Below are 50,555 nucleotides of genomic sequence, written 5' to 3' on the forward strand. Positions count from 1 at the left end.
AAACTTGCCGATGTGGAGGATCGGGGTTCCCGGGTGCTCGATGGTCGGGCAGGGCCAGTGGATGGCCTCGGGCTTCTCGATCTTCTCGTAGGTTACACCGAACTGGCCGGGGGTCACTGAGCGCATGTCGTCCCAGACGTCCTTTGCGGTCTTCCAGTCAAAGCCCTTGAGGCCCATCTTCTTTGCGAGCATGCCGATGATCTCCCAGTCGTACTTCGACTCGCCGGGACCGTCGACAGCCTTCCGTACACGGTTGACACGGCGCTCGCCGCTGGTGAACGTGCCATCCTTCTCGGCAAAGCAGGTGCCGGGCAGGACTACATCTGCATATTCGCAGCTCTCGTTCCAGTAGATATCCTGGATAACAAGGAAGTCGAGCTTGTCGAACATCTTTTTGACATGGTTTGAATCAGGGTAGGAAACAACCGGGTTCAGGCCAAGGACGTACATCGCCTTGACGACCTCTCCACAGTCGTTGATCTGCTCGGTCAGGGTTGAACCGTACCAGTCGGGCAGGGAACCTGCCGGCATGCCCCATGCCTTCTCCATCTTTGCACGGTTGTCGGGAACTGCAACTGCCTGGTAGCCTGAGAATACGTTCGGGTATGCACCCATATCGCAGGCGCCCTGCACGTTGTTCTGGCCACGGAGCGGGTTGACACCGACACCCGGGCGGCCGACGTTACCGGTCAGGAGAGCGAGGTTGCCCATGGACCGGACATTGTCCGTACCGGTGGTGAGCTCGGTGATGCCGAGGCAGTAGATGATGACCGCGTTCTTTGCGTTTGCGTACTGGCGGGCGAACGCCTGGACGGTCTCCTGCGGGACACCGTGGATCTTCGTGGCGTCAGCATACTTCTCGACAGTCTTCTTGAGGTCGTCAAAGCCTTTCGTGCGCTCCTTGATGTACTCCTTGTCCTCGAGTCCTTCCTTGATGATGTAGTACATCATGTTGTTGGCAAGGGCAATGTGGGTCGACGGGTTGAACCGGATCCACTTGTCAGCGAGCCGGGCGGTCGGGCTGAGACGGGGGTCGACGACAACGATCGGGATTCCCTTCTTCTTGGCCTGCATGACGCGGCGGCCTGCAAGCGGGTGGGCCTCGACAGCGTTCGAACCCCACATGACGATAAGGTCAGAGTTCAGGACATCTTCGAACGGGTTGGTGGCTGCACCGGACCCGAACGAGAGCGAGAGACCGGCAACGGAAGGTCCGTGGCAGATACGGGCGCAGTTGTCAACGTTGTTGGTCTTGAATGCCACACGGGCCCACTTCTGGAGCGCGTAGCAGTCCTCGTTGACGGTACGGCAGGAGGTCTGGAATCCCAGGGCCTTGGGGCCGTTCTTGTCGGAGATCTCCTTGAACTTCTTCGTGATCAGGTCAACGGCTTCGTCCCAGGAGGCTTCCTCGAACTTGTCGCCCTTCTTGATCAGGGGTTTGGTCAGCCGGCCGGGCTTCTGGACAGTCTCCCAGCAGGTTGCACCTTTCGGGCAGAGTTTCCCCTCGTTGATCGGGGACCGCTTGTACGGCTCGACACCAACGAGCTTGTTCCCGATGGATACGAGGTTCAGGCCGCAGCCAACCCCGCAGTAGGGACAGGTCGTTGCTGTATACTTCAATGATGTTTTTATGTCAGTCATGAAGATTCACCATAATTCATTCACTTGTTTTCATACCGGTTGATTTCGGAATTTGTTAACAAAATTTAGAGATTAAACACCAGATCTCTATCCCTGTATTATTTAATCGTTCTGAAATTTTCGTAAAAACTGGTGAACAAAAGTGGGTTTATATATCAACACACCGAACAAGAAATGAATCCGGGAGTTTTTCCATAACCGGAAATTCCCAACAACTGCGGAAGACAAAACGGAGAATCTTGTTGTGAAACGATTTCGTATACCTCCCATGATCTCGGACCTTGTCCTCGCAGCACTGGCATCATGCGATGGCATCCTGTTCGATGCAGGTAATGTCTGCCCCCGGTGCGGCGGCGATCTCTCCGGGTATGATGTAAAAGAGAAGCAGTTTGCAATCATCAGAGATGGGGAACAACTGAAAACCATTCACGTACGTGTCAAACGGTTCCGCTGCCGCCATTGCAGGCAGATCTGTCTTGCCGATCAGCCATTTTATCCGGACATCCGTATCGGGGCCCCGGTGGTGGATCTCTGCGTAACCCTCGGCGAGACGATGCACTCCCCCCGCGTCTCATCCTGCCTTGAAGAGATGGGAATCATTGTTGACCGCTGGAGTGTCCGCAATTATGTGCAAAGGAATATCCCTCCGGTTCCCTCGGTAGACATGTTTGGCATCAGGGTTCCCCGGTCTATTGTTTCACTCTCTTCCCTGTCCATGGGTACCGGCGGAAGCCGGAGGTTCGAGGCACTGGAAGTTCTTGAGGCATGTAATTATCCATCGGGAAAAGAGATACCCGCAATGCCCATACATGATCCCAGTACTTCACTAAATCTGAGCCCGGACTAAGGGAGAGCATAAGATCTCAACAGTCAGCGGACGCCGGATATGGTTACCATATAACAAAAAAGCCAGCCGGATACTCAGACATCTCCCGGAAACAGTGCGATCCGGTACCTGCTGACCCTCATCTCGTTCCTGTACGAGAATATCCGGGTGTCTTATCAAGGGATTTTCCCGGCCCGGGTTCTCCGTGGGCCCAGAACGATTGACGAAGATTTGTTCCGGTCTGATCTCTTCCGGCTCTTCATCCAAAGGGATTTTTAAAAACTCAAATCCGTTCCTTTGGTACGGTCCTTCGAAGTTCCAGGTTATCGGAATGTGATACGGGTTACTGACTATCCACTATTCACAAGGAAAATTTCAGAAACGTACTGGATCCTGCAATTTGTCTGGATTGAGGTATTCTCCAGGGCACATTTTTCAGCCAGACTCTGCTGAAAAATTTCCAATCGCGATCATGAGGTGTTAGTTGATGAGGCTACAATCGGATAATTATGCTACAAAATGCATGTACATGCTACAAAATTTTTAATTTGCTGACGTGAGGTAATTTGACAATCAACCAGACCCTGCCTGAAAAATTTTGAGCAGGGGGTGAGGGGGTGGTTGAATTTTTTTGCCGGAGATCGATTGCGATACTGATCATGGTGTAACTCAATCAGGTTTTTGGCAGGATGTGTATACTCCCATGCTTCACGGGGGAATTCGGAAAGAAGTACAGGATCCGGTTACTGATCTTCCTGATAGACAGCATCTCCGGAATGATGCATCAAAACCTGGAACAGGTACTACCGGATATACAATCGTGACGATACAACGAATCTTCAAAGAAAGGTGATGATAGGTCGGGGAGATATTCGAACAGAATCTCCCCGCGTACCACCGGCCCCGCCCAGTATCCCTAGAGATGAATGGTTATTGGATAACTGGCGGATTGTGTACAAGGGTTACTAAAAAATTAATTGGTATAAGCTGATTTCCCCAGCTTAGGCTCAAAGAACTTGTCTGCTTCCGTGCGGATTGCATGCGAGAAGAGAGCAAGCGGAATCTCTGAGGGGCAGCATTCTTCGCACTGCCCGCAGTTGATGCATGAGTCGGAGATGTGCGCAAACCGGCGCAGGTGGAACATCGGGTCGGCCGGGATAACACCATGGCGGACCATCATGTCGGGCTGCTCGAATTTGTCTGCCCGGGTGATACAGACCGGGCAGTGGTCGATGCACGCGTAGCACTTCATGCAGCGCCCGGTCTCCGTCGCAATGGTCTGCCAGAGAACGGGAGCAAGGGCTTCAAAGTCGTGCTTGCGCCACTTGTCGCCGAGCTTGTGCATTGCACCCTCGACCTTTCCGCGGATCTCGACACCCTTGGGGTTTGCCGCTTCCGTGGTGAGCTTCTTGGCTTTGATTGCCCCGTCAAGGAGCTTTGCACCCTTCTCGGAACAGACCTCGACAAAGGTGGCCTTGCCGGCCTTGTCGCCAATAACGCCCCAGTTACCGCAGGCAAGGTCTGCCTGGCGGGGGATCTTTACCTTGCAGCGGCGGCAGTTGGACCTGCGGCCGAAGCCGGCCTCTTCGAGTTCGTCAACGGAGATACCCTTGTGGCCTCCCTCGTACTCGATGATGAACTGGCCCTTGTCAATCTCTTCCTTGGTGACGGTGTTCGGGTCAACGCCGTACTTCTCCTTGATCATCTTGCGGGCAGTAACCGGGCTGACCGATCCTCCGCAGTTGACACCGATCATGACGAGGTTGTCAAGGTTGACGAGATTCCGCTTCGCGAGCTCGTACATGCCCATCATGTCGCAGCCCTTGACAACCATGCCGATCTTCTTGCCGGCGAACTTGGGTGCATACTCCAGAACCAGTTTGGACATGAGGATCGTTCCGCAGTGGAGCGAACCCGCGCACTGGTCAAGTTCTGCAGGCTTGGTGACAATGACCGGGACTGCATCGTACAGGTCAACGCCGCGCTTTACGGCAAGCACTGCATCAACAGTCTTGCTCTCGAGTGCGTACTTGAGCAGCTCGGTGACTGCACCGCCGCACTCCGCCTTCTTTGCAAGAGCGGCATCATTGGTCCATGCATAGAGCATTTCGCCTTTCTTTGCCATTTACGCCACCTTCTCAACCTTGACAGCACAGTGTTTCAGCTCTGGCATCTTGGAGAGCGGGTCGAGGGCAGTGTTGGTGAGGTTGTTTGCACCACCGGCGAAGTGCATTGCCATGTACAATACCTTCGGGGCAACGTCATCCGATATGCGTGCCCTTGTTATGGTTTCGCCACGGCGGCTGGTTACCTTAACCTTCTCGCCTTCTTTGACACCCAGTTTCTTTGCATCGATGGTGTTGATCTGGATGTAGGACTCGGGGACTTCGTAGTGCAGCTGTTTTGCACGGTCGGTCTGGGTCCTGGTGTGGTAGTGGAAGATGACACGCCCGGTCATGAGTGTGTACGGGTACTCTGCATCTGCCACTTCTGCGGGCGGGCGGTACTCGAGCCCGAACATAGTGCCCTTGCCATCCGCCGCGGAGAACTTCCCCACGTGGAGGATCGGGGTTCCCGCGTGTTCGATGGTCGGGCAGGGCCAGTGGATTGCCTCGGGCTTTTCGAGCTTCTCGTAGGTGACACCGAACTGGCCTGGAGTGCATGCCCGCATGTCGTCCCAGACATCCTTTGCGGTCTTCCAGTCAAAGCCTTTGAGGCCCATCTTCTTGGCGATCATGCCGATGATCTCCCAGTCGTACTTCGACTCGCCGGGACCGTCAACGGCCTTCCGTACACGGTTGACACGGCGCTCGCCGCTGGTGAATGTCCCGTCTTTCTCGGCAAAGCAGGTGCCGGGCAGGACCACATCTGCATATTCGCAGCTCTCGGTCCAGAAGATATCCTGGATGACGAGGAAGTCGAGTTTGTCAAACGATCTCTTGACATGGTTTGAATCGGGGTAGGATACTACCGGGTTCAGGCCAAGGACGTACATCGCCTTGATCGGGTCGCCGCACTGGTTGATCTGCTCGGTTAAGGTCACGCCATACCAGTCAGGCAGTGAGCCAGCCTTCATGCCCCACGCCTTCTCCATCTTGGCACGGTTCTCGGGAACTGCAACTGCCTGGTAGCCCGAGAAGACGTTCGGGTATGCACCCATGTCGCAGGCACCCTGCACGTTGTTCTGTCCACGGAGCGGGTTGACACCCACACCCGGGCGTCCGATGTTGCCGGTGAGCAGCGCGAGGTTGCCCATGGAACGGACGTTGTCGGTACCGGTGGTTAACTCGGTGATACCGAGGCAGTAGATGATGACTGCGTTCTTTGCTTTGGCATACTCGCGGGCAAACTCCTTGACCTTCTCGAGCGGGACACCGTGGATCTCTTCACAGTCCGCGTACTTCTCGACCGTCTTCTTGAGGTCTTCGAAGCCTTTCGTGCGCTCGTTGATGAACGCCGTGTTCTGGAGTCCTTCCTTGATGATCCAGTACATCATGGAGTTCGCAAGCGCGATATGGGTCGACGGGTTGAACCGGATCCATTCATCGGCAATCCGTGCTGTTGCGCTTAACCGCGGGTCAACGACGATAACCTTGATGCCTTTCTTCTTGGCCTGCATGACGCGGCGCCCGGCAAGCGGGTGCGCTTCAACAGCATTGGAACCCCACATGACGATCAGGTCGGAGTTCAGGACATCTTCGAACGGGTTGGTGGCTGCTCCGGATCCAAAGGACAGGGAGAGACCGGCAACGGACGGTCCGTGACAGATACGTGCACAGTTGTCGACGTTATTGGTCTGGAATGCAACGCGGGCCCACTTCTGCAGGGCATAGCAGTCCTCGTTGACCGTACGGCACGAGGTCTGGAAACCGAGTGCCTTGGGCCCGAACTTGTCGGAGGTCTCCTTGAACTTCTTGGCAATAAGATCGATTGCCTCGGTCCAGGTCGCGTCCACGAACTTGCCGTTCTTCTTGATCTTCGGTTTTGTCAGCCGGTCCGGGCTCTGGACGTGTTCCCAGCAGGTCATGCCCTTGGGGCAGAGCTTGCCTTCGTTGATCGGACTCCGCTTATACGGTTCAACCCCGACAAGCTTGCCGTCATTGACAACAAGGTTCAGACCGCAGCCTACACCGCAGTAAGGACAAGTCGTGGGTACATACTTAAGAGTACTCGAGCTATCACTCATTTTATCACCATACATACATTCACGGGAGCAACAGCTAAAAACAAGCAGCCGAAACGCCCATGTTTACACACCTCTGGAGTTGATATGCTGCAAAATTGGTTTTTAAGCAATTTTGCTTAACGTAAGATCTCGATAAAATGATATTTATACATTATGAGATTAACCTGAAAACTGGTGATTGGTTTGGGGCATAGGATCCTTTATGGAGTGGGTAACTTCTGTACATGGCAGGAAATTCTGTGATCGCGCAGGGAGCTCATCACAGGGTCAGGAAAACCAGAGTGCGACCGGAGGCTGATCTGTGAGAGCCCGTAAAATTCCCCTCCTGCTGACCGGCATCATCCATACAGCGCTCCAGTCCTGCGAAGGAGTCCGGTTCCAGGCCGATGATACCTGCCCCTGTTGCGGCGGTGCCATGTCCGGGTATGATGAACGGAAGAAGCGGTTCGCAGTTCTTATTGAAGAGGGACAGACCATCCCGGTGCATGTTATCATCCGTCGTTCGTACTGCCGGACCTGCAAGATATTCTCCCGGCCACCGGAACCGTTTTATTGCGGCACCCGGGTCGGTTCGCCGGTCGTGGATCTCTGCCGCTCGTTCTCACGGACAATGCCATACTCCCGGGCAGCCACTTACCTCCAGCGCATGGGCGTGATGGTGGACCGCTGGAGTGTCCGCCAGTATGCAATGATTTCCCTGCCGGATAAGCCAACCATGGAAGTGTTCGGTATGCAGATTCCACTGTCGATCATCACCCTCTCAACGCTCGCCGGATCGGCGCGGGAAACCGTAACTCTGGGCATGGATGATGTGCTGGATGCATGCAGTTACCCCTCGGCGGTCCAGGATTCCACAACATATCCTGGCCCGGCAGACACATTCAGGACAGGATAACCCGGTACAGGCCGGGTTGCCTCTTTCTTAACCATATCGATGGGCAATGAGGGAGATCCTAATCATAAAAAGTTTATCAGATGCAATGCCACCGTATCTGTATGACGACCGGTCATCATCAGGAAACAGATACGACATTAATCGCCAGCATGGAGAGGGGCGGGGTCAGACCTGAACTCCAGCAGGAGATCCTCCGGCTGGCAAAGTTCCACACATACCCGGCACCCGGAATCCTTATCGGGGCATTCATGGTAGATTATGCCCTGGAACTGCTCGGTGCAAAAAATACAGAAAAACTCTACGGTGTCTGCGAAACGCCCAAGTGTGTTCCCGATGCTCTCCAGACAATGGCTTACATCACCACCGGGAATAACCGGCTGAAGATCATACCCATCGGGAAATTCGCCATCACGGTCAACAGGGCATCCGAAGACGCGACAACCGATGCTATCCGGGTATACCTGGATCTGGGTAAACTGAAAAAATATACCACTATCGACGCATGGTATGCCCACAGCCCGGCATATGACAAGAAGACCATGACCGCACTTCTCCAGGATGAGATCTTCAGCGCCGGGCGCAAGATTCTCTCCTATGAGAAAGTCCAAATCAAGGTCACACCCAAGAAGAAATGGAAGTCGGTCACCTGTCCCCGCTGCGGCGAGACCGTCCCGGATTACATGATCGAGGGTGACCACTGCGGGGCATGCGGCTCGATGATGTATTATGAGCGGATCTCCTGATAGGGGGATCTGACAACATTTTTAAAAATATTGCCCGGATTCACCGGGCAATAAAGGTGAATCAGGTTACCCGGCTCAGCGCGCCGGTCCCGAGATCATAATAGAGACCATGGACCTCGACCTGTTTCTCCGCCACCGCTTTTTTGAGAAGCGGATAGGTATACAGGTGTTCGATCTGGAGGCGCACGTTCTCCTGCTCTATCTGGCGGTACCGCTCTTCCTTCTCCAGTACGGTCTCCGGCGTTTTTATCCTCGCATCCACACGTGTTTTGGCTTCGCGGGCATTGTTCAGCCAGAGCGGGATGTAGGAATCATTGGTCTCGTGATCCAACGCACGGATTGCGCCACAGTTCGAGTGCCCGCATATCACGACGTCGCTCACATGCATATGCATAACAGCGTATTCCAGGACGGTCGCAAAGTTCCAGTCATGAATCGGAACGATGTTGCCGATGTTCCGCTGGATGAAGAGTTCCCCCGCCCGGGCCTGCGTGATGTGCCCGGACTGGAGCCGGGAATCAGAACACGCGATCCAGAGCGTGGTCGGGTGCTGGCTCCCGGCCAGTTCCTTGTAATAGTCAATGTTCGGGGTGAAGTCGGTTTCCCGAAACCTCAGGTTCCCTAGTAACAACTTATCGATCATGTCACACACCTCTGACAGTGTTAAAAAACATATGCCGGTTTGTGCCAGCTTATGTATAATTGATACTGGCAACGGTCATGAAAGAACCTTTCGGAATGATCCGACGCGATCTTCAGAAATCTCCCTTGACCCGGCATCAGGATTTATCTCCCAGCAGGAATAACAGCTAAGAACAACGGGCAGGAAACGACTCTCACCAGGGAATTCCGTATGCAAACGCCCGATTCGAGATAGCATGCCAACAATTTCCGCGTCGGCGGCAACCGATCGCTATAATGAGGATCTGACACTCCTGACACTCTACTCCCTTGCCGGGGAAGAGAGCAGCGGTTTTCCGGCGATCCGGCCCCGGTTTATCAAACAGATCCGCCGGTATATCTTCTCGGAGCGCACGACAACGTCTGCCGGGCAGGTTGTGGAGGCGGTGGAAGTGCGCGAACTCACCACTGCCGAGATGGTGCGGGCCGAGAAAGAACTCTGGATCCACTACCACCAGCAGAAAGCAGACAGGACGCGTGACCGGCTCTTTGCGGTCTTCTCGGGCAAGCGTATCATCGGGGTTGCCCGCTGCTCCAGACACGAGGACGGGCTCGAAGTTGACGCGGTCTACGTCCTTGAGGAGTACCGTCTCAAGGGATTTGCCCGTTCGGTCATGATCCTCCTGATAGAGGAATGCGGCAGGAACGAGACACTCTATATGCACTCAAAGACCGAACTGGTAGAGTTCTATGGCAGTCTGGGATTCCAGCGGATACCGGAATCAGCCCTGCCCAAAACAATCCGGGACAGGTTTGAGTTTTGTTTAGGCGATCTTGACGCGATCAGCGTCTGCCCGATGCGTCGGGAACCCGGGGCACAGAATCAAGCGGCCATTACTGCATGAGAGCACAGTAATCAATTTTTATAATCAGTTTTCTTCTACGAAACAAATTCAGGGGATACCGGAAAGATAAGAAGTGTTTTTGTAAACGCCATTTTCGAATCCGATGATCTTCTGCGGGCATCACCAGTCTCTGATGAAGGCAGGGCGCATTGTATTACTACGATATTTGATTCGTTAAAAACAACCTTTTCTTTTATAGCAATACGATGTCATCATATCAGGAGGATACAACACGCATAGGTGAGCATACCGGTATACCCGGGAAGAACAAAAAAGGGGATTATCTCCAAAGCAAAATGAGGCTGGATGCGCGGCATTATTCCTGGACAATGAACTGTCCCCGGTTCTTTTCAGAGACATCTTCAATGGTTTCCATTGCCCCGGTGAGATTACCCGCAGTATCCCGGATGAGTGTGGCTGTGATGCGGAACCATCGGCCGCCGACCTTCCCCTCCGGGTAGAATTCCGTTACCTGGTATTTCCCTTCGACCGGCGTATGTACGCATTTCCCCCCCCAGCGGTTGTGGATCTCCTCAAGGTTTCCATCCACCAGCAGATCGACAAGACCGGGATGCGGGCAGGCATAGAATACCTGCCAGTGATTGCTCGTCCCGACCATCTCTTCAGCCTTGATTCCGGTCATGATCTCCAGTGCGCGGTCCCAGTACACCACCTTATGATTGCGATTTATGAAGAACTGGGGTTCCTTTGGAATCTGGAAGAGGGTCTGGAGCAGCCGGTCGCGTTCAAGGGAGGCTTTCTGAGCAAGCATGCGCTCCGTGATATCTTCGAGAATGAGGGTGATGCCGGGCAGGGTATTTTCCAGCACTGTTGGGATGAACCGGCTGTCAAAATAATACTCCGTTCCGTTCCGGAGGACATGGATCTCTTTCCTCCATGCAGGCCCGCCGTTCAGGAGTGCGGTGATCTCCTGTTCTTCTGATACGGAGACGAGAGGAGGGGAGAGGGAACTGAGACGTGCGTGCAGGATGCTCCCGAGCGGTGCGCCGGTGAACGTACAGAACGAGCCGCTTGCCTGAACGATACGCAGGTCATTGTCCAGCACGATGATCAGTTCCCGGGCATGGTTGAGGAGATTTCCCACCGGGACACGGGTTGAAAGCGTGTAGAGTTTTGCATTGCCCACCATGCGGAGCTCGAGCCGCCCGGATGCCGTAAGTATATCGAGGTACTTTGCCGCAGAATTACGGCTCATCGATGCTGCGGCAGCAATCTCCTTGATGCTCAGGCCAAACGGCTGATCCTTAAGGACATCCTGTATCCGTATAAATTCATCTGCCTGATGACTGGATGCCACGTAATCACACCTTTACGTCAAAAATCAACGTTGTCCATGTTTATTGTTCTGATCGGATCCTCGTTTCCGGGGGTCGTGACCAGGGATAAGATATATGTAGATGACAGGTAAATTATGTGTGTGCATAGTGTTTGTGCACTAGCGCACAACATACCGGTCGGAAATGGGGTCGGGTCCTGCAATCAATAATACGTGATATACACACCTCTGATTCATATCACCATACTCAGGATATCCGCCTCATTGTTTATCCAGTATATACCAGTTTTCTTTCTGTCGCAAGGATGCTTTCTTTTGGGATATTTGATCTTTCGATTATGATGCGAAGAGTTTTTGTGCAAAACCCTGCCCTGTGAGCAGGAGCGGACGATCCTTTAGTGATGCCGTCCATGCCGCGGCATACAGGAAGAGCAGGGCATTATCCAGAGATACCTCGTAACAGTCATTGCGTTTGTTTGCAGGAGGCAGGGATCTGGCAAGAACGTCGGAATCCTGCGAGGAAAATTCAATGAATTCTGCGGGTGATTCCGCGGACTCTTCCAGTAGCAGTCCCTGTTCCCGGATAATCGAAAACGCGGTTGCAAGAACCGGAGACGGGGAGTTATTCCCCATCTCTGCCAGCGCTGCATCAGCCACATCTGCCGCCAGCCGGTAATCCCCCTGTGCGAACCGGGCAAATGCCACCGCTGCATAATGTCCAGATCCGGGACTGATATCATTTGCCTGCCTGCTGATGGTTTCGCAGTAGGTTTTAAGCGGCTCTTCAAGTGTTTTCTCCCGGGACAGACCGTACTCCGTTGCGGCACCAAACCTCATTTTCAGCCGGATGAGCAGGATCGTCAGGCTCACCGCATACAACAGTTCAAGGACAAAATTCACTGCAAAATCCGAAGGTGCAACAAAGAACAGAAACGAATAGATCGGGGTCGTCAGCGCCACAATATCCTTGCGGGGCCGGATCCATGCCAGGTACGCAAGGATAAACGAACTTATGATGCAACCTGCTGCAAAATACCGGACATCAATCGGGCTTTCCGGGCCGGAAAACAGCATGGCAAGGAGGACACCACCTAAAGAGAGGACCGGGACTGCCAGTTCCAGAGGGTGGAGGAAAGTATCCGGTTTCTGGAGGATACAAGGTGAATTTTTATCGGACATGGGAATCAGCTCTCATTTCATCTGGTATTGCATCCATTAAAGAACCCCATTGAAAAATCCCTGAACGATTGACGGTCATCAGTTTCCGGATTTTTTTATTTTACGGATAGATACACAGTTAATAACCGGATCGCCGACAACAATATATCTGCGGATTACCTGGCCGAGCACCTCGACAACATCGTTCACTTTCACGTCCTCATCGGGACTCGTGAACATCTTGACCGAGATCGCACCGGACCGGTCAGCAACCAGGTACTGGGGTCTGTTCAGAATCTGAAAATGTACCCGTTCAACAACCCCCTCAATCCGTACCGGTTTCCCAATCATATTCTCGTTGATAAGTTTTACCCGTACGGTCTTTGCTTCTTCTTCGTACTGGGGTGCAATATCCGCATACTGGCTCCGACTCATATAATTGAGTGCAATGGGGATGACAAGGAGCATGAACAGGCAGGGGATCAGCCATATGAGCTGTGATCTTACATCAGGGCTGTTAACCGACGCAGCAAGTAAAAAAACCGTAAAAATCACAAACACCGCAATCGAGATAATTGAGGGTTTCACTTCGACATTACCGATCTTCATTGAAATGATAGTTTGCCGTTGATCTACTTCAGTGCTGCGATTTTTTCCGGCATATATTCCAGGCTGTAAAAAGGAATGCGATATGAACAATATATAAAAAACATTCCGACAGGTACGGTGGAGACATCCCATAGTCCAGGACATAAGGGCGATGAGACTATTTGCAGGAGTGCTGATTCGCAACTCCTGCTCTTTTGCAATTACGGAAACGTTGAGATTGATCTCACCGTTTATACTAAAAAAAATAGTTTGGGTGAAACATTACTTCAGTGCTGCAATCTCTTTCCGGAATGCAACCCAGTAGAATACACCGACGAAGAGAAGACCCCCGACGATATTTCCAAGAGTGACCGGTATGAGGTTTGCAGTCCACATGGTAACCCAGTTGACACTGGCAACGATCTTGGTCGGATCAGTGACGAATCCCTGCGTGAAGATACCAGCGGGGATAAAGTACATGTTGGCGACACAGTGTTCGAATCCGCTGGAAACGAAGGCCATGATCGGGAACCAGATACCAAAGAACTTGCCTACTGCATCATCTGCACAGATACCGAGCAGGATAGCGAGGTTGACAAGCCAGTTGCAGGCAATACCCTTCAGGAACGCAGAATAGAATCCCATCAGGCCGACATACCCGGTCTTTGCGCCGGCTATGGCAATCGCCCGCGAGCCGAATGCACTCACGGTTCCTACGCCAGCTGCGTCGAATGAGACAAACGGACCGTATGCCATGATGTAGGCAAATACGACGGATCCAATCAGGTTGCCGATATACACGAAGATCCACAGATTGGCGACCTGCGCCCAGCTGACCTTGTGGATGAACGCTGCCATCGGGGCGAGCATTGCGTCACCAGTGAAGAGCTCAGCACCCGTAAGGACGGTGATGATAAGCCCAACCGGGAAGACCGCTCCCAGAATTAACTGGGAGAAACCTGCACTTGCGGTTCCATACCGCAGGGCAGCATCGGTTGCCATAATACCTGTTGAACAGACCGTTGCAAGAGCCGCACCCATGGCGATATATGCTCCAGACATGAATCCACGGAGGACCATGTTCCAAGCGGGCAGGCCGACTTTGTACTTACCGGCATCTCCTGCTTTTGCAGTAATTGCTACCGGTGGATGAAACACCATTTTTTACACACCTCAGAATCAATCACCTATACGAACAGATTTTTACTTGGATCTGTATAGGTCGATCAGATTCTCTTGTATGTTGTTATTAATAATTTTCGAATTGTTCGCCGGGTGGGACGAATTTTAGGGTGAATTACTGACGTTTGGGGTATCTGTCGTGAACCCGGCGCCATTAACATCCTATTATGTTCAGATATTTTAGTTAACGACGTGAAATCAGCATGCGAGCGGGAAGACACGGCTATGAAAAATATCCACCCGGAACAGATCGTTTTTCCTGACGCGCAGGGAAAGAAGAACTCCCGTCTTCCGGCGAACGAAAGGGACTATCCAGATCAGGAAAATCCTTTGCCGGCACCAGATCCTGGAAAACAGAAAGTGTGTCAATTCCACAATCTTCAAGCGTGAAAAAAGGAATAGTATCGTACTGATTTTCCGGACCGTCCTATGAAGTCTTCAGCGATAACCGGGGATATATTTGCCAACCATGACTGCAAGGGTCATAAGGAGTGTCATGACCGGCTGGTCTCCATTCTTTCCCACCTCCCGGAAAACCTGAAGATTCATACACCCACACCCGCTTCGTTCGAAGACCTCCAGCGCGTCCATGTCCCGGGGTATCTCACGTGGCTTGAGCGACAGTGCGTGAAACACATGGACTTCTGCATGCTCGACGAGTATGTTTATACTGGCGGGTATCTGGAGAATAACCAGATTGTACAGGGTTTCCTTGATCCAAATACCTACATCAATCCCTGTTCCTATGAAGTGGCAACCTATGCCGCAGGGTCGGCTATAGAGGCAGTAAACCACTCTATTGATGGCGAATGCTGTTTTGCCCTGGCAAGGCCGCCGGGTCATCACGCCGAAGCAGACCGCGCCATGGGCTTCTGTCTCCTGAACAATGCCGCTGTTGCAGCAGCGCACGCCCTGACGAATGTCGATCGCGTTGCCATCATTGACTGGGACACCCACCACGGTAACGGTACGCAGAGTATCTTTTACCCCAGCAACCGGGTACTCTACTGCTCGACGCACGAGAAAGATGCATTCCCCCACACCGGATTGATCGATGAGACCGGGTCACATGACGGAAAAGGTTACACGATAAACGCCCCGCTTCCTCATAACTCGGGCATTGCCGATTATTACCCGGTTTTTACCGAGATTTTCCTGCCGGCCCTTGAACGGTTCAAACCGGATCTGGTCATCGTCTCCGCAGGGCAGGACATGCTTTCAGATGACCCGGTCGGGAGCATGCAGCTGATTCCTGCGGATGTCTGTCTGCTGACAGCACTCGTCCGGGATGCCCCGTGGAACTCTCTCGCATTCGTCCTTGAAGGGGGATACGGGCCCTCTCAGCCGGAGGCCATACGCGGGATATTCGACACGCTGGGTAAATCCACACCGGCAAATGTCCCTCAGGGTACCCCCAGTAAAACAACAATGGAAACCATACGAATAATGAAAAAACTGCACCGGCTTTCTTGATCATCGCAGCTCGTATCCGATTTATTGGAATCTTAACAGCAGTAAAAAACTCCGGGACTGAAACCGTTAAAAAGAATAACCGCACGTGACTATTCTTCAGTATGGACCGGAAGATTCAGATCCTGCTGGTGTCAGGAATAATCATTACGCTGATCGTTTTTCTCATCAATGTCTATGCAGCAGGCGTTGTCTTCATCCTCTTCGCTGCGTTGGTCATGTCACTTTTCATCATGCAGGACAGCACGACCCTGTCGGATGTTGTTGCGGAACTCAAAGAGGATGCGAAAGGGATCATGATCAGGAATAACGGTAATGCCGATGCTGTCAAGATACATGTTGCGCTTGTCCCGGCAAATATTGAGTTCAATATTGCAGTCCTTGCACCGGACCAGATCAACGAATACCCGCTGGAAAAAATGATCACTGAGGTCAGGGCGGTTATAACCTTTGAGAACGTGATGGGGGATAAATTTTCCCGTACATATAACCTGTCTGCCTGCGGCAACCAGTACGATCCCTTAAAACCCATGATCCCCCTCTTCAAGTGGAAATAACCGGGGATTCAAAAAAGGTTCCTGGGTTCATAAACACTTATTCCCCTATTTTCCAACGATTATAAACCGGCCTTCCGGCACATCGGCTGGACGTCAGCACCTTCGAGATTTCCTGTTGCCCAGGTATACCGTTCGCGGATATCAGGGGGAAGCGCACTTTCCGGGATTGGCTTAAACCCAAACTGGCCGTAGAACCCGGTAAGATGCCGGACCGCATACATGTACAGATCGTCATTGTGGCAGGCCTCCACAAGCGCATCCATTACCCTACGGGAATATCCCTTTTTCCGGAAGTTTTCCGGTGTAAACACTCCATCCACTTCGAGTCCGTCACGGTGGCGCCTGCATCGGGCAAGGGAGACAATGACCCCTGATGAAAATGCTGCAAAGATCCGGTCAGTTTTGGGATCTCCCGTTGTGTTGTGATAATCAAGCCAGACGTTATCAGCGAGGGAGAATTCAGAAACCCTAAGTTCGCGGATACCGGACACGGCATCTCCCGATGAGCCGGGGGTGGTGACTATGAGAGGCGGGGTCTTCGGAGCCGGATTATTACCATTCACTGCTCCATCCCCTCCACACGATATCCTTCTGAAGGGACGACCAGTTCAAACCGGGCTGATTCACGGTACACGCCGGTCTCACGGAGGGTCATACCAGTCAGGGAAACAATCTCATAAGCAAGGAAGAGTCCCCTGCCATAACGGTCTTCCTGCTGGACAAAAAGGGAATTTTTATCATGATCCGGGATACCGACTCCGTCATCCTCAATGATAATGGCACAGCCGTTCTCCCGGATCTGGTAGGTGATGACTATCTTTGTCGCACCCGTTGCCTCTTTCAGGGAGTTGTGCAGGAGGTGGTAAAAAACCGTGGGAAGGTGAGGATCCGAGAAGATTTCGAGCCGTTCCGTCCATGCATGGAATACCACCCTTCCGAATTCAAGGCGCCCGGCAGCGGTCATGATAGCATCCTGCACGGGAATCCACGTCGGGGGTGTGGCACCGATATCCCGAAACTCGCGGGAGATATCGATCTGACGCGTGATGCCATTCGCCGATTCCTTGAGATCAGCAATAAACGAGATAATCTCCGGGTCGCGGAATTTCATGACCCCGAACCGGAGCTGCCCGTACAGCACGGCAAGTTTCCGGGACATATCGTAGCGGAGGATCCCGGCAAGGGTGTTGAGCCGGTTGCTGGTCTTCTCGAGCGCTGATTCGATCATCACCTGATCGGTAATATCCCGGACCGATTCAATGGCACCGGTGATGTTCCCTTCCGCATCCACGAGTGCCGTTGCAGAAAACCTGATATGCATGCTCCGGTCCCCATGAAAATGGGGAAGGAAGACCTCTGACACGAGTTTTCCTGCTTCTTTTCTGACCTGCGGATATTTCTCTTCAATCTGCTGCTCGTTATTGATAATCAGGCCTGCCAGCATCGGCCTTCGTTCGCCGTAGAATGCAAGTGCGTATTCATAATTTCCGCGGTTGAGCATGACGGTCTTTGACATACCGGTCATAGTTTCGACAGCCCGGTTCCATGCAATGATCCTGCCTTCCCGGTCGATGGCGAACGTAGCATCAGGAAGGAACTCGATGATATCATGGAGCTGCTGCTCGGATTCTGCCAAGTTCCATGACAGGAGTGCAACTACACTACCCACAAGAACGATGATCGCCCCACGTGCGATCGTGGCGATGCCAATCATGATATCTTGGGGAGTGATCATGAACACCGTGATGCCGTAGAGCACCGCTATCCCCACGGAGAAGATAAGACCCCGGCGGGGATACCAGTAGGAGGCGAGGATAACGGGGAAATAAAGCAGGTGTGAGAGCACCGCAGTGAGGCCGAACAGGATCCCAAACAGGTTTACTGCAAGGGTTACTGCGGTCAGGCCGACAAGAAGCAGGATGCGGTTGCGCTGCACGGGATGCTGGAGAACCAAAGGATTGGGGAGCGGCATGGAACGGGAAAACCTGTACACTCCCGTTCGATCTGAACGTGCAAAAAGATTCCCCACCGGTCAGACCGGGGATCAGGAAACTGGAGCATCCCACCGGGTATAGCGGCCCGGACAGGATCCTCAGGATTTTTGTGCAGATCCCCGTATTGTGCCGGCTGGACAGTGAATTTCGAAACGGGCTCCGGTGCCCGGTGTCCCGGTCTCGCGGATGGTGATGAAGGTTATCGCAAGAACTTCCCGCGCAAGGAAGAGGCCCAGGCCGGTATTCAGTCCGTACTCGTAGCTGAAAATCTTATCCTTGCTGCCAGCGGGTATGCCAACGCCATTGTCTTCACAGACAATGATCGTGTCACCGTCAACGGAGTTCAGGCTGAAACGGATGGCAGTTATCTTATCGCCGTATTTTACTGCATTCTCGATCATGTTGGAGAAGACTTTGCCGATCAGCGGATCTGCATAAATTTCTGTCCCGGGGGAGACCTCGTTGGAAAACGCCAGTCCTGAAGGAAGGATCTCTTTTGCCGCAGCCTGCACAAGGGTATGGATCTCCTGCCACTGGGGAGCTTTAACTCCAACTTTCTGGTAATCCGCTGTAAATTTTATCGAGTTAAGTGTGCGGGTGGTGATGGCAATCGCGCTCGTTACCTGCTCCCATGCTTTTTCCGGTTCCACTGACCGCAGGGACAGGGAATATTCAAGGATTTCATGCTGAGTCGTGAGCTGATTGATAATATCGTGGCGGGTGATGCTCGCCATCAGGTTAAGCCGTTTGTTGGCCTCATCAAGGGCTTTTTCCACCCTCCGCCGTTCCGTGTTCTCCAACGCAAGGCTGGAGTTGGACTGTTTGAGATCAGAGACTGCCTGCTGGAGCTGCTCGTTTACCGCATTGATCTGCTCCCGAGCTTCCTCAAGTTCGGTATTCTTCCGGATCGCCATCTCGTACGTTGAGAGCAGGATCCGGAGGATCCGTAGCCTTCCGGCAGTAATGCGATAGATCGTACCAGCTACCGTGAGATCCAGGGGCGGTGAGACCTTCTCGGGATCCGGCTCGTCCAGCGCTTCAAGGATCCCTGTGACCCGGGTGCTGATATAGCACGGATCATAGGGCTTGATGATAAAATCGTCTGCCCCCGAAGCAAGACCGCGGATCACATCAGCCGGATCAAAGAGCTGTGAAACAAGGATCACGGGAATTGTCGCAACCCGGGGATCCTGTTTGATCCGACGACAGAGTTCATATCCGTCCATCTCCGGCATGACAATATCCGAGAGAATGAGATTGGGCCGGTCTGTGGCGATCTGTTCCAGCGCTTCCATACCATTGTCGGTCAGCATGACCCGGTATCCTTCGGTCTCCAGGATATGCCGGAGGTATTCAGCCTGCGTCCGACTGTCCTCAACGATCAGGATCTTTACCAGTTTCTTGGGTGTTTTTTCCATTATGTATCACCAGGATTTCCGGGTCCAGGCCGGTGCCGCATCCTTATCAGGTCACGGATAACCGCGAGCAGATGGTTCTTTTCAAAGGTACTCTTGACAATATAGGCATCTGCGCCAACCGCAATCCCGTGTCTCTGGTCTTCTGCAGAATCTAGGGACGTGACCAGCACTACCGGAAGATGGGAGAGTCGGTTATCAGCACGGATCTTCTCGGTCAGTACGAAGCCGTTCATGCGGGGCATATCAACATCTGACACGACCATATCCGGTTCATTTTCCTTAAGCATTGCGAATGCCTGAAGGCCATCGATCGCTGTCGATACCTGGTACCCGTCCCGTTCCAGTAGTATCTGCAGGAACGCGCGCGAGGTAACAGAGTCTTCCACAACCAGGATCCGACATGCTGCTTTTTCTGCGTAAGTAATGGGGATAGAAGGCCCGCAAGGCCGGAGAGATTCCTGGATCAGTTCCGGAGGATCGAGAACCAGGGCAAGCGTCCCATCACCCAGGACTGCCGCGCCGGCGATACGTTTTACCCGACGGAGCTGGCCCCCGAGAGGACGGACAACAATCTCCTGAACGCGGATCACCTCATCCACACGACAGGCCACCTGTCCTGCTCCGTACGCGATGATCACAAGTGAGATCTGCTTCTCCGTTTCAAGGATGGATCGCGGGTGGGGTATACCGAGAAGATCGGAGAGCTGGAGTACCCCAATCATCTCATTATCAAACCGGATAGACGGGCGGCCATCGGTATATACAATTGCATCCCGCCTCATGCGAAGCACCTGTCGCACCTGCTGCATGGGAAGGACATACACCTGGCTACCCGAACGAACAACAACCCCACGGAACGTTACCAGGCGGGCCGGGACGCGCATGGTTATACTTGTACCCTTCCCGACATCAGAGGAGATCGTAACGTAGCCCCCCAGACGTGTGACGCTGTCCTCAACAATGGCAAGGCCAAGACCCCGACCGGAGATCTCGGTAATAATCGGGCTGGTGGACAGACCTGACCGGAAGATCAGCCATATTGCCTCGGCATCCGTAAGGAGACTCTCCTCGCGGGCTGTGATCACGCCTGCCCGTACGGCTGCCTGCCGGATAATCCTGCCATCAATCCCATTCCCGTCATCAGATACCTCAATACCCACCTTCCCCCCGGAAAGTGTAAAAACCTTTATTTTCACATGGCCGCAGGGAATTTTATTTCGGGAAACCCGGATATCCGGATATTCGACACCGTGATCGATACTGTTGTAGATAAGGTGCATCAGAGGATCCTTGAGTGCATCCAGGATACGCCGGTCAACCTCTATCTCGTCCCCTTCCATTATCAGTTCCACCTGCTTACCGGTGTTTCGCGAGTATTCCCTTACAAGCCCGGGAAAGGGAGCAAGGATGCTGGAAACCGGTTGCAGGACCGCATCATGGATCAGGTCAGATATTTCGGAGGTACTGGCTTCCAGTGCGGACCGGTCGCGTTCTGTTGAACGGATATGTTCAGCCAGATCATGGCGGAGAAAATTGCCAAACTCGCGGTCATAATCGAAAAATTCCACCAGTCGCTGAAGCGGGAGAACAACGTCTTCGGGCAAGTCTGTCTTGGCAGATCCGAACGCTTTCTCGCGGATACTATGGACATCTGAAGAGATCTGGGCCTGGTTCCACCGCCAGAGGGTGAAACGGGTCATCATCTCTTCCAGTTCGCGCAGGCGGTGCGTAATAAAAAGGCGGGTGGTGAGGAGGTCATCCGATCCTGCGATCAAGCGGTCGAGTTTATGCGATGCTATCCGCACCGTTCCCCCATCGTGAACCGGCATACCTACAATCCCGGCTGCCTGAACGACCGGTGGTTCTGAAGGAGAATTTGAGGTTCGGGCAGCAAAGGCCCCGACACGAACACCTCCCGACTCTGGATCTTTCACCGCAAAAGGGGGTAAGGGGTTGGAACTGAAGGATTGTACCGGCAGGGAACTATCTGTCGTACCATAACTAACCCCCATATCTTTTTTTGCAATGATACGAATGCCGGCAACAATATCCGAAGGAGAAACATCCGGCCGTTCTCCGTTCAGGATAGCATGGATCACTTTTACAGCCTTGTGAAAGATATCATAGGCATCTGCATCCGGGATATAGGTCCCATTTTTCATCCGGGAGAAGACATTCTCCAGATTCTGGCAGATGGACTCGATCTCTTTCTGGCTGACTGCACGAGATGCCCCTTTCAGGCTGTGGGTGGTACGGTAGATCCGCTCCACAAGAGCGGGATCTGCCCCAGCGCCGGACTTTTCCAGCACCAGGAGAATGTCCACCATTCCGCTGAGATGCTCTTCTGCCTCATCGCAGAACGTGGCGAGCAGCTTTTTTGTAAATTCAGCATCCATTCCGTTCATGGAAGACGAACGTTAGACATGATACTGGACCGTGAGCTTCTTTAACCGGAGGCCCAGTTCATGCAGATCTTCTGCGGTCTTCTCTACTTTCCGGGTAATCTCAAGGTTCTTCTGGGCCGCATCCCGGATCTTCTCCATGGCAAGCGAGATCTGGTCCACGCCTGTTGCCTGGTCATGGATTGACGACGCAATCTCGATCGCCTGGCGCGAGGACTCGGCCGTTGACCGTGTGAGCACTTCGATCGCTTTCTGGGCATCGCTGGTGAGCCGTACCGCGTCAGCCACTGATTTTGTCCCCCGCTCTGTTGAGACCACAGTCGACGAAACGCCCCGCTGGATATCCGTCAGGATTGTACGGATATTTGCAGTCGCCGCTTTGGATTGCTCTGCAAGGTTGTGGATCTCGTGGGCGACAACGGCAAAGCCTTTACCAAACTCACCGGCTTTAGCCGCTTCAATAGATGCGTTAACCGCAAGCAGATTGGACTGTTCGGAGATATCGGTGACCGTTGCGATGATCTCCCCGATAGCCTGGCTCTGCTCAGAGAGCTTGATAACGTTCATCCCGATCATGTCCATCTGCCGCTGAATATGGTTCATACCATCAAGGATTTCCTGTACCGATTTCTGGCCGTCCCCGGACACATTCAGCGCATTCATCGCTTTTTCAGAGACTTCCTTGGTCTTCTGGTTCATCAGGTCAGTCTTTGTCCGCACGCTCTCCACCGTGTCGGAGGTTTCGTTGACGATTGCTGCGGTCTGGGAACTGGCGGAAGACAACTGGGTAGTAACTGCCAGGATCTCACTTGAGGCCGAGGAGAGAACCGAGATGCCTTCGTACAGTTCTTCGTTGATCAGTTTCATAAGGCGCTGGAGTTCGATACCAATGGTATTCAGGGCATCACGGTAGGCTACAAACTCACCGGCAACAGGGATCCGCTCATCGAACCGTGCCGTAAGATCACCGGAAGCGTAGAACCGTGCAAGGCGCATTGCCTCGTTCACCGGTTCGGTGATCGTCTCAAGGGTCTTGTTGAAACCGGCAATGATCATCCGGTACCCGCCGCGGAATGCCTTCTCGTCACCCCGCACGGAGAGATCGCCCGCACGCGCCGCATCGGTGAGTTTGATAGTCTCCTTATGCAGGTGATCAAGGGAATCGACCATCATCTGGAGGGCGGGACGAATCTCGTCACGATCGTCAAAAGGTGCCGAGAAACGCTCAATATATTCACCGTTTGCAATCTTCTTGATATCCCCAACCACATTGGTCTGGAGATCATCGGCAAACTCATCCATGGTCGCGGACATGGTCCCGATCTCATCCTTCCGTTTGAGGTTCAACCGGGCGGACAGGTGTCCGTTCTTGAGTTCCTTGATCATGATGACAACCTGTTGCAGGGGCTCCGATATGGACCGGCCGAAGAGGACTGCAACCGCGGCACCGCCAGCCATGGAAGCGATGACAAGGGCAAGGATCGTGTTTCGTATGGTATCTATAGGGCCGCTGAAATCTGTCAGCTCTGCCCGGGATACAATGTACCAATCAAGCGGTTCATAGTACGTGTAGGCATCGAGAATCCGGGTTCCGTTCACTTCATGGGGGATAGACCCTTCTTTGTTTTTGAACATCTCCTGAATATAATCCCGGTCTGCCCAGTTCTGGCCTTCAGAAGTCGGGTGGACAAGCACAGCTCCGGAACTGTCTATCACGTACATGTACCCGTGGTTACCCACGACCGTTTCACGGATACTTTTCTTGACAACATCAAGGGTCTGTCCTTCTTCAGTGCCGACAAAAAGGACCCCGATGACCTTGCCACTGGGATCACGGATCGGTTCATAGGCAGTAACATAATTCTTGCCGAAGAGATCGCGCCATCCGTAATAGGTCTCGTTTTTCTCAACAGCCACTTCGTATACATTATCGGTCAGATGGGTGCCTACTGCCCGCTTGCCTTCAGTGTCCAGAACATTGGTGGAGATGCGGGCGGCATAACTATCATTGTATACCTGGAAGACCGTTGCTGCACCACCCACCATCGACTGGACTTTGTCAACGATCTCGAAATTCTCATTTACGACATATTTTTCGCCATTTCTATCGACGAGCGTCATTTTACCATCAATGATCTGGGGTGTACCTTTCGCATAGAAGTTCTGTTTGGCGACGTTGAGATCGCTATTGACCTTGTTCCGCGTGAGCTTGTACACATCATTGGTCCAGCCTTTCATATCCTGGACCTGTGTCTCAAGCAGTGTCTGGATCTGGTCATTGATCACACCGCTCGAGCTGGAATAGGCCACAATCCCGAGCAGGATCGTCGGAATGATTGCCAGCATCAGACAGATAACCAGGATCTTGGTCCCTACTTTCATATTGGAGAAAAACTCAAGCATACCCTGCCCCCGAAGATATCACGGATGAACCTGTATTCATGAATAGACTGATCGCATATTTCATAAACGTAGTGATTCTTTTCCGGACCGGTCCGTAGGTCCCCATTTCTCTAGTCTACCCGGCAGAATGGAAAAGAGGTTGTCCTGTTCTTTATGTATCCTCAATTATCATCTTGGGATCAGCAAACATGGCCACCGTATCAAGGACAATCAGCGATCCCTCTGCGACACCCCGGACATAATTGCTTTTTACCGGGATGGCATCGGTGTATTCCGGGGAGATCCGGTCCAGTTCGACCATGCCGATACCGGTAATATGGTCTGCGAGGATACCAAACGAGAACTTGTTATCAGATAGTACGATGACACGGTTCAGATCGGTCAGGCCTTTCTCTGGGATGGAGAGCAGAACCCGGAGATCCACAAGCGAGATGATCTCTCCCCGTACCATGCAGATGCCTGAAATATAATCGGGTGTCCCGGGAACGGGGGTGATCTTACCGGTCAGGACAACCTCCCGGATATGCTGCATGTCAATTGCATATTCCCGGTATGCGAGCCGGAACCTGAGAACTTCCGTTACTGCGCTTTCCTGGGATCCCTCTTCAGGCCGTGCAATTTTTTTTGCCCGTTCTCTGAGAAGGGAGGCGGCCTGTGCTGTATCCACACCGATGCTGTCATATGAGTATCCACCAGAAGCGTCGGATACAATTTCCGGAATTTCCAGTGATCGTGGATAACCAGGCCGGTACAGAGTCTTTCCCCCAGTGGCAATCAACTGGGTGAGATCATAAATTACCTGAAGGCCTTCCGAGGTCTGCCACACACCGGGAATTTCCGGTTGAATCGGTCCGAGTGTATCTGCAGAATCCGAAAAGAGGGGGATATCCTGTACGCCAGAGGTAGTATCAACCCAGAGAGCAACATCTCCACGCCCGGAACTGGCAATGATCAACATATCGGTCAACCTGGGTTGTGATGCAGCAAGACCTAACAGCGATCGCATCGAGATAACCGTGATCTCTTTTCCATGTAGGTTGATCGTGCCGGCTTCCCAAGGGAGGGCCCCGGGTTTTTCAGCCGGCATAACCATCCGGATCACGCGGGATGTATCTGCCAGAGGGATTGCACCGTGGACATCATCAACAGAGAAGAAGAGTAACTGGGCCATGGGGAATCACCGGTGATCTTGCATTAGTGTTGCTGTAATAAAAATAGTAAGGAACTACCGGCATTACTGTAATGAACATCCGGAACCGGTTAAAACCCGTTGATTTCAAGCGTATCCAGATTATACTCTGCATACCGGACTGGTTAAATAACAACATATGTTTATCTCAGTTTTTTCCTTTTCCAGCCGGGTTTCCCGGGCATTCAAGAGGATTGGCATCAAAAGGGCAAAACCGCTCTCTGCCACAGGTTTCCCATCCACAGACAGGGCAGCGCCGGAGGCTGCGTTCCCTTCTGAGGAACGGAAGTATCGGGATGAACAGGAAGAGACAGAAGAACGGTGACCCGAGATACCACATCAGCGCAGTGGCCGCAAGGGATCCAGCCAGCAGGAGGAGACTTGTTTTCCATACATTCATCGGTGCGTTCATTTCTGGTGATTCCGGGCTTATCGGGAAAATTCCCGATCGCGGATCGCAATTTCCCTTACTGCAAACGCCGGCAGAGCATCGGCCGCAGGACCGAGTTCGGTAGTCAGGTCATATCCCCCTAACTCCCGGGCAAAGATAGGGGCTCCGATGCCAGCTACGATAACATCCTCTGCATGACAGGAATCCGCACAGTTCCGTACTGCATCGCAGATCAGGGTATGCTGCTGCTGTCGGAATTGTTGTGCAATCGATAGGGCCCCGGTCTCTCCAATCTCATCGAGATCGGCACAGACCACCCGGGCGAGCCGCCGCAGGGATGCATCCCGTGTCTTCTCCTTGTGATCCGGGGTATCGCAGGTATACTGTTCCGGAGCGATCTCCCTCAGCACGAGGTATGCATCGGCACTTGTGGCAAAATATTCTGTGCTCACCGGAGTCTGCACGCCATCAAGGTTCACTGACTGGAGGATTGTTGCGATGTTGGTGCGCAACATTCCTGTATAGAGCAGGTAACCTTTCCGGAGCCGGGCAAGGTCGGTCATGCCCAATAGTTCATGAAACCGCCCAAGGGGGATGATATCCGCGGTTGTGCTGCCGATGTCCAGCAGGACTGATCGGGGATACTTCTCCCGAAGGATATCTGCCGAGGCAAGCCAGTTGGCAGCAGCCAGCTGCGGCACAGCAGTAGTATGGAACACTCCATCCATCCCATAGAATCGGGCTTTGGGAAACGCCCTGCGGACTGCATCCACGATAAAGGAGATGCCCTGCAGTTTGTTCTCAAAACAGTCAGCGAGTTCCCCGCTCATGACAACCGCTGCCATTTCATCCATGCCGGTTATGTGCTGCTCAAGCAGGGACGTGATCGGTGCTTTCTCCCAGAGCGGACAGTAATGGATGTGGACCCCGTTCCTGTCCACCACCTTCAGGTTGGCCCCGCCAACATCAATGCCGATCATGTGCGGGTAACCTTCCCATAAGTATCGAACCTGGCATGTCCTGTAAGGTGAACGGTTGCCGGGCCGTCACCTTTGGATGCCGCGACAAGCAGCTCCGCGATCTCCTCCTGCATACATGCGGCAATACCCACCAGACTTGTCGTAATCCTCGGGTTCACATCCACCACGTACACTTTGTCGGCAACAACCACATCAACACCGCAATATCCCTGGCAGCCGAGTACTTCAACCGCTTTTTTCGCCGTCGCTACAATCTCGTCCTCACGGGCCGGATGAACCGGGGTCTCGCCGCCAAGATACCGAAACGCACCGTCAGACCCGATTACAATCTCCTGCCGGTTCACTGCAAGGAAAACCGGGGGTTTCCCGGAGTAATAGGCGCATGCATCCCCAATCACCCGGTTCGGGATGAGGCTCACCGAGTAATTCTCTCCTTCAACATACTGCTGCGCAAACTCGCCCCCACGCGGCATCTCCTCTGATAGCCGGACTTCCTGCGTACCGCAGCCCTTCACGGGCTTGATCACCCGCTTCCCGGCGCCGGCATCGTCAGGAACCGGCACGCCATGTTCCCGGAGGACCCTGCCGCTCTGCACCTTGTTCGCGCAGAGCGCAATGGTCATGAACCCGCAGCCCAGGTTGTGCGTAGCTTGCTCTACAAGGAACGTGTACTTTGAAAGTAAGTGGTCCGGCGCTATCACAAGCCCCATATCGCATTCCGGGGCAAGACGCGCGATCTCCTCACCAAAATCGCCGGGACCGGGCAACACGATTTCGTCTCCACAACGTTCGAAACTGTCCCTGAGTACGGCAAGCATTGCAGCCCCTTCGTGAGCAAGGGCAGGGTCATGCGTAACAGTATATTCAGCGAGGAGAACTTTCATCCCTCTTCTTTTAGCGCTGCAATAAAATTACCCTATCCGATCGGTTGGGTATTTGTGCAATGCCGGAGAGAGAACAATACACATGAAGCCATCGATCCTGCTGACCAATGACGACGGCGTGAGTTCCATCGGGCTCTGGGCCGCATACGAAGCACTCACACCCATCGCGGATGTAACCGTGGTGGCACCTGCAACCCAGCAGAGTGCTGTCGGCAGGTCCATCTCGATCTTCGAGCCGTTACGGGCAAACAAGGTGATCATCAACGGCGAACAGGCATGGTCGGTTGCCGGCAAGCCTACGGATTCCGTAATCATCGGGCTCTATGCCCTGAAACTTAACCCGACTCTTGTAGTGAGCGGGATCAATATCGGAGAGAACCTCTCGTTTGAATCCATCATGACTTCGGGAACTGTTGGTGCCGCGCTCGAGGCATCCAACCAGGGAACGAATGCGATCGCGTTCTCGCTCCAGGTTGAGGACCAGGGGGACAAGTTCGACGACCCCCGCACGTATGGCCAGAGCTTTGGCGAGGCAAAGAAGATTGTGCGCGATGTGGTCTCCCGCGTGCTGGCCAAAGGATTCTGCACCGGTGCGGACGTGATCAATATCAACATCCCCTCGGAAGTGAAAGGGGGATACGAAGTGACACGGCTTGCCCGGAAACTCTTCCATACGGGAGTTGAAAAACGGCTCGACCCGAGGGGACGACCGTATTTCTGGATCAACGGGCCGCTCATCGAGGATGCTGAAGAGGGAACCGATGTCCATGCGGTCCGTAAGGGGAACATATCGGTCACCCCGATTACCCTTGACTGCACAGCGCATCATGCGCACGCGGCGATCGAAAAGATCTTTCTTCCCTGATCCTGCCAGTATTTCCCACCAAATCACCAGTTTTAACTATTTCCGCACCGATACGTATCACTGACATGGATGAGAAGGCACGCGCACTTACGGCGGCAAAATCTGCGGCCGGGTTCCACGCAGCGGACATGGTGGAAGATGACATGGTGATCGGGCTAGGCACCGGATCCACGGTGTTTTACATGATCGAGCGGCTTTCCGGCCGGATCCGGGACGGGCTTAAAGTATCGGGCATACCAACCTCCTATCAGACGGCCATGCGGGCACGCGAATACGGCATCCCGCTTACCACACTTGATGATTATCCGGTCGTTGATCTGGCAATTGACGGGGCAGATGAAGTCGATCCCTTCCTGAACCTTATCAAAGGTCGGGGCGCAGCTATGACCCGGGAAAAATGCGTTGCCGCCGCAGCATTCCGGTTTATCGTTGTTGTCGATGAACAAAAGATTGTCCCCCAGCTCAGTGCGCCGGTCCCGGTTGAGATCCTTCCGTTTGCGCTCACACCGGCCCTGGCACAGCTTCGAGGGCTGGGTTGCCGCCCGGTCGTCCGCGAGGGGATAAAGAAGGATGGCCCGGTTATTACCGATAACGGAAACTTCATTGTTGATTGTAGTTTTGCGGAGATCGCCAAACCTCTTGAAGTTGAGGATGCAATAGACCGGATACCCGGTATTGTGGAGAGCGGGTTATTCTGCGAGTTTGCAGACAAGACCACGGTCATCGTGGGCCATGAAAAAAAGTGCAGGATAATTAATTCAACGGATATAGTTCCGTAATTTCTGAACAAGGGCCAGCTGGTTGTTGGCCTCCTTCTTCTTCTCTTTCTCGATGCTGTCCATGATCTCATGGATCGGTTTGGCCAACTCGTAGATCTTTACCGGGCGACCTTTGCTCTCGGCCTTGCTCTCCCTGCTCGAGATCCAGTTCTGTTCCATCAGATACCTCATGGCAATGCTGACTTCAGGCTGGCGGAGATCGGTACCGCGCTCAATGGCACGGGACGTTGCTTCCGGTGTATTTGCAAGAAATACCAGAACCTTTGCTACATTGCGTTTCGTTCCAATCTCGATGAGAAGGTTGGCAAACTCCTCTTCCTTCTCGGTAAAATACATTACGTTTTCTGTTCTCATGCATCACATCCATCTATTATTTCTTATTGTACAGTCTATAATTATCTAATGATAGATATATAGGCTCTGTTATCGGCATGCAATGAACGAGAACTATATATGTATAATTGAAAACTTGCATGAAAAAATAAAAATATAAATTAGAGAAGACCAAGGCTTTTCAAATCAGAGACGATCTTGACAACGGCTTTTTTGGCATCTTCCGTTACTTTGCCACCAGTGATGATCAGTTTGCCTGACCCAAAGAGCAGGACCACAACTTTCGGGTTATCAAGGCGGTACACCAGACCCGGGAACTGTTCCGGTTCATATTCAATCCGGTCAAGGTTAAAGCCGACCGCAATTTTATTGAGGTTGATGGGCGTGGCAAGATCGGCAGAAGTAACAATGTTCTGGACTTTGTATTCCAGTTTCTTGGGGATATCAATATCGAGTTTCCGAAGAATATTGCCAAGGATATTGAGTCCCTTGGTCAGGCTGTCGAGACTCTTTGCGCCGGTAAGAACAACTTTTCCCGATCCAAAGACAAGCGCCGCAATCTTCGGGTCCTGCATCCTGAGGACAACGCCAGGGAACCGCTTCTTGTTATATTCGGCATCCTTGATTTGGGATGCGAGAGCGGGAAGATCCAGATAATCGGTTACCTTGGCAGAGGCAACGATATTTTCGATCTTGAGGGAGTCTTCTGGTCTGACCTTCATATTTATAAATGATATAAAACAGTATTTAAAAAGTTGGGTTCATATCCCAGCTACGTTATTCTTCATCCAGGGTGGATGTGTCCCCCAGGTCCGTGCCCATTTCCTTGGCCTTGAGCACACGCCGCATGATCTTGCCGCTGCGGGTCTTGGGCAGCGTGGTAACAAATTCGATCTCTGATGGCATGGCAATGGGACCCAGCGTGATACGCACGTGGTAGAGCAGCTCATTTTTCAAACGGTCCGTTGAGACAATCCCCTGGCGGAGGATCACGAATGCCTTGATGGTATTACCCTTGACGGGATCCGGTTTGCCGATGACCGCCGATTCTGCAACAGCCTTGTGGGAGACCAGCGCGCTCTCAACTTCGGCAGTACCAATGTTGTGCCCGGCCACAACAATGAGATCGTCAGACCTGCCAAGCACCATGATATAGCCGTCTTTGTTCCTGACTGCAAGGTCCCCGACTGCATAGCATCCCGGGATAGTGTGCCAGTACTTGAGATACCGCTCATCATCATTGTAGACCGTGCGCAACATAGAAGGCCACGGTTCACGAACGGCGAGGAAACCCCCTACACCGGGAGGCAATGAATTGCCCTCCTTATCCACAACATCCACGACAACGCCGGGAATCGCTTTTCCCGTAAAGCCAGGCATCATCGGTTCGCCAATCATGGTGGTGACCATATGCATTCCGGTCTCTGTCTGCCACCAGGTATCCACGATCGGGCATTTGCTCTTGCCGATAACACGGTAGAACCATTCGAATGCCTCGGCATTGAGCGGTTCGCCGACCGACCCGAGAAGCCGCAGGGAACTGAGGTTGGACTTGTTAGGCCACTCTTCACCGAGTCTCATGAACATGCGGATTGCCGTGGGTGCGGTGTACAGGATCGTAACCCCGAACTCCTCGACCATGCGCCAGTATACCCCGGGATCCGGAAAATCCGGGGTGCTTTCCGTGACAACAAGGGTTGCACCGAGCGAGAGCGGGCCATAGACGACATAGGAATGACCGGTGATCCAGCCGGGATCGGCAGTACACCAGTACACGTCGTTGTCTTTGATATCGAGGACATACTTGGTGGTATAGTACGCACCAACCATGTACCCGCCACAGGTATGCACAATACCCTTGGGTTTGCCAGTCGATCCGCTCGTGTACAGAATAAAAAGCGGATCTTCTGCATCCATTATAGCGGGTTCGCATTCCGGCCGGACATCCTTGATCATGTCATAGAAATCCATCTCCATCTCGCTGTGGATCTCCACAGGCTGGCGAAGTTCCCGCCGGAGGACAACAACATGCTCGACCGTGGGTGCATCAATGATCGCTTCTTCAATAATATGTTTGAGAGGAATCGTCTTACCGCGACGGAACGTGGAATCCGCGGTGATGACGACTTTCGCGCCGGCACCGGTGATCCGGCTGTTGAGGGCAGCTGCACCGAACCCCCCGAAAACAACGCTGTGGATAGCGCCGATCCTGGCGCAGGCAAGCATCGAGATGATCTGTTCCGGGACCATGGGCATATAGATGCAGACCCGGTCACCTTTTACCACCCCAAGACGCTTCAGCCCGTTTGCAACTTTCAACACTTCACGGTATAACTGGCGGTACGTGTAAATCCGCTCGGTATCGTCCTCTCCGCGCCAGATGAGTGCCACCTTGTTCTTGCGGGAACTCATCACGTGACGGTCGAGACAGTTGTACGTGATATTGGTCTTACCTCCTATGAACCAGCGGGCATAGGGATATTTCCACTCTTTCACTTTTGTATAGGGTGTGAACCAGTGGAGTTCCTTGGCTGCTCGGTCCCAGAATCCGTCAGGATCCTTGAGGAATTCATCATACGCCTTCTGGTAATCGCCAAGCCAGCTGTTCTGCCGGCAGGAGTGATCGGGCGTGTAACACTTCTCGGAAAGTATGACATCAAAGTCTTCAGTCATGAAAAACCCCGATTTAACACTATTAATAATGCGTAATTCAAAATTAAAGTTGTCGCTCGCAATTGAAGGATCGGCGACCTGTTGAGGGTTATCTGCTTATTATAACTCCCATTTCTATTTAATGCGGCGCTTCTCATTGATTTTCCAGATCCGGGCATTTTAATGAGTTTTTCAGATGCATTTTTGCGCGCGGTGGTACCCGGGCAAAAAATCCACGCTCATCCAACACCATTTTTCCCATACCTTTAAAACAGCATCGTTACGATTCATTAACATTACTGTGAACGACGATACTGCGACGGGCACAAGACCGGGTCTCACTTCACCCGACCGCCCGGGTAGGTGGTTCCGGTTATAAAACATCATTTATAATTTCAAAAAATGTGGTGACACGTATGGAAAGAACCATGTTATCGGAATCTGAGGGATACGATCTCCTCAAGGGATATGGCGTACCGGTCCCATCCTACCGGATTGTAATGACCCCCCACGATGCTGCGGATGCCGCCGAGACCATCGGCTTCCCGGTCGTGATGAAGATCATCTCTCCGCAGATCGTTCACAAGAGCGATGCGGGCGGTGTCGTCGTCGGTGTCGGCAGTCGAGAAGCGGCCGTAGCAGCATTCGAGAAGATCATTACCGGTGCAAAGAAGTACAACAATGATGCGGAGATCACGGGCGTCATTGTCGAGCAGCAGGCAGAACCCGGGCTTGAACTGATCATCGGCGGAAAGACCGACCCGGCCTTTGGCAAAGTGATCACGTTCGGTATGGGCGGCACGCTCGTTGAACTGATGAAAGACATCACGCTCCGGATCATGCCGCTGGACGAGGGTACGATCCGCCAGATGATTCAGGAGATCGACGGTTACCCCCTCATCAAGGGATATCGCGGGATGAAACCCAAGGATGAGGAAGCACTGGTATCCACGCTGATGTCGGTCAACCGCTTCTTCCTTGAGAGCGAGAATGTTGCCGAGTTCGATATCAACCCGCTGCGGCTGTACGAGAACGGGGCGCTCGCGGTGGATGCACGGGTTATCGTCTCCGATAAACCCGTTCACGAGGTCAAGGAGGAACGACCCCCGGTACCGATGGAGTACTTCAACCCCCGCTCCATCGCAGTCGTCGGCGCGTCGCAGGACTCGAACAAGATGGGGTATGCGGTCATGCACAACCTCCTCCATTTCCCCGGCCAGCTCTACCCGGTGAACAACAAGCGCTCAGAGATCCAGGGGCTGAAAGCCTACCCGAGCATCTCGGCAATCCAGGCCCCGGTCGATCTTGCCGTGATCACGGTTCCGGCAATCCATGTTCCCCGGGTCATCGAGGAGTGCGGAACCAAGGGCGTGCCGATGGTGATCATCATCACAGCCGGCTTCAAGGAGATGGGAGAACACGGAAAAGCACTTGAGGACCGGATCGTCTCTATTGCCCGGAGCCACGGTGTGCGGATCATCGGGCCGAACTGTCTTGGCATGATCATTCCCCCACGGGGCATCGACACCACCTACGTCCACCAGTCTCCCAGGCCCGGCAACATCGCGTTCATCTCCCAGAGCGGCGCCATCATCAACACGGTCGTGGATATGAGCCTGGCAAAGAACATCGGCTTCTCTGCGGTCATCAGCGTCGGCAACCAGGCTGACCTCGACTTCCTTGATTACATCCGGTTCGTAGGGAAGGACGAGAAAACAAAGGCAATCATCCTCTATATCGAGCAGATCACTGATGGTAAGGCATTCATGGAAGTTGCGGCCGAAGTGGCCAAGTGCAAGCCGATCATAGCGATCAAGTCCGGATCATCCACCCGGGGCCAGGCCGCTGCCTCGTCGCATACGGGTTCCCTTTCCGGTTCCTACGAGGTGTACATGGAAGCGTTCAGGAACGCCGGTATCATCGCGGTCCACACCCTGACCGGTGCATTCCTCGCAGCCCAGATGCTCGCCCACCGGAAGCGCTACCCGAAGGGCAAGCGTGCCGTGGTCATAACAAACGCCGGCGGGTTTGCTGTGCTCTCGTCCGACTATGCAGAACGCTATGGGATCGAGATGGTTGACCTGCCTTCGGAGGTCATCGACGAGCTCAACGAGTTCCTTCCCGAGTTCTGGAACAAGGGTAACCCGATCGACCTTCTGGGCGATGCCAGCGAGAAGCGGTTCGAGAAGACCTTTGCCGTGCTCGCACGACACCCGGAACTCTGGGATATGGCGTTCATTGTCGGGTTCCCGAACCTTGTCCTGACCTCAGAGCAGCTTGCACGGCAGATCCTCAAGTTCTCGGCATCGACCGAGAACCGGCTCGTGGCTACTCTCCTTGGCGGGGATTCGATGAACGTGGGTCGCGAGATGTTAAAGGAGCACGATATCCCCAGTTTCGACGAGCTGGACTATACCTACCGCGTGGTGGGACGCGTCCTCTGGCAGAAGTTCCGGGTCAAGGCACCGGGACTGCTGTAAATTTTCTTCTCTTTTTGTTGCTGCGGATTGGACGAAGTATTCCGTTGTCATGCAGATGCCGGAATGCCTGACGGGCCACCGGGAAAACCTGATGATACCGGGGGTTAAAAGGGGAACCGTCGGGTGAGTACAAAAACGGGAGCCGGATTTCCGGATGCGTCACCACCGGTACTTTCGCTGTTTCTTCTCCTTCTCCTCAAACGGTACGATAAAGTAACTGTGGATTGTGCGGTTGTCATCCAGCTCAATCTCAAGATATAATTCCATAAAGACGTGTTCGAAGGCTATCGCCACCTGATCTGCCCCGAGTTCGACAAATCCCAGGGCATGCAGGTCCTTCTCGACCTTGCGCAGGGATTCCCGGCGGTGCGTGGAGACGAGCCGTTCGACATGCCGCTTCATCCGTAACTGCCAGCCTTTGTTTACCATACCATGGTGCTCCTGTCTGGTTGCATGTTCTTCAGGAATGGATCTGGATGGCCGGGGTAGATTAACATATGGGAAGCCGCAGTAATCCTGCTGATAAGCTCCTCCAGGAGACGAGATTTTTGGAACCGTATCACTAGATACCGGTTGGTAAAAGGGATTTTGAATATTAGCCGGGATGAAAATACAGGATAAAATAAAAAAATTAATTTACCCGGCTGAACAAAAATACAAACTAATGAAATTGGATGAATAATGATCTATAATTTAAACAACCTCAACGCGCTGCTTGATGCGGGAGATATCGACAGAGACAACTGGAAGCGTCATTTTGCCGATGTCCCGGACACAAGAGTTCCCACCTGCCGGGACTGCCTGGACAGGAAAAATGGAAGCTGCCGGGATAATGGACATCCCATTGAATGCTTTCTCTATGGATCCAAGTCCCAGGCAAATGAGTCGTTATTGAAAAAAATGAACATAAAATAATTTTGATTTAATCATAATCACTATACGTTAAACAATAATCGGTTACTTCTTTTTGAATTCTTTCCCAATCGAGAATGCTTTTGCTGCCTGCTTACCCACATGCCAGTACGCGGATTGTGCGTACACGATCGGATCGATCTTCGCGGTATCGGGTTTCCCGTCCACAACACACGACTTGTCTGCATGGATCTCCGCAATCTCACCGATGAACAGCAGGTGGCTTCCGCAGTCAACCGATTTGAAAAATTTACATTCAATATTTACCGGGCATTCCTCCGCCATGGGGGCGGTTTTCAGTTTCCCGTAAAATGATTTGAAAATCTTCGACTTGTCTTCGTGCGTCCCTGATACGAGCCCGCAGTAATCAGTCTCGACAACGTGCTTTGCTGACGGCACGTTCAGGCTGAAGGTCTTGTTCTCGTCAATCCCTTTCACCGTGAACCGGGTCTTGTTGAGCGCAACGCAGACCATCGGCGGCGCCATGCAGGCAACCGTTGCCCACGCGGCAGTCATGTAGTTTGCTTTCCCATTCACGTTAGCACCCACGAGCAGGGTGGGCATGACACTCATGTACGGCATCGGGCCGAGCGTGACTTTGTCCATGATCGTTCTCCATGAGGAGGTTCGCGGGGGTGGAGTATAAGAGTTTCTTAACCGGTCAGAACGGACTCAGTACTTCTCTCATAATTCCTCCGTGAATCCTGGTAGTGTACACAACCTGCCAAAAACCTGAGTGAAGAGTTACACCATTCTCAGCATCGCAATCGATCTCCGGCAAAAAAAATTTCAACCACCCCCTCACCCCCTGCTCAATTTTTTTCTGGCAGGGTCCGGTTGATCGGCAAATTACCTCACGTCGGCAAATCAAAAATTTTGTAGCATGTACATACATATTGCCGGATAATTATCCGATAATCGCCTCATCAACTGACACCTCATGATCGCGATTGAAATTTTTTCAGCAGAGTCTGGCTGAAAAAAGCTCTGGAGGATATCTCAATCCAGACAAATAGTATGAATCCAGTACGTCTCTGAAATTTTCTTTGTGAATAGTGGAAAGTCAGCGACTCGTATCATGTCACATCACATCCCGGATATTCTTGGGCAGTGACGTTCAGCAGGTACTGAATCGCAACGTGTCTGGATGATCTCTTAGTATTCGGCTGGCTTTTTTGCCATATCGTAACCATATCCGGCGCCCGCTGCCTGTTGAGATCGTACGCTTTTCTTGAGGTAGGGCTCAAATTTAGTGAAGTACTGGGACTTGGAAAAAAACCATGGCTTTTCTTCCAAAATCCACCTCCTTTTATACTACCCGGTGTAATCCTGTTGCAAGCCCCTGACAACTACGGGGACAAAACAGAATGGTAATCGCAGCACCCGGAACGCCCATGGGCTCCCGTGAAACAATGCCCGGAAGGGGAGCGGGTTACTGCACAAACCATTTAAAGAATATATAAAAGACACACATGCTGCGGGAACTCCGCGAGGTGCAGGGAATGCCCCCGGCACCCTGGCATAAATATCGCGGAGGGGCTGGGCAATACTGCCCGGATATACGTAGCCCCGGTCCCGTACATGCGGCACTCAGGGCCCGGTGAGCCGGGCCCAAAGGAAACCTGACAGGTACGTGATAGTATGAATGCAGAGATTGTCCAGTTAACGAGTGAAGCAAAGACTCATGCAGGAACGCTGGATGCGATAAGAAACGAGATGAAGACCGTCATCGTAGGGCAGAACGACGTGATCGATCGCCTGCTGATGGCGGTATGTGCCGACGGCCATGTCCTCCTTGAGGGCGTGCCGGGCATTGCAAAGACCCTCACGATCCGCACGCTCTCGCAGTGTGTTGACTGCAGTTTCACCAGGCTCCAGTTCACCCCCGATCTCCTCCCGGCAGATATCATGGGGACGAAGATCTACAATCAGAAAGATGCGAGTTTCTCTACCGTGAAAGGCCCGATCTTTTCCCACTTCATCCTTGCCGATGAGATCAACCGGGCACCCCCGAAAGTCCAGTCCGCACTCCTTGAAGCAATGCAGGAGAAGCAGGTTACTATCCAGGGAGAGACGCACGTGCTTGCCCGCCCGTTCTTTGTGCTCGCCACCCAGAACCCGATCGAGTCCGAGGGGACCTATCCCCTGCCCGAGGCACAGGTGGACAGGTTCATGTTCAAGGTCATGATGACCTACCCGGATAAGGCAGATGAAGTGCTCATTCTCGACCGGTTCACCGAAGGGATCACGCTGACCCCGAAAAAGGTGATCTCATCAGAACAGATCCTCGCTATCCAGGCATTCACCCGGAAGGTATACGCCGATACCGCCATCAAGCAGTACGTCAGCGAGCTGGTCGATGCTACCCGGAAGCCCGCAGAATACGGGCTTGAGGAGGCGCGGTACATTGCGCTCGGCGCATCGCCGCGTGCATCCATCTTCCTGATTCTCGGCGGCAAGGCTCATGCCCTGCTGGCAGGCCGCGGCTACGTCATCCCGGAGGACATCAAGGCCGTTGCACATGATGTCCTGCGGCACCGGATCATCCTCAACTACGAAGGCGAAGCCGATGGCATCACCACCGACGCTATCATTGACCGCATCCTTGCAAGGGTGAAGGTCCCATGACTGCGATGACCCCGCGGGGAAGAGGGGCCTGCAGCTCCGCTCCCGTCAACCGTGTCAGCAGGAGGGGGAATGGCACATGGAAGACAGGAACGAACTGATCCGGCAGATCAGGAAGATCGACCTGAAGACCGGTATCCTCGTGGAGGGGCTCCAGTCCGGGCTCCACCACTCGGTATTCCGGGGACAGGGGATCGAGTTTGCCGAGATCCGCGAGTATGTGCCCGGCGACGATATCCGGTCCATTGACTGGAAGGTGACTGCCCGGTACAATCACCCGTTCATCAAGGAGTATACCGAGGAACGCGACCAGACATTCTACTTCATGGTGGACATCTCCGGCTCGGGGTCGTTCGGATCGGAGACCACCAAGCAGAAGAAGATCCTCGAACTCGTGGCAAGTCTCGGCTTTGCCGCGCTCAGGAACAACGATCGCGTGGGCCTCTGCCTCTTCTCGGACCGGGTGGAGAAGTTCATCCCCGCCCGCCGGGGCAGGAAGCATTTTGTCGGCATCCTCAGTACCATGCTCGATCACCAGCCGGTCTCGGATAAGACCGATCTTGGGGCTGCTGCAAAATTCCTTTCCCGGGTGCTCTCCCGCAGGAGTTCGGTGCTTATCCTCTCGGATTTCATCTCCCCGTCGTTCATGCTCCCGCTCCGGATCCTCTCCCGGCGCCACGAAGTGATCGCGCTCCGGGTCATCGACGAGCGGGAACGCGAGCTCCCGGATGTCGGGTACATCGAACTCGAAGACCCGGAGACCGGTGAGCAGGTATTAGTCGACACGGCCGATGAAGAGTTCCGGGAACGGTACCGTGTGCTCGTGGAGGAAGCAGAGACAACACTGCACCACGAGCTTGCAAAGCACCGCATCCATGAACTGACGCTCACGACAAACGAACCGTACGAGATCCCGGTGAAGTCGTTCTTTACCGGGATCGCGGGCAGGAGGAGGTACCATGCCGGGATTCTATGATCCGGTCTGGCTCATCGGGCTCCTTGCCATCCCGGTACTTGCCGCAGTGTACTTCCTGGTCACGCGGAAGAAGAAGACGGAGGCGATCCGGTTCTCCCGGCTCGCATTCGTCAAATCTGCGCTGGGCGACGTGAAGAAATCCCGGCGCACGCATCTCCTCTTCGGGATAGCGCTTGTCGCAATCGCCCTCCTCGTCATTGGCCTTGCCGACCCGCACATCCCGCTCGAACAGACCAAGGAGGGGGTCAACGTGGTCATGGTCATCGATGATTCCGGCAGCATGCAGGCAACTGACTACCAGCCGTCGCGTATCGAGGCGGCAAAGACCGCTGCCGACACGCTCATCAAGAGCCTTGACGCGAAGGACAATGCCGGTGTCGTGCTCTTTGAATCCGGCGCCACCACCGCCGCGTACCTGAGCCCTGACAAGGACCGGGTCCGCGAGAAGCTCGCGGCAGTCTCCCCCAAGTCCGGGCAGACCGCGATCGGCGACGGCCTTGCGCTTGCCATCGATATGGCCAAGTCCATCCCCAACCGGAAGAACGTCGTGATCCTGCTCTCGGACGGGGTGAACAATGCCGGCGTCATCACACCCGATGAGGCCATAGCGTTCGCCAAATCCTCCGGTATCCAGGTCTATACCGTGGGTTTAGGTTCATCCCAGCCGGTTGTGCTGGGCTATGACTGGATGGGTAATCCCCAGTATGCCCAGCTGGACGAGTCAACCCTCCAGTCCATCGCATCGCAGACCGGCGGGAAATATTTCAAGTCTGTTGACGGACAGACGCTCAATGAAATCTACGGCAGTCTCAACCAGCAGATCACCCGCGAGAAGGAGGAGACGAGCATCAAGAACGTCTTCATCTTCGGGGCGCTCATCCTCCTCTGCCTTGAACTCTGGCTGCGCTATGGGAGGGGGAGGATCATCCAATGAAATATCTGAACCTCTCCCTTGTCCTGCTCCTCCTGCTGGCCGGGCTCATCATCGTCCCGGCCTGCGCCGCCGAGATCACCCTCACGGCAGAGAGCAGCGAGTATTATATCCCGCTCGGCGAAGCGGCCGATATCCCGGTCCTTGTCATGAGCGGTTACGACCATACTGTCGATGGCACCCTCCAGTTCTCGACCGTTGAGCAGCTCCAGAACACCGGCACGGTGATGACCAGTACCAAGAACCGGGTATACACCCACACGATAGACCCGGGCGCATCGCAGATCACCATCAGCGCTGGCACCTCGTCGGTGGAAAAGAGCATGCAGGTGCAGGTCACCTACGATTACACGGATACGTCAGCAGTCCGGGTTACCCTGCCGGTGATCACGATCCACTTCGTGTCGCAGGTCCCGCAACCATCCACCAACCGGTCCCCGGTTACAAGCACGAGCGGGGCTGGAACGGGCAATGTCCCCTCATCGAGTTCGGTCCAGATCGTGCAGCAGTCCGTCTCTGTCCAGCAGCAGGCGGGCCGGGATGGGACCGTCCAGCAGGCGCTCTCGAACAGCCAGCAGTCACAGGACACCAGCGCCTTAAAGGAACAACTCCAGCGGGAGGCCGAGCAGGCCGAACTCGAGAAGACTGCGTTCGAGGAGGCCCTCAGCCGCGACGCACTGTTGGGCTCGGTCAACGAGAGCCTTGCTGCCGACGGATTCGCCCGGCAGTCCCTCTCATCAGACCCCACGTCCGGCAATGCCGGCACGTTCTCGATGGAGTACCAGAATGCTGCCGGTGAGAGCGTGACTGTTGCCGGCGCCATGGAGAACGGGGCAGTTCCCTCTGTTGCCGAGACCTCGAAGGCGCCGGTCAATGTCACGGCACCGCTTGCATCCAACACAACGTACCAGAACATGGCTGAACAGCTCAAGGCACAGGGCTACACCCGCAACACCACCGCCGTGAACATCTCGGCAACCGGATCGATGGTCAACCTCTCGTTCCAGAACCCCGGGGGGAAGCAGGCATTCATCAACGCCACGACCGACGATACGAACGTGACGTCGATCAGTCTTGCAACCGAACCGGATGCGCCGTTCGATTACCTGCCGCTCATTGCCGGGCTCATCGCTGCCGCCGTGATCATCGGCGCCGTATGGATCCTGTACCGGAGGTTCCGCTGCCCGGTTGTAATGGTGCGGGAACCGGCCGGACCCTCATTATGGGAGGAGCCGTTCGATCACAGGGCTGCTGCCCGCGAGCTGCTGGCCCGTGCCGAGACCGCGTACACGAAGCAGCAGCATGCCGAGGCATGTGGCCTTGCCGGCCAGGCGCTCCGGCTCTTCCTCTCGCGCGAGAACGGGGCACACCACGAGATGACCAACACCGAACTCATGGCATTCCTGCAATCCCGTGAAGGCGATTCACGGAAGACCGGGGAGATCCTCGGGCGCTGCTCCGATGTGGAATTTGCTAAGGGCACCCTTGGCGCGGATGAGTTCCCCGCAATGGTCGCGTACATCCGCAGCGTGATTGACACGAGATCGTAACCGGGCGGACTAATCTTTTTTTCCCGAAACGGGAAACCGGGGGCTGAACCCGAACCGTTGCCCCACGCTGACCGTGGTAAATGGCGGTAAACAGACATCCACCCGATCCCCGTGCACAGGAACCGGACGGGACGTACTTTTCGCTTTTATTCCAGGTTCAGGGCGCTCATGACCACACAATTGTTTTGTCTGTATGACGCCCATATGAGAAGACAAGCATGACATACCTGGACTGGGGTTGCGACCCCCTGGCAAAAGAATGTGAATCCTGCCTCGATGCCTTGTGTAATGCGTGTAATGAAGATTTTAAGAAAAAAACCGGGACCGATGAAACGATTGACGGTCTTGAGGAAGAAGGTCGGGACTCACAGGAACCGGATTGTGACCATTGTGAACTGGAGAAGAAGCCGGACTGTTCACGGTGCGGGATTATTCTCCGGGTCTGTCAGACCTGCGGCGAGAATAAGACCTGCGAATTCAGGATCAGCGGGTAACCGGCAGGCTTCATTCCGGTTTTTTTTAGAATTCCGCGTTGTCGCAGACACCGGAGAACACGGGCTGCCGGAAAAATGCTGTATAACGAGGGAAAGTGTTTTTTAATAAAGATCCTCACTGATGACCGTGCCGGCGCGATCCTGTTACCCTGAATCCCGGAGTTCCTTCCAGAGGTCCAGCTCAAGAAAACTTCCCGGGACATTCTTCTCCATCTCCCGGTACACTGCGAACGGGACGGAGAACGTCAGGATATTTTTTCCCAGCGTGGGGCGGACAGCCCGCCGGGCCGAGAGATCCGTGAGACCGATAACCGCACGCGGTGAACGGGATTCCCCCTCGGCATACGTGCACACACCCATTGCCTGGCACCCGGAAGCACCGGCAGTAACAACAATCCCGTCCCGGATATTCCCGGTCCCGTAATTCGCGAGGATAGAAAGGGCTGCGATCTGATCGGCGTTGGCGACAAACACCACGCTCTTCACCTCCTCGCCATCCCCGACATCATGGACGGGTTTCATCACGATATACCGGTCTTTCGCATCGTAGATCGGCAGGTTCAACAGGAAGTTCCGGACAGTCCCCGGGTTCTTCAGGAAGCGTTCCCCTTCGGTCAGCATCGTCCTGTGGCGCTCATCCGGGGCCTGCGCGATGATAGCATCGTATGCCTTCCGGTTCGCGGCTCCCCCGATACCGTTTGAGAGGAACGAACAGAACCCCTCCTCGCTCCGAGCTGCGTGACGCTCCAGCGGCCGCCCGAATCCAAGGCCCATCGCCCCGCCGGCGCATGTGGTCGTGTCCCGGGAAAAGACCGCGGTTTTTCCCTCCTTTGCAACCTTTGCAAAGAGCCACATGACACATCCCCAGACACCGGGTTTAAATGCAAGGGCATTTTCAGGTTTTGTATCAGTCCATACGATGGCAACCGGATTCATCATGATCCCGGCAGCCCGTGCGATTTCACTCCTGGGCAGCATATCGAGTCTCCGCTGGTTTTTATAGACAAAGGAAATGCCCCGGTAAATTTTCTTCAGAAAATTGCACAGGTATTCCGCTTACGATCCGGAATAGTTGACCATAGATATAAAACAGAGGGAATCGGCCCTGCATGCGTATCAGGATCCCAGAAACGGGACGATGCCTCCCGATATAGTAACCCTGGAGCGTTCAATCTGCTCAATAAACTTATTACATAGGTTACCTATTCGATAGTATGGACCTGATGATCATCCAGAGTTCAGTCACCCTTTTTGAGATTCTCTGTGTCATCGTCGTCTTTGCATCCCTTTTCGTACGGAGCCGTTTTTTTAATGAGGCCTTTGAAAACCGCATGACATGGGCCACCCGGATCATCATTATCCTTTTTTTTGGAATCATATCGATCTTCGGTACCCTCAGCGGGATGTCCATACATGGGGCGGTGATAAATATCCGGGATCTCGGCCCCATGGCTGCAGGCCTGCTGTGTGGGCCATATGTCGGAATGGGAGCAGGAATCATCGGGGGATTGCTGCGGTTCGCCCAGGGTGGACCGTACATGTGGACCGGGTTGACCGCTCCCATCCTCTCGGGGATCCTGGGAGGAATCCTCTATCTCGCCAACAAACGCCAGTTCGTCCCGGTATGGATTGCCGTGCTGTTCATGGGGCTCTCCGAGACACTGATCTCCTGTTGCACTCTGGTTCTCGTAACCAAACCCTCGGATTTTTTCACGATCCTTACCGAGGTGGCAGTTCCCATGATTGTGTACACCACTCTCGGCATGTTCATTTTTGCCTCAGTGGTTCACCGGTTCCTTGACGAACGGAGCCACTTTGAGAAGGTGCATATGCTGGAACTCGAACTGGAGTCCCGCAGGAACCTTGCCACGATGATCGATACCATCGCGTATCCGGTGTATGTCCTTGACCGGGACCACCGTTTCACGGTGGTGAATGACAGCATGTGCCGTTTTATCGGCCGCACGCGGGATGAGATCATTGGCAGGACACCGGGCAATTTCTTCAGCGATAAGGATTCCACATTCCACCATGATATGACCGAGGAGGTCATGCAGCTCAATACACCCCGTGAAGACGAGGTGACGATCACAAAACCTGACGGGCAGGTGTGTACGATCATCTCTACTTCCACGGTGTACACGGATCCTTCCGGCCAGGTATTCATGGTCGGGGTCTTCCAGGACATCACGGAGCGCAAGAAGATGCAGGTTGCGCTCGCGGAGAACGAGGCATGGTACCGCATCCTCTTCGAGCACACCGGTGCAGCCACCCACATCATCAACGAGGACAGCACCATAGACCAGGTCAACACTGAATTTACACGGCTGCTTGGATTCCCCCGCGAGGAGATCGAAGGGAAGATGGGATGGAAGGATTTCATCATTCCGGATGATTTCGAAATGGTGAGACGATACCACCAAAAACGGCGGATCGACCCGGCATCCGCTCCCACAAGGTATACGGTCCGGATCCATGACCGGAACGGGGAGATAAAAACCATTCATGCCGTTGTCGCCATGATCCCGGGAACCCGGAAATCGATCGCATCCTTCGTGGATATCAGCGAACAGAAGAAAACCGAAGACGCCTTGACCCTGGCAAACCGGAAACTCAACCTTCTCTCCTCCATCACCCGCCACGACATCATCAACCAGCTCATGGTCCTCAAGAGTTACCTGGAGCTGCTCAGACTGAATACCGATGATCCGGTTCTCCTCAATTATATCGACCGGAGCAACCATGCGGCACAGAACATCGATCACCAGATCACCTTCACCCGTGACTACCAGGACATGGGGGTGAAGGCCCCGTCATGGCAGAATATCAGGAGCGTCATTATAGACGCCAAAGGCGGGCTTCCCACCGGTAACGTGACCATTGATGTGGATCTGTCTGACCTTGAGGTATTCGCAGATCCCCTTTTTATGAAAGTCTTCTATAACCTGATCGACAATTCCCTCAAATACGGAGGGGTGACGTTACGAACCATCAGGATCAAGTCGGAGGAGAAGGATGGGGGACTGGTCATCACCTGCCAGGATGACGGCGAGGGGATTGGGGATGCGGACAAGGAACACCTCTTTGAACGGGGGTTTGGGAAACACACCGGTTTTGGTCTCTTCCTCTCACGCGAGATCCTCTCGATCACCAGTATCGCAATCCGGGAGACCGGCAGACCAGGGGTGGGGGCACGGTTCGAGATCCTTGTGCCGAAGGGGGCCTGGCGATTCACGAATTCACCCTAGTACCATTACCGTGACAGGTCTGCGGCGGGCTTCTCTGCCAGCCGGGTCCCGATTGCAGGCTTGAGAAATCCGGCCAGAATAGGAGTCTGTTGAGACGATGCGATACCAGCAGGTACTCAATGCAGAATCAATTTCTCCCGCAGGGACCAGACAGATTCGGGAGTCCCGTCCTGCCAGGGGGTGCACGGGATCATCCCGTGGGAAACATCAATAAAAAATCTTTTTCTGTGTTATCATTGAATCAATATCCGGGATGAAATACTATGGTAAATCTTAAAATTCCGCCGGAAAAAGCAATTCTTCTCATTAACCAGAGAATCGACGCGATAAAAACGATAAAAGCGGATCAGAATGGTCTGGAATTTTACGATTTTGTCCGCTGGTGTTCAAAAACCTGGCCGGTGATTGATGAGATCTATGGATCCGGTGATCCCCATTCAGAAGAACTCCGTAATCTCGGGCTTTCCAATTGTTCCTGCAATGCACAGATGCAGGCACTGATCCTTGCAGAGGCATATCATGTCCGGCTGCAGGATTTTATCAAGGAGATCCAGGATTCGGAAAAGACGCCGGAATAATAACGATCATCCTCTTCGAGGGCATGCAATCTGCCGGGGGATTTACTTCAACAGGTCAGGGATTTTGCATACAGACTCCAAAAAGGAGAGAATAAAAACATCTGGCAGGAGCCGGGCCAGCAGAGCGAAGGTTAATGGATACGAAACCACATCCTTACCCATGGCAGATCATCCCGAAGGTGCAATTCTCCAGCGCGATGGAGAGACCTACTCGGTCATGGCCCGGTCGCCTGCCGGGCTTGTCACGCCGGAACTCCTGGTAAAAATAGCCGCCATTGCAAGGAAATTCCACGTGCCCATGGTAAAGATAACCTCGGGGCAGCGTATTGCCCTGATCGGTATTAAAAAAGAAGATCTCGCATCGGTCTTTGATGAGCTCGGGACCGATGCGGTGCGGAAGACCGGGCCCTGCATCCGGTTTGTCCAGTCATGTCCAGGGATCCGCAACTGCAGGAACGGTATGCAGGACTCGCTTGGTCTCGCGATCGAAATGGAAGCACGGTACCGCGAGCGACCGTTCCCGGGAAAGATCAAGATCGGGATCTCCGGGTGTCAGCGCTGTTGCGGGGAGAGCCATACCCGGGATATCGGGATCATGGGGTCGAAGAACGGGTGGACGGTTTTTTTCGGGGGAAACAACGGCACCCGGCCACGGTTCGGCGATGTTATTGCAAAGAATCTGTCAACGGATGAGGTGCAGGACCTTGTCAGCCGGCTGCTTGAATATTACCGGCTCAATGCACAGCCAAAGGAGCGGTCCGCACGGTTCATGGAACGGATTACAATGGAGCGGCTGAACAGCGATCTCCTCACCAAGATACCATATATCCCGCTGGAACCGTGAGGATGGTCCGCCTCATGCACTGCCCTTCACGTACGGGTTCATCCATGCGATCTCCCGGAGCCGGAGGTCTTTGATCTGCCGGGGTTCTCCGGGGAAGTGGCCGGCCCGGAAGGATGAACTGCATTACACAGCACCTCCTGTAAGTGTAGAGGGGGAGACCAATCCAGTATGAGGCAAAACGCGGGAAACCCCTCACAGGGTTTTACGCCAGGGAATTATTTTGATCCGAACCTGCCCGGAGGTGATTCGATGAAGCGTTGCCAAGACACATAACGGAGCAGTGAGGGGGTGGAGAGATTCATCTGCGATCGTTTCGACCGCCCATACATTCAGATCATTTTGATCGGTTGCCAAACCCTTTCTTTCTCATGGGTTCGCACCGTGCCTCATTGCGGGAACCGGTTCTTACGACCGGGCCTGCCTTTGCTACAACCGTGTCATAGCGGAGAGGACAGGAGCCCACCCGGGATAATTCCCTCTGCACCATCAGACACTGGGGAAACGACCCGCCATCCGAATGGATGTACTGATCGCAGTGATTTCCTTCACAGAACTCCTCAAGCATAACCTCACATGAGTTGAGCGAGTGCTTAAACTCATGCTCACATAAAAATTGCAGTTTGCCTTTTCCGGAACGAACGTTCGCTGGCACGTGGAGCCGTGCACAAGGTGGGAAAAACCGGGGAAACTCTCCGGCACGTGTCCGACAGACTGTACCAGGTGCACCAGGCACGGTCCGCACGATCCAGTTCCCGGTTTCCCCTCTGGTGGCATCAGGTATTTCTCATGGATATCAACGATTGGGAGGCGCGGCAATTCTACGAGATCAAATCGCAGCAGAACCACGGGTTGCTCTCCAAACGTAAGGGGCAGTTCAACCAGGGGATCTAAAAACGTCTCGCACGCAAAAGCCGGGATAAAAAAACGGGTCCGGGCTCTTGCGCAGGAAGGTTGGATCCGTGTGGAGCCTGATGACGTGATCAGGATCTTCGTCTCTTGACTTCGATGAGGTATGACTTCACATCATTTGCAGTTATATCAAAGGAATATACCCTGTCATCCTCACCCGAGAAACTATTCGACCACGGGCGCGGATCATACTGTTTCCATAAGGTCGCATCGAGACCACCCGGTGGCTCAATCGTTGCTATTTTCTGACCGCTCCCAAGATCGGTAATAACAATTTTAAAGGAGGGCGATGACAGATGAGAATTCTGCTCGGACTCCACAGGTTCAACGGTATACCAGACTTCCCAGTTATCATAATATACCGGCACGATATGCCTTTGGTACCCGGATTGCCCCGAGATTGTATCGAATGTGTATACACCGGGACCCGAGGGCAGTTTCGCGGCGTAGGCATAGGTTACCGGGGCAGAATTTACCGGGGGAGTCGTGGATTCCTCTACCGGTGCCTTCATCTCACCAGGCATGCTCCAGTTCACTTTTTCCTGGCCGAAAATATTGAGGAGCGAATTCATCGTTGACATGAGTGCATACACACAATTATTCAGGTAATTTGTGTACGTCATCATAGATTCCTGCGATCCTAATGGTGCAGTTCCCTGGGTTGGAACGGGAATCGTTTCGATTTTTTGAACGTGAGCGTAGATATCCTCTTCCGGTGAAGCGGCAATAACCGGTGTAACTATACCGACAAGAATAATCAAAAAGAACAACAAACCCCAGGGAATTTTCATTATGCCTATCAGCATAGTGAACGTATGAATATTTAAATTTCTTTTTGTAGTTTAACAATGAAAAGCGGGTAAGGAATTTAAAAGAACCGTGATTCACCCAAATAAACTGCCAGTTAAAATATTCCTTTTCATAGAAGTGCATCTTTTCGCTGACACAGGATCTCGTCCATTCATGGACACTGTTTCCGATGCGGGGCGAGGCCTTACGGGCAAAACGCCACGCCCGGGTTTTACGCTATGGAGATATCGGTTCGCAAATGTATCGAGCGGGGGACGTTGCCCGGATACAATCGAAGGTGGCGTCGCGGGGACTTCCCGCGAAACAGGGTGGGGAAATCGCACGGGAACGAGGAACATCCGATCGCGTTTGAATCGCGAATACGTACACGACGACAGGAGACCGTCAGGGATGATCCCGACCAGTCCGGGGGCTGTTTTTGACCTGAACCCAACAGAGGTCATTTCAGCCCCCGATTGCCCTTCCCGAGAGCCCGACCGACACTATTTCGCGAAAAAACGACACTATTGTTTTGAGATTCAACCAAAATCGCCTCGGATTGGTGTAAATATGGATAAAATGTGCCCGGAAAAAACGCTATTTAGCACTATTCCAATGGACGATCTCCCCCAAATCCGGACTATCCGGTTTTCATAGAAAATCGCGAAAAATCACCCAGTAAAAAGAGGCTCATAGCATTGTTCTGCGGGCCGATTTGGGGGTGCCAACAGGTGTCGGACTTAGTGACGGGCTGCCGGAACTGATCCAAAACGCCAGTATCACGTCGGAGAATAGGATATGTGGGATTTGTCAGACATCTATTGATGATGGGTCTTCGACGGAGAATGGGTGATGGGGGGAGCAGTACTGTTGAGGGGGGTTACGACACGAGAGGTACCAAAGGTTGTTGACGGGGAGAATATGCTGTTTGGAGGAGTTGAACCAGGGGAGATTTTGAACATTTTTCCGGAAAAATTTTCCGGGCGCGATCTGAAATTTTTGTGCGTTGCCGGAATTTTTCAAAGAAAATACAGTATCCAGACTTGAACGTCAGTCACTTCCCGGTTCAGCGGGTCGGGGAACTCGGGCGAATAGCGGATATCTTTCAATGCGCTGATGGGCTCAAGACCCGGACCTGGAGACGATTCCGCAAGGATTCTCCGAATTGCAGAGTCTTATCAGACCCGGACCTTGAGGAGAACCCGCCCGGTTCTTCGTTGCAGCGGTTGCACGGCCGACAATGAAGATGCCAGTGCCTGCCATGAGTGTGTGCTTCACACCATCAACACGGATGCTGCTGTGTCAAATAAAAAAAAAGATCTCATTACCGGGTATTTCCCGGCAGATTAAATCCTGACACCATTCCAGGTCTGGGTGGTGTTTGAGAGGGCATCGGGCTTTTCGGATACATCTATCCACCGGCCGGTGAACGACTTGTCATCAGCGGACCGGACAAATTCGAAGATCCCGGTGTAATTCCCGGTTGCATCGCTCTCGGACCAGGTGCCGGCAAGTGTCTTTTCCTGTACGATTGCTTTGATCGCACCGGTGCTGTTCTTGCCATAGGTCCCTGTCACGGATGAACCGGTCTGGTTGATGACGAGAACCTCGATTACCGTTGCGTTATCGGAGGTATATGACGTGTTCCAGGATCCTGACCATGACAAGGGAGTTACCGGCGCTGCGGTGGTGTTCGCGGCAGCCGCAGTTGTTGCCTCTGTTGCAGGGACAGACGGTATCGCAGCTGCGGTCGTGGCAGCGGGTGTTGCTGCTGTTGTGGTTGCCGGTGTTGTACCGGAAGTATTCGTGCAGCCGGCTGCGAGCATCATAATGCAGACAAAGCCGGCAAGAAGTATAACC

The 50,555-nt window shown here is 53.5% G+C and carries 43 protein-coding genes; 18 read left to right on the plus strand and 25 right to left on the minus strand.

What is annotated here, in order from left to right; translation table 11 throughout:
• On the minus strand, nt 1–1,641 hold a 1,641-nt coding region (gene fdhF, locus LUQ43_RS11315; protein WP_299967707.1), incomplete at its 3' end, for a formate dehydrogenase subunit alpha.
• Between the two features lie 268 nt (nt 1,642–1,909).
• Between fdhF (LUQ43_RS11315) and LUQ43_RS11320 the strand changes: the two genes are divergently transcribed.
• Nucleotides 1,910–2,488, plus strand: a complete 579-nt coding sequence (locus LUQ43_RS11320) for a hypothetical protein (RefSeq protein WP_299967710.1) — start codon at nt 1,910–1,912, stop codon at nt 2,486–2,488.
• Nucleotides 2,489–3,440: 952 nt separating this feature from the next.
• Here LUQ43_RS11320 and LUQ43_RS11325 read toward each other — a convergent pair.
• Nucleotides 3,441–4,592, minus strand: coding sequence for a Coenzyme F420 hydrogenase/dehydrogenase, beta subunit C-terminal domain (locus LUQ43_RS11325; RefSeq protein ID WP_299967713.1), 1,152 nt, complete (start codon nt 4,590–4,592; stop codon nt 3,441–3,443).
• Nucleotides 4,593–6,653 (minus strand): formate dehydrogenase subunit alpha, encoded by a 2,061-nt coding sequence (gene fdhF, locus LUQ43_RS11330; RefSeq protein ID WP_299967716.1) that lies wholly within the window; start codon nt 6,651–6,653, stop codon nt 4,593–4,595.
• Between the two features lie 301 nt (nt 6,654–6,954).
• On the opposite strand from fdhF (LUQ43_RS11330), the gene LUQ43_RS11335 reads away from it, so the two are divergent.
• Together LUQ43_RS11335 and LUQ43_RS11340 are read left to right on the plus strand one after the other, a co-directional pair.
• A complete protein-coding gene (locus tag LUQ43_RS11335; protein WP_299967718.1) occupies nt 6,955–7,548 on the plus strand; it encodes a hypothetical protein in 594 nt (197 codons plus the stop codon).
• A gap of 101 nt (nt 7,549–7,649) precedes the next feature.
• Nucleotides 7,650–8,291 carry an FmdE family protein gene (locus LUQ43_RS11340; protein WP_299967720.1) on the plus strand — a complete coding sequence of 214 codons (642 nt, stop codon included), beginning with the start codon at nt 7,650–7,652 and terminating at the stop codon, nt 8,289–8,291.
• A 61-nt stretch (nt 8,292–8,352) separates the two neighbouring features.
• Here LUQ43_RS11340 and LUQ43_RS11345 read toward each other — a convergent pair whose 3' ends face one another.
• Nucleotides 8,353–8,934 (minus strand): carbonic anhydrase, encoded by a 582-nt coding sequence (locus LUQ43_RS11345; RefSeq protein ID WP_299967723.1) that lies wholly within the window; start codon nt 8,932–8,934, stop codon nt 8,353–8,355.
• 235 nt (nt 8,935–9,169) lie between these two features.
• Between LUQ43_RS11345 and LUQ43_RS11350 the strand changes: the two genes are divergently transcribed.
• Complete coding sequence (locus tag LUQ43_RS11350; protein ID WP_299967726.1) at nt 9,170–9,817, plus strand: GNAT family N-acetyltransferase; 648 nt, start codon at nt 9,170–9,172, stop codon at nt 9,815–9,817.
• Between the two features lie 316 nt (nt 9,818–10,133).
• Here LUQ43_RS11350 and LUQ43_RS11355 read toward each other — a convergent pair whose 3' ends face one another.
• The 4 genes from LUQ43_RS11355 to LUQ43_RS11370 form a co-directional block, all read right to left on the minus strand.
• Nucleotides 10,134–11,135, minus strand: a complete 1,002-nt coding sequence (locus LUQ43_RS11355) for a PAS domain-containing protein (protein ID WP_299967728.1) — start codon at nt 11,133–11,135, stop codon at nt 10,134–10,136.
• A 315-nt stretch (nt 11,136–11,450) separates the two neighbouring features.
• Complete coding sequence (locus tag LUQ43_RS11360) at nt 11,451–12,293, minus strand: hypothetical protein (protein WP_299967731.1); 843 nt, start codon at nt 12,291–12,293, stop codon at nt 11,451–11,453.
• A 78-nt stretch (nt 12,294–12,371) separates the two neighbouring features.
• The gene (locus LUQ43_RS11365) at nt 12,372–12,881 is read right to left on the minus strand and encodes a nucleotide-binding protein (protein ID WP_299967734.1); all 510 of its coding nucleotides are present in this window, start codon (nt 12,879–12,881) and stop codon (nt 12,372–12,374) included.
• Nucleotides 12,882–13,142: 261 nt separating this feature from the next.
• The gene (locus LUQ43_RS11370; RefSeq protein ID WP_299967737.1) at nt 13,143–14,021 is read right to left on the minus strand and encodes a formate/nitrite transporter family protein; all 879 of its coding nucleotides are present in this window, start codon (nt 14,019–14,021) and stop codon (nt 13,143–13,145) included.
• 450 nt (nt 14,022–14,471) lie between these two features.
• On the opposite strand from LUQ43_RS11370, the gene LUQ43_RS11375 reads away from it, so the two are divergent.
• Together LUQ43_RS11375 and LUQ43_RS11380 are read left to right on the plus strand one after the other, a co-directional pair.
• Complete coding sequence (locus LUQ43_RS11375) at nt 14,472–15,515, plus strand: histone deacetylase (protein ID WP_299967740.1); 1,044 nt, start codon at nt 14,472–14,474, stop codon at nt 15,513–15,515.
• A gap of 101 nt (nt 15,516–15,616) precedes the next feature.
• The gene (locus LUQ43_RS11380) at nt 15,617–16,069 is read left to right on the plus strand and encodes a hypothetical protein (RefSeq protein WP_299967742.1); all 453 of its coding nucleotides are present in this window, start codon (nt 15,617–15,619) and stop codon (nt 16,067–16,069) included.
• Nucleotides 16,070–16,128: 59 nt separating this feature from the next.
• Here the strand turns inward: LUQ43_RS11380 and LUQ43_RS11385 are convergent, their stop codons facing one another.
• The 8 genes from LUQ43_RS11385 to LUQ43_RS11420 all read right to left on the minus strand — a co-directional run bounded on the left by LUQ43_RS11385 (nt 16,129) and on the right by LUQ43_RS11420 (nt 27,730).
• The gene (locus LUQ43_RS11385; protein WP_299967745.1) at nt 16,129–16,632 is read right to left on the minus strand and encodes a GNAT family N-acetyltransferase; all 504 of its coding nucleotides are present in this window, start codon (nt 16,630–16,632) and stop codon (nt 16,129–16,131) included.
• Nucleotides 16,629–18,041, minus strand: a complete 1,413-nt coding sequence (locus LUQ43_RS11390) for a PAS domain S-box protein (protein WP_299967748.1) — start codon at nt 18,039–18,041, stop codon at nt 16,629–16,631. The genes LUQ43_RS11385 and LUQ43_RS11390 overlap by 4 nt, the downstream gene beginning before the upstream one ends.
• Nucleotides 18,042–18,161: 120 nt before the next feature.
• Nucleotides 18,162–19,481: a response regulator gene (locus tag LUQ43_RS11395; RefSeq protein ID WP_299967751.1), complete on the minus strand. Its 1,320-nt coding sequence runs from the start codon at nt 19,479–19,481 to the stop codon at nt 18,162–18,164.
• A complete protein-coding gene (locus tag LUQ43_RS11400; protein ID WP_299967754.1) occupies nt 19,481–21,877 on the minus strand; it encodes a response regulator in 2,397 nt (798 codons plus the stop codon). Before LUQ43_RS11400 ends, LUQ43_RS11395 begins: the two co-directional genes overlap by 1 nt.
• Before the next feature lie 21 nt (nt 21,878–21,898).
• Nucleotides 21,899–24,286, minus strand: coding sequence for a Cache 3/Cache 2 fusion domain-containing protein (locus LUQ43_RS11405; RefSeq protein WP_299967757.1), 2,388 nt, complete (start codon nt 24,284–24,286; stop codon nt 21,899–21,901).
• Between the two features lie 151 nt (nt 24,287–24,437).
• Nucleotides 24,438–25,457, minus strand: coding sequence for a chemotaxis protein CheW (locus LUQ43_RS11410; RefSeq protein WP_299967760.1), 1,020 nt, complete (start codon nt 25,455–25,457; stop codon nt 24,438–24,440).
• A gap of 447 nt (nt 25,458–25,904) precedes the next feature.
• The gene (locus tag LUQ43_RS11415) at nt 25,905–26,846 is read right to left on the minus strand and encodes a hydantoinase/oxoprolinase family protein (protein WP_299967763.1); all 942 of its coding nucleotides are present in this window, start codon (nt 26,844–26,846) and stop codon (nt 25,905–25,907) included.
• Nucleotides 26,843–27,730 (minus strand): ATP-grasp domain-containing protein, encoded by an 888-nt coding sequence (locus LUQ43_RS11420; RefSeq protein WP_299967764.1) that lies wholly within the window; start codon nt 27,728–27,730, stop codon nt 26,843–26,845. Before LUQ43_RS11420 ends, LUQ43_RS11415 begins: the two co-directional genes overlap by 4 nt.
• A gap of 82 nt (nt 27,731–27,812) precedes the next feature.
• Here LUQ43_RS11420 and surE point away from each other — a divergent pair, with 82 nt between their 5' ends.
• Entirely contained in the window at nt 27,813–28,595 is a 783-nt protein-coding gene (gene surE, locus LUQ43_RS11425; RefSeq protein WP_299967766.1) for a 5'/3'-nucleotidase SurE, read from the plus strand.
• A 65-nt stretch (nt 28,596–28,660) separates the two neighbouring features.
• Nucleotides 28,661–29,374, plus strand: coding sequence for a ribose-5-phosphate isomerase RpiA (gene rpiA / locus LUQ43_RS11430; protein ID WP_299967769.1), 714 nt, complete (start codon nt 28,661–28,663; stop codon nt 29,372–29,374).
• Here the strand turns inward: rpiA and LUQ43_RS11435 are convergent.
• The 3 genes from LUQ43_RS11435 to acs form a co-directional block, all read right to left on the minus strand.
• The gene (locus tag LUQ43_RS11435; RefSeq protein ID WP_299967772.1) at nt 29,354–29,728 is read right to left on the minus strand and encodes an ArsR family transcriptional regulator; all 375 of its coding nucleotides are present in this window, start codon (nt 29,726–29,728) and stop codon (nt 29,354–29,356) included. The two genes, rpiA and LUQ43_RS11435, sit on opposite strands and share 21 nt — an antisense overlap.
• A 140-nt stretch (nt 29,729–29,868) precedes the next feature.
• Complete coding sequence (locus tag LUQ43_RS11440) at nt 29,869–30,429, minus strand: TATA-box-binding protein (protein ID WP_299967775.1); 561 nt, start codon at nt 30,427–30,429, stop codon at nt 29,869–29,871.
• Between the two features lie 55 nt (nt 30,430–30,484).
• Complete coding sequence (gene acs / locus LUQ43_RS11445; RefSeq protein ID WP_299967777.1) at nt 30,485–32,380, minus strand: acetate--CoA ligase; 1,896 nt, start codon at nt 32,378–32,380, stop codon at nt 30,485–30,487.
• A gap of 395 nt (nt 32,381–32,775) precedes the next feature.
• Here acs and LUQ43_RS11450 point away from each other — a divergent pair, with 395 nt between their 5' ends.
• Nucleotides 32,776–34,839, plus strand: a complete 2,064-nt coding sequence (locus LUQ43_RS11450) for an acetate--CoA ligase family protein (RefSeq protein ID WP_299967779.1) — start codon at nt 32,776–32,778, stop codon at nt 34,837–34,839.
• 159 nt (nt 34,840–34,998) lie between these two features.
• On the opposite strand, the gene LUQ43_RS11455 is transcribed toward LUQ43_RS11450, so the two are convergent.
• A complete protein-coding gene (locus LUQ43_RS11455) occupies nt 34,999–35,268 on the minus strand; it encodes a hypothetical protein (protein WP_299967782.1) in 270 nt (89 codons plus the stop codon).
• Between the two features lie 252 nt (nt 35,269–35,520).
• On the opposite strand from LUQ43_RS11455, the gene LUQ43_RS11460 reads away from it, so the two are divergent.
• The gene (locus LUQ43_RS11460) at nt 35,521–35,754 is read left to right on the plus strand and encodes a hypothetical protein (protein ID WP_299967784.1); all 234 of its coding nucleotides are present in this window, start codon (nt 35,521–35,523) and stop codon (nt 35,752–35,754) included.
• 42 nt (nt 35,755–35,796) lie between these two features.
• Here LUQ43_RS11460 and LUQ43_RS11465 read toward each other — a convergent pair whose 3' ends face one another.
• Nucleotides 35,797–36,357 (minus strand): flavin reductase family protein, encoded by a 561-nt coding sequence (locus LUQ43_RS11465; RefSeq protein ID WP_299967787.1) that lies wholly within the window; start codon nt 36,355–36,357, stop codon nt 35,797–35,799.
• A gap of 1,035 nt (nt 36,358–37,392) precedes the next feature.
• Here LUQ43_RS11465 and LUQ43_RS11470 point away from each other — a divergent pair.
• From LUQ43_RS11470 to LUQ43_RS11490, 5 genes are all read left to right on the plus strand, one after another.
• Nucleotides 37,393–38,379, plus strand: coding sequence for a MoxR family ATPase (locus LUQ43_RS11470; RefSeq protein ID WP_299967789.1), 987 nt, complete (start codon nt 37,393–37,395; stop codon nt 38,377–38,379).
• 76 nt (nt 38,380–38,455) lie between these two features.
• Complete coding sequence (locus LUQ43_RS11475) at nt 38,456–39,352, plus strand: DUF58 domain-containing protein (RefSeq protein WP_299967791.1); 897 nt, start codon at nt 38,456–38,458, stop codon at nt 39,350–39,352.
• Entirely contained in the window at nt 39,336–40,286 is a 951-nt protein-coding gene (locus LUQ43_RS11480) for a VWA domain-containing protein (protein WP_299967793.1), read from the plus strand. Before LUQ43_RS11475 ends, LUQ43_RS11480 begins: the two co-directional genes overlap by 17 nt.
• The gene (locus tag LUQ43_RS11485) at nt 40,283–41,833 is read left to right on the plus strand and encodes a hypothetical protein (RefSeq protein ID WP_299967795.1); all 1,551 of its coding nucleotides are present in this window, start codon (nt 40,283–40,285) and stop codon (nt 41,831–41,833) included. Before LUQ43_RS11480 ends, LUQ43_RS11485 begins: the two co-directional genes overlap by 4 nt.
• 218 nt (nt 41,834–42,051) lie before the next feature.
• Entirely contained in the window at nt 42,052–42,327 is a 276-nt protein-coding gene (locus tag LUQ43_RS11490) for a hypothetical protein (RefSeq protein ID WP_299967798.1), read from the plus strand.
• 144 nt (nt 42,328–42,471) lie between these two features.
• Here LUQ43_RS11490 and LUQ43_RS11495 read toward each other — a convergent pair whose 3' ends face one another.
• Complete coding sequence (locus tag LUQ43_RS11495) at nt 42,472–43,305, minus strand: DUF169 domain-containing protein (RefSeq protein ID WP_299967801.1); 834 nt, start codon at nt 43,303–43,305, stop codon at nt 42,472–42,474.
• 236 nt (nt 43,306–43,541) lie between these two features.
• Here LUQ43_RS11495 and LUQ43_RS11500 point away from each other — a divergent pair, with 236 nt between their 5' ends.
• The 3 genes from LUQ43_RS11500 (at nt 43,542) to LUQ43_RS11510 (ending at nt 46,997) form a co-directional block, all read left to right on the plus strand.
• Complete coding sequence (locus LUQ43_RS11500; protein WP_299967804.1) at nt 43,542–45,575, plus strand: PAS domain S-box protein; 2,034 nt, start codon at nt 43,542–43,544, stop codon at nt 45,573–45,575.
• Nucleotides 45,576–45,838: 263 nt separating this feature from the next.
• Nucleotides 45,839–46,153, plus strand: coding sequence for a hypothetical protein (locus LUQ43_RS11505; RefSeq protein WP_299967809.1), 315 nt, complete (start codon nt 45,839–45,841; stop codon nt 46,151–46,153).
• Between the two features lie 160 nt (nt 46,154–46,313).
• Nucleotides 46,314–46,997 carry an NAD(P)/FAD-dependent oxidoreductase gene (locus LUQ43_RS11510; protein ID WP_299967811.1) on the plus strand — a complete coding sequence of 228 codons (684 nt, stop codon included), beginning with the start codon at nt 46,314–46,316 and terminating at the stop codon, nt 46,995–46,997.
• Between the two features lie 334 nt (nt 46,998–47,331).
• Here LUQ43_RS11510 and LUQ43_RS11515 read toward each other — a convergent pair whose 3' ends face one another.
• The 3 genes from LUQ43_RS11515 to LUQ43_RS11525 all read right to left on the minus strand — a co-directional run.
• On the minus strand, nt 47,332–47,562 hold the full coding sequence (locus LUQ43_RS11515) for a hypothetical protein (protein ID WP_299967813.1): 231 nt from the start codon (nt 47,560–47,562) through the stop codon (nt 47,332–47,334).
• Nucleotides 47,563–47,977: 415 nt separating this feature from the next.
• Complete coding sequence (locus LUQ43_RS11520) at nt 47,978–48,487, minus strand: hypothetical protein (protein ID WP_299967815.1); 510 nt, start codon at nt 48,485–48,487, stop codon at nt 47,978–47,980.
• Between the two features lie 1,554 nt (nt 48,488–50,041).
• Nucleotides 50,042–50,555: hypothetical protein (locus tag LUQ43_RS11525; protein ID WP_299967818.1), on the minus strand; the 514-nt coding region annotated here is incomplete at its 5' end.

It is taken from the genome of Methanoregula sp. (assembly GCF_028679125.1).
Taxonomy (GTDB): domain Archaea; phylum Halobacteriota; class Methanomicrobia; order Methanomicrobiales; family Methanospirillaceae; genus Methanoregula.

Bases quoted from the DNA above. Each gene is read 5' to 3' on its own strand.
- LUQ43_RS11320 (WP_299967710.1), top strand. From the start codon at position 1,910: ATGATCTCGGACCTTGTCCTCGCAGCACTGGCATCATGCGATGGCATC.
- LUQ43_RS11325 (WP_299967713.1), bottom strand. From the start codon at position 4,592: ATGGCAAAGAAAGGCGAAATGCTCTATGCATGGACCAATGATGCCGCT.
- fdhF (WP_299967716.1), bottom strand. From the start codon at position 6,653: ATGAGTGATAGCTCGAGTACTCTTAAGTATGTACCCACGACTTGTCCT.
- LUQ43_RS11340 (WP_299967720.1), top strand. From the start codon at position 7,650: ATGACGACCGGTCATCATCAGGAAACAGATACGACATTAATCGCCAGC.
- LUQ43_RS11345 (WP_299967723.1), bottom strand. From the start codon at position 8,934: ATGATCGATAAGTTGTTACTAGGGAACCTGAGGTTTCGGGAAACCGAC.
- LUQ43_RS11350 (WP_299967726.1), top strand. From the start codon at position 9,170: ATGCCAACAATTTCCGCGTCGGCGGCAACCGATCGCTATAATGAGGAT.
- LUQ43_RS11360 (WP_299967731.1), bottom strand. From the start codon at position 12,293: ATGTCCGATAAAAATTCACCTTGTATCCTCCAGAAACCGGATACTTTC.
- LUQ43_RS11365 (WP_299967734.1), bottom strand. From the start codon at position 12,881: ATGAAGATCGGTAATGTCGAAGTGAAACCCTCAATTATCTCGATTGCG.
- LUQ43_RS11370 (WP_299967737.1), bottom strand. From the start codon at position 14,021: ATGGTGTTTCATCCACCGGTAGCAATTACTGCAAAAGCAGGAGATGCC.
- LUQ43_RS11375 (WP_299967740.1), top strand. From the start codon at position 14,472: ATGAAGTCTTCAGCGATAACCGGGGATATATTTGCCAACCATGACTGC.
- LUQ43_RS11380 (WP_299967742.1), top strand. From the start codon at position 15,617: ATGGACCGGAAGATTCAGATCCTGCTGGTGTCAGGAATAATCATTACG.
- LUQ43_RS11390 (WP_299967748.1), bottom strand. From the start codon at position 18,041: ATGCCGCTCCCCAATCCTTTGGTTCTCCAGCATCCCGTGCAGCGCAAC.
- LUQ43_RS11395 (WP_299967751.1), bottom strand. From the start codon at position 19,481: ATGGAAAAAACACCCAAGAAACTGGTAAAGATCCTGATCGTTGAGGAC.
- LUQ43_RS11400 (WP_299967754.1), bottom strand. From the start codon at position 21,877: ATGGATGCTGAATTTACAAAAAAGCTGCTCGCCACGTTCTGCGATGAG.
- LUQ43_RS11405 (WP_299967757.1), bottom strand. From the start codon at position 24,286: ATGCTTGAGTTTTTCTCCAATATGAAAGTAGGGACCAAGATCCTGGTT.
- LUQ43_RS11410 (WP_299967760.1), bottom strand. From the start codon at position 25,457: ATGGCCCAGTTACTCTTCTTCTCTGTTGATGATGTCCACGGTGCAATC.
- LUQ43_RS11415 (WP_299967763.1), bottom strand. From the start codon at position 26,846: ATGATCGGCATTGATGTTGGCGGGGCCAACCTGAAGGTGGTGGACAGG.
- LUQ43_RS11420 (WP_299967764.1), bottom strand. From the start codon at position 27,730: ATGAAAGTTCTCCTCGCTGAATATACTGTTACGCATGACCCTGCCCTT.
- surE (WP_299967766.1), top strand. From the start codon at position 27,813: ATGAAGCCATCGATCCTGCTGACCAATGACGACGGCGTGAGTTCCATC.
- rpiA (WP_299967769.1), top strand. From the start codon at position 28,661: ATGGATGAGAAGGCACGCGCACTTACGGCGGCAAAATCTGCGGCCGGG.
- LUQ43_RS11435 (WP_299967772.1), bottom strand. From the start codon at position 29,728: ATGAGAACAGAAAACGTAATGTATTTTACCGAGAAGGAAGAGGAGTTT.
- LUQ43_RS11440 (WP_299967775.1), bottom strand. From the start codon at position 30,429: ATGAAGGTCAGACCAGAAGACTCCCTCAAGATCGAAAATATCGTTGCC.
- acs (WP_299967777.1), bottom strand. From the start codon at position 32,380: ATGACTGAAGACTTTGATGTCATACTTTCCGAGAAGTGTTACACGCCC.
- LUQ43_RS11450 (WP_299967779.1), top strand. From the start codon at position 32,776: ATGGAAAGAACCATGTTATCGGAATCTGAGGGATACGATCTCCTCAAG.
- LUQ43_RS11455 (WP_299967782.1), bottom strand. From the start codon at position 35,268: ATGGTAAACAAAGGCTGGCAGTTACGGATGAAGCGGCATGTCGAACGG.
- LUQ43_RS11460 (WP_299967784.1), top strand. From the start codon at position 35,521: ATGATCTATAATTTAAACAACCTCAACGCGCTGCTTGATGCGGGAGAT.
- LUQ43_RS11465 (WP_299967787.1), bottom strand. From the start codon at position 36,357: ATGGACAAAGTCACGCTCGGCCCGATGCCGTACATGAGTGTCATGCCC.
- LUQ43_RS11470 (WP_299967789.1), top strand. From the start codon at position 37,393: ATGAATGCAGAGATTGTCCAGTTAACGAGTGAAGCAAAGACTCATGCA.
- LUQ43_RS11475 (WP_299967791.1), top strand. From the start codon at position 38,456: ATGGAAGACAGGAACGAACTGATCCGGCAGATCAGGAAGATCGACCTG.
- LUQ43_RS11480 (WP_299967793.1), top strand. From the start codon at position 39,336: ATGCCGGGATTCTATGATCCGGTCTGGCTCATCGGGCTCCTTGCCATC.
- LUQ43_RS11485 (WP_299967795.1), top strand. From the start codon at position 40,283: ATGAAATATCTGAACCTCTCCCTTGTCCTGCTCCTCCTGCTGGCCGGG.
- LUQ43_RS11490 (WP_299967798.1), top strand. From the start codon at position 42,052: ATGACATACCTGGACTGGGGTTGCGACCCCCTGGCAAAAGAATGTGAA.
- LUQ43_RS11495 (WP_299967801.1), bottom strand. From the start codon at position 43,305: ATGCTGCCCAGGAGTGAAATCGCACGGGCTGCCGGGATCATGATGAAT.
- LUQ43_RS11500 (WP_299967804.1), top strand. From the start codon at position 43,542: ATGGACCTGATGATCATCCAGAGTTCAGTCACCCTTTTTGAGATTCTC.
- LUQ43_RS11505 (WP_299967809.1), top strand. From the start codon at position 45,839: ATGGTAAATCTTAAAATTCCGCCGGAAAAAGCAATTCTTCTCATTAAC.
- LUQ43_RS11510 (WP_299967811.1), top strand. From the start codon at position 46,314: ATGGCAGATCATCCCGAAGGTGCAATTCTCCAGCGCGATGGAGAGACC.
- LUQ43_RS11515 (WP_299967813.1), bottom strand. From the start codon at position 47,562: ATGCTTGAGGAGTTCTGTGAAGGAAATCACTGCGATCAGTACATCCAT.
- LUQ43_RS11520 (WP_299967815.1), bottom strand. From the start codon at position 48,487: ATGTCAACGATGAATTCGCTCCTCAATATTTTCGGCCAGGAAAAAGTG.